The organism is Neobacillus sp. MER 74 (assembly GCF_023714155.1).
Genome location: NZ_JAMAUV010000012.1, coordinates 57,672 through 115,342, shown reverse-complemented (window position 1 = coordinate 115,342; position 57,671 = coordinate 57,672). Strand labels below are relative to the sequence as shown.

Annotated in this window: 43 protein-coding genes (2 of these 43 cut by a window edge); 4 read left to right on the top strand and 39 right to left on the bottom strand. The window is 40.0% G+C overall.

The window, feature by feature from the left end:
- The 15 genes from M3610_RS18890 to M3610_RS18820 all read right to left on the bottom strand — a co-directional run.
- Positions 1 to 605 carry the 5' portion of a 3-hydroxybutyrate dehydrogenase gene (locus tag M3610_RS18890; protein ID WP_251461378.1) on the bottom strand. 181 nt of this gene lie to the left of the window's left edge, so only the first 605 of its 786 coding nucleotides appear in the window; the start codon lies at positions 603 to 605; its stop codon lies off the left edge, out of view.
- A gap of 52 nt (positions 606 to 657) precedes the next feature.
- Positions 658 to 2,091 carry a GntP family permease gene (locus tag M3610_RS18885; protein ID WP_251461376.1) on the bottom strand — a complete coding sequence of 478 codons (1,434 nt, stop codon included), beginning with the start codon at positions 2,089 to 2,091 and terminating at the stop codon, positions 658 to 660.
- Between the two features lie 461 nt (positions 2,092 to 2,552).
- Entirely contained in the window at positions 2,553 to 4,016 is a 1,464-nt protein-coding gene (locus M3610_RS18880; protein WP_098570977.1) for a PstS family phosphate ABC transporter substrate-binding protein, read from the bottom strand.
- Positions 4,017 to 4,163: 147 nt separating this feature from the next.
- Positions 4,164 to 5,399 (bottom strand): Zn-dependent hydrolase, encoded by a 1,236-nt coding sequence (locus M3610_RS18875; protein ID WP_251461374.1) that lies wholly within the window; start codon positions 5,397 to 5,399, stop codon positions 4,164 to 4,166.
- A gap of 320 nt (positions 5,400 to 5,719) precedes the next feature.
- The gene (gene mglC, locus M3610_RS18870; protein ID WP_098570979.1) at positions 5,720 to 6,742 is read right to left on the bottom strand and encodes a galactose/methyl galactoside ABC transporter permease MglC; all 1,023 of its coding nucleotides are present in this window, start codon (positions 6,740 to 6,742) and stop codon (positions 5,720 to 5,722) included.
- Between the two features lie 12 nt (positions 6,743 to 6,754).
- Positions 6,755 to 8,260 (bottom strand): galactose/methyl galactoside ABC transporter ATP-binding protein MglA, encoded by a 1,506-nt coding sequence (gene mglA / locus M3610_RS18865; protein WP_098570980.1) that lies wholly within the window; start codon positions 8,258 to 8,260, stop codon positions 6,755 to 6,757.
- A gap of 382 nt (positions 8,261 to 8,642) precedes the next feature.
- Entirely contained in the window at positions 8,643 to 9,704 is a 1,062-nt protein-coding gene (mglB, locus tag M3610_RS18860; RefSeq protein WP_098570981.1) for a galactose/glucose ABC transporter substrate-binding protein MglB, read from the bottom strand.
- A gap of 241 nt (positions 9,705 to 9,945) precedes the next feature.
- A complete protein-coding gene (locus M3610_RS18855; RefSeq protein ID WP_251461372.1) occupies positions 9,946 to 11,532 on the bottom strand; it encodes a response regulator in 1,587 nt (528 codons plus the stop codon).
- A complete protein-coding gene (locus M3610_RS18850; protein ID WP_251461370.1) occupies positions 11,507 to 12,991 on the bottom strand; it encodes a sensor histidine kinase in 1,485 nt (494 codons plus the stop codon). Before M3610_RS18850 ends, M3610_RS18855 begins: the two co-directional genes overlap by 26 nt.
- Positions 12,988 to 13,989, bottom strand: a complete 1,002-nt coding sequence (locus M3610_RS18845; protein ID WP_251461368.1) for a sugar-binding protein — start codon at positions 13,987 to 13,989, stop codon at positions 12,988 to 12,990. The genes M3610_RS18850 and M3610_RS18845 overlap by 4 nt, the downstream gene beginning before the upstream one ends.
- Before the next feature lie 108 nt (positions 13,990 to 14,097).
- Positions 14,098 to 15,090, bottom strand: coding sequence for a LacI family DNA-binding transcriptional regulator (locus M3610_RS18840; RefSeq protein WP_251461367.1), 993 nt, complete (start codon positions 15,088 to 15,090; stop codon positions 14,098 to 14,100).
- A 3-nt stretch (positions 15,091 to 15,093) separates the two neighbouring features.
- The gene (locus tag M3610_RS18835) at positions 15,094 to 16,152 is read right to left on the bottom strand and encodes an aldose epimerase family protein (protein ID WP_098570986.1); all 1,059 of its coding nucleotides are present in this window, start codon (positions 16,150 to 16,152) and stop codon (positions 15,094 to 15,096) included.
- Positions 16,153 to 16,232: 80 nt separating this feature from the next.
- Positions 16,233 to 17,717, bottom strand: coding sequence for a UDP-glucose--hexose-1-phosphate uridylyltransferase (gene galT, locus M3610_RS18830; RefSeq protein ID WP_180229930.1), 1,485 nt, complete (start codon positions 17,715 to 17,717; stop codon positions 16,233 to 16,235).
- Between the two features lie 11 nt (positions 17,718 to 17,728).
- A complete protein-coding gene (gene galE / locus M3610_RS18825; protein WP_098570988.1) occupies positions 17,729 to 18,718 on the bottom strand; it encodes a UDP-glucose 4-epimerase GalE in 990 nt (329 codons plus the stop codon).
- Positions 18,719 to 19,900 carry a galactokinase gene (locus M3610_RS18820; protein ID WP_251461365.1) on the bottom strand — a complete coding sequence of 394 codons (1,182 nt, stop codon included), beginning with the start codon at positions 19,898 to 19,900 and terminating at the stop codon, positions 18,719 to 18,721. It abuts the gene before it with no gap.
- Between the two features lie 281 nt (positions 19,901 to 20,181).
- Here M3610_RS18820 and M3610_RS18815 point away from each other — a divergent pair, with 281 nt between their 5' ends.
- The gene (locus M3610_RS18815) at positions 20,182 to 21,360 is read left to right on the top strand and encodes an ROK family transcriptional regulator (RefSeq protein WP_251461363.1); all 1,179 of its coding nucleotides are present in this window, start codon (positions 20,182 to 20,184) and stop codon (positions 21,358 to 21,360) included.
- 45 nt (positions 21,361 to 21,405) lie between these two features.
- Here the strand turns inward: M3610_RS18815 and M3610_RS18810 are convergent, their stop codons facing one another.
- From M3610_RS18810 to M3610_RS18735, 16 genes are all read right to left on the bottom strand, one after another.
- Positions 21,406 to 22,449 (bottom strand): aldose epimerase family protein, encoded by a 1,044-nt coding sequence (locus M3610_RS18810; RefSeq protein WP_251461361.1) that lies wholly within the window; start codon positions 22,447 to 22,449, stop codon positions 21,406 to 21,408.
- 156 nt (positions 22,450 to 22,605) lie between these two features.
- Entirely contained in the window at positions 22,606 to 24,414 is a 1,809-nt protein-coding gene (locus M3610_RS18805; protein WP_251461360.1) for a glycoside hydrolase family 2 protein, read from the bottom strand.
- Positions 24,415 to 24,445: 31 nt separating this feature from the next.
- Positions 24,446 to 25,276: a carbohydrate ABC transporter permease gene (locus M3610_RS18800; RefSeq protein WP_251461358.1), complete on the bottom strand. Its 831-nt coding sequence runs from the start codon at positions 25,274 to 25,276 to the stop codon at positions 24,446 to 24,448.
- 6 nt (positions 25,277 to 25,282) lie between these two features.
- Entirely contained in the window at positions 25,283 to 26,173 is an 891-nt protein-coding gene (locus tag M3610_RS18795) for a carbohydrate ABC transporter permease (RefSeq protein WP_098570992.1), read from the bottom strand.
- Between the two features lie 81 nt (positions 26,174 to 26,254).
- A complete protein-coding gene (locus tag M3610_RS18790; RefSeq protein ID WP_251461356.1) occupies positions 26,255 to 27,526 on the bottom strand; it encodes an ABC transporter substrate-binding protein in 1,272 nt (423 codons plus the stop codon).
- Positions 27,527 to 27,748: 222 nt separating this feature from the next.
- The gene (locus tag M3610_RS18785; protein ID WP_251461418.1) at positions 27,749 to 29,992 is read right to left on the bottom strand and encodes an alpha-galactosidase; all 2,244 of its coding nucleotides are present in this window, start codon (positions 29,990 to 29,992) and stop codon (positions 27,749 to 27,751) included.
- A 94-nt stretch (positions 29,993 to 30,086) separates the two neighbouring features.
- Positions 30,087 to 33,122, bottom strand: a complete 3,036-nt coding sequence (lacZ, locus tag M3610_RS18780) for a beta-galactosidase, LacZ type (protein ID WP_396953659.1) — start codon at positions 33,120 to 33,122, stop codon at positions 30,087 to 30,089.
- Between the two features lie 40 nt (positions 33,123 to 33,162).
- The gene (locus M3610_RS18775) at positions 33,163 to 33,987 is read right to left on the bottom strand and encodes a carbohydrate ABC transporter permease (protein WP_251461352.1); all 825 of its coding nucleotides are present in this window, start codon (positions 33,985 to 33,987) and stop codon (positions 33,163 to 33,165) included.
- Positions 33,980 to 34,843, bottom strand: coding sequence for a carbohydrate ABC transporter permease (locus tag M3610_RS18770; RefSeq protein ID WP_285851361.1), 864 nt, complete (start codon positions 34,841 to 34,843; stop codon positions 33,980 to 33,982). Before M3610_RS18770 ends, M3610_RS18775 begins: the two co-directional genes overlap by 8 nt.
- 225 nt (positions 34,844 to 35,068) lie before the next feature.
- Positions 35,069 to 36,355, bottom strand: a complete 1,287-nt coding sequence (locus tag M3610_RS18765; RefSeq protein WP_098570997.1) for an ABC transporter substrate-binding protein — start codon at positions 36,353 to 36,355, stop codon at positions 35,069 to 35,071.
- Between the two features lie 176 nt (positions 36,356 to 36,531).
- Entirely contained in the window at positions 36,532 to 38,295 is a 1,764-nt protein-coding gene (locus M3610_RS18760) for a sensor histidine kinase (RefSeq protein ID WP_251461350.1), read from the bottom strand.
- A 13-nt stretch (positions 38,296 to 38,308) separates the two neighbouring features.
- Positions 38,309 to 39,868: a response regulator transcription factor gene (locus M3610_RS18755; RefSeq protein ID WP_285851353.1), complete on the bottom strand. Its 1,560-nt coding sequence runs from the start codon at positions 39,866 to 39,868 to the stop codon at positions 38,309 to 38,311.
- A gap of 164 nt (positions 39,869 to 40,032) precedes the next feature.
- On the bottom strand, positions 40,033 to 40,752 hold the full coding sequence (locus tag M3610_RS18750; protein WP_251461348.1) for a hypothetical protein: 720 nt from the start codon (positions 40,750 to 40,752) through the stop codon (positions 40,033 to 40,035).
- 2 nt (positions 40,753 to 40,754) lie between these two features.
- The gene (locus tag M3610_RS18745) at positions 40,755 to 41,507 is read right to left on the bottom strand and encodes a hypothetical protein (RefSeq protein ID WP_180229931.1); all 753 of its coding nucleotides are present in this window, start codon (positions 41,505 to 41,507) and stop codon (positions 40,755 to 40,757) included.
- Positions 41,485 to 42,387, bottom strand: coding sequence for an ATP-binding cassette domain-containing protein (locus tag M3610_RS18740; protein ID WP_251461346.1), 903 nt, complete (start codon positions 42,385 to 42,387; stop codon positions 41,485 to 41,487). The genes M3610_RS18745 and M3610_RS18740 overlap by 23 nt, the downstream gene beginning before the upstream one ends.
- Complete coding sequence (locus M3610_RS18735; protein WP_251461344.1) at positions 42,384 to 42,764, bottom strand: GntR family transcriptional regulator; 381 nt, start codon at positions 42,762 to 42,764, stop codon at positions 42,384 to 42,386. Before M3610_RS18735 ends, M3610_RS18740 begins: the two co-directional genes overlap by 4 nt.
- A 328-nt stretch (positions 42,765 to 43,092) precedes the next feature.
- Here M3610_RS18735 and M3610_RS18730 point away from each other — a divergent pair, with 328 nt between their 5' ends.
- Positions 43,093 to 44,295 (top strand): MFS transporter, encoded by a 1,203-nt coding sequence (locus M3610_RS18730; protein ID WP_251461336.1) that lies wholly within the window; start codon positions 43,093 to 43,095, stop codon positions 44,293 to 44,295.
- Positions 44,296 to 44,419: 124 nt separating this feature from the next.
- Here the strand turns inward: M3610_RS18730 and M3610_RS18725 are convergent, their stop codons facing one another.
- Genes M3610_RS18725 through M3610_RS18710 form a run of 4 tightly spaced genes read right to left on the bottom strand, consistent with a single transcriptional unit; the run spans position 44,420 to position 48,252 of the window.
- A complete protein-coding gene (locus M3610_RS18725) occupies positions 44,420 to 45,415 on the bottom strand; it encodes an NAD(P)/FAD-dependent oxidoreductase (protein WP_251461334.1) in 996 nt (331 codons plus the stop codon).
- Between the two features lie 18 nt (positions 45,416 to 45,433).
- Positions 45,434 to 46,258, bottom strand: coding sequence for an ABC transporter ATP-binding protein (locus M3610_RS18720; protein WP_251461332.1), 825 nt, complete (start codon positions 46,256 to 46,258; stop codon positions 45,434 to 45,436).
- Positions 46,259 to 46,276: 18 nt separating this feature from the next.
- Entirely contained in the window at positions 46,277 to 47,296 is a 1,020-nt protein-coding gene (locus M3610_RS18715; RefSeq protein ID WP_251461330.1) for a FecCD family ABC transporter permease, read from the bottom strand.
- Positions 47,296 to 48,252, bottom strand: coding sequence for a FecCD family ABC transporter permease (locus M3610_RS18710; protein WP_251461414.1), 957 nt, complete (start codon positions 48,250 to 48,252; stop codon positions 47,296 to 47,298). Before M3610_RS18710 ends, M3610_RS18715 begins: the two co-directional genes overlap by 1 nt.
- 375 nt (positions 48,253 to 48,627) lie before the next feature.
- On the opposite strand from M3610_RS18710, the gene M3610_RS18705 reads away from it, so the two are divergent.
- On the top strand, positions 48,628 to 49,575 hold the full coding sequence (locus M3610_RS18705) for an iron-hydroxamate ABC transporter substrate-binding protein (protein WP_098571008.1): 948 nt from the start codon (positions 48,628 to 48,630) through the stop codon (positions 49,573 to 49,575).
- Between the two features lie 216 nt (positions 49,576 to 49,791).
- On the opposite strand, the gene M3610_RS18700 is transcribed toward M3610_RS18705, so the two are convergent.
- The 3 genes from M3610_RS18700 to M3610_RS18690 form a co-directional block, all read right to left on the bottom strand.
- Positions 49,792 to 50,346: a biotin transporter BioY gene (locus M3610_RS18700; protein ID WP_251461411.1), complete on the bottom strand. Its 555-nt coding sequence runs from the start codon at positions 50,344 to 50,346 to the stop codon at positions 49,792 to 49,794.
- Positions 50,347 to 50,572: 226 nt separating this feature from the next.
- The gene (locus M3610_RS18695; protein ID WP_251461328.1) at positions 50,573 to 51,103 is read right to left on the bottom strand and encodes a GDYXXLXY domain-containing protein; all 531 of its coding nucleotides are present in this window, start codon (positions 51,101 to 51,103) and stop codon (positions 50,573 to 50,575) included.
- A complete protein-coding gene (locus M3610_RS18690; RefSeq protein ID WP_098571011.1) occupies positions 51,096 to 52,172 on the bottom strand; it encodes a DUF2157 domain-containing protein in 1,077 nt (358 codons plus the stop codon). The genes M3610_RS18695 and M3610_RS18690 overlap by 8 nt, the downstream gene beginning before the upstream one ends.
- A gap of 649 nt (positions 52,173 to 52,821) precedes the next feature.
- On the opposite strand from M3610_RS18690, the gene M3610_RS18685 reads away from it, so the two are divergent.
- Positions 52,822 to 55,230, top strand: coding sequence for a M14 family metallopeptidase (locus M3610_RS18685; RefSeq protein ID WP_251461326.1), 2,409 nt, complete (start codon positions 52,822 to 52,824; stop codon positions 55,228 to 55,230).
- Positions 55,231 to 55,336: 106 nt separating this feature from the next.
- On the opposite strand, the gene M3610_RS18680 is transcribed toward M3610_RS18685, so the two are convergent.
- Positions 55,337 to 57,671, bottom strand: the 3' portion of a protein-coding gene (locus M3610_RS18680; protein ID WP_251461324.1) for a M14 family zinc carboxypeptidase. Its footprint extends 44 nt past the window's final position; the window shows 2,335 of its 2,379 coding nt (coding positions 45-2,379); its start codon lies beyond the right edge, outside the window; it ends in the stop codon at positions 55,337 to 55,339.

Genomic DNA, 57,671 nt, shown 5'->3' with positions numbered 1-57,671 from the left:
GCCAAATCCCCTAGTTGGTTTCTGACTAGCGGTGTATCGACATAACCAGGGCATAAAGCATTTACTGTGATTCCATTGGCTGCGCCTTCCAATGCAGCAACCTTTGTTAAACCAATGACACCGTGCTTGGCACTATTGTAGGCCGCCTTACCAGCAAACCCAATGACACCATTAATAGAAGCCATATTGATGACTCTTCCAAAGCCCTGTTTCTTCATGATTGGGAACACATGTTTAATCCCGATGAAGGGGGCCGTTAACATGATTTTGACCAGTAATTCAAATTTTTCTGTTGGAAACTCTTCAATGGGTGAAACATATTGCATCCCTGCATTATTGACTAAAATATCAATGCTTCCGAAAGTTTGATAAGCAGACTCAAGACTATTTTTAAATGCCTCTTCATCAGTTACATCACATGGGGCTGCTAGTGCTTCAAATCCTTGCTTCCTTAGTTCGGAAGCCACTTCTTCACTTTTACTAGCATTTAAATCAGAGATGACTACTTTTGCTCCTTCCTCTGCAAAGGTTTTTGCAATCTCTAATCCAATCCCACTAGCGGACCCGGTAATAAATGCTGTTTTTCCTTTTAATGCCTTGCTCATTCGAGCATCCTCCTTAATAACAGAAAACTATGCTTCTAAATTTGATTCCTCATTAAATAATCCCAAATAAAGTGTAGAGACCAATAACAAAGAATACAGCCACGGTTTTTATGATCGTAACAGCGAAAATGTCGCGATATGATTGCTTGTGTGTTAATCCAGTAACAGCCAGTAATGTAATAACAGCACCGTTGTGTGGAAGTGTATCCATCCCGCCTGATGCCATGGCAACAACACGGTGCATTACTTCTGGCGGAATATTTGCCGCTGCAATTGCCTGATTGTATTTATCAGCCATCGCACCTAATGCTATTCCCATACCACCAGAGGCAGAACCAGTAATCCCCGCAAGGGAACTAGTTGTTACCGCACCGTTAACAAGCGGATTTGTAAAGGTACTGGAAATTCCATCACTGATTTTTGTAAATCCAGGAAGAGCAGCAATAACCCCTCCAAAACCGTATTCAGCACCTGTGTTCATGGTTGCAAGCAAGGCACCAGCAATACTTAGGTTTAATCCTTCTTTAAAGTTTACCTTTACTCGCTTCCAATCAAAGGCAAGTGATGTAATAATCCCAACGACTAGAGCCATTTCAATTGCCCAAATCGCGGCAACAGTAGGAACATCTATTACATACGCTTTTAGACCAATGGCGGAAAAATCAAAACCGTTCGGATACCATTTTGGAATGTATGTGATGAACAATTTATTGGTAACCCCTACTAAGATGAGTGGTACAAACGCCATTATTTGTTTTAAAACAGATTGCTGAGAAGTTAAATCTGGAACCTCTGTTTCCTTCTGATTGGCTTCAGCCAATGCTGCCGCATTCTCTGTTCCGAACCCAAAGTAACCTTCTCCTGCTTTTGCAGCCTTTTTCCTACGTGTTTCAAGATATAAGAGCCCTAGGCCTAGGACAAAAATAGCACCAATAATTCCAAGAGTTGGAGCGGCATAAATATTTGTTTTAAAGAATTGAATAGGGATTACGTTTTGAATTTGCGGTGTTCCCGGCAGAGCATCCATGGTAAATGTGAAAGCACCAAGCGCGATTGTCCCTGGGATTAAGCGTTTAGGGATATTCGCTTCCCTGAACATTTGAGCAGCAAATGGGTAAATAGCGAAAACAGCTACAAATAAACTGACACCGCTATATGTTAAAATGGCGCCTAATAATACGATGGTTAGCATCGCACGTTTTGCACCAAGCCAGCGGACAATTGTCTTAGCGATGGATTCAGCAATCCCTGACATTTCAACCACTTTACCAAAAATCGCTCCTAATAAGAAGACCGGGAAGTAAGATTTAATAAATCCGACCATTTTTTCCATGAAGACGCCGGAAAAGAACGGTAATACATGGCTCGGGTCCACAAGTAAAACAGCTAAAAGTGCACAGATGGGAGCAAATAAGATAACAGAAAAACCCCGATAGGCAACAAACATTAATAGTCCAAGCGATAAAAGAATAATCAATAATTGCATTTAAATCCCCCTTTTTAAGTTTGAATTGTTCTTCAGCCTCTTTTAGTAAGCGCTTGCAAACTGAAGTTCACTTTAATATTTGCAAGTTCCATGCCAATTCTATTTGTTAATTTTTAAAAATATAAATTTTCAGTATTATCACACTATCATTATATTAAATATAAATCGTGCTCACAATAATCCACCATTGTACCAATCTCATATTCCGTAATTCCGGAAATTATTTACGCTTTCGATTCCGGAAAAGCGGATTTTTTCCGCATTTCTGGAATTTATTTTAAAACTCAATAACTGTGCAGCCAAAAACGTTTAAAGGATAACTGGAAATGGCAGTTACTTAGAAAAAATAAAGACGAACCCTTAATAATCAAAAAATCTTAAAAAAGCGGACAATCACAAAAAGAAAAGCGAAGAGCCTATTTATGCGCTCCCCGCCTTTTTACTTACACGAAAATGACTTCTTAATTCTTAGTTAGTTTTATATAACCAATCTCTTCAACGATCTCTTGGCCTTGTGGTCCCTGCATCCATTCCAGGAATGGCTGGATCGATTGCATTTTTTTGTTGTCCTTTACTGTAATAGCATAGAGCGAGGCGGTGAAAGGGTATTTACCGCTCGCAATGTTTTCAGGATTTGGTTCAATCCCATTAATCGCCAATAGCTTGATATCTGTATTTGCCTTCATTCCCGTTGCATAGAATCGAAACGAAAAGCCTATTGAATTGTCATAGTTTCGGTAATCGGCTACCTGCTCGATAATTCCGCCCATTCCTTCAGGTACATCTTCCTTCAGAGGCTTCATGATGGGCGTGTCGCCCATGATTTTCTCCAGAAGCGTTTGACTCCCAGAATTTTTAGGACGCTGGAAGGCAATAATTTTTTCATCCTCGCCGCCTAGTTTTGACCAGTTTTTAATTTTTCCTGTGTAGATGCCTTTAATCTCTGAGACAGCTAGGCTATCCACCTTATTATCTGGATTGACGAAAAAGACAAACGCTTCCTTCCCTATTGGGGTCATAACTAGTTCTTTACCTGCCTCTTTCGCCATTTGCTGCTGTTCTTTTGACGGCTCTGCTCCAAAGTAAATATCAACATCACCTTGTAAAAGCCGCTCATAGGCATAAATCGTATTAGTAAAGGTGACAACTTCCCCGTATTCTTGATACACTTTTTCAATATTTTCATAGGCTGCATTGGCAAAAGCAGAATACACAGGAAATGCGGCTTCTGCTCCATCTAATATAGGCATTTCACTTTGGTTTTTAATTGTAAAGGTTGAAGCAGTTTTCAACTTCGGCAGGATATTATCTGGATTATTCACATCATAAGGATAGAGATCAGTACTAGAATATCCTCCTCCATATTCAAACCCATAGGATGGAAGGACCGTTTTACTGCGATGCCATTGAACAGCGGCACCTGTACCGATTGCAAGCATAAATATCATTATCACTGACAGGAAGCGTTTTTTATTGAAATCTGGGAGCTTTCTCTCCTTTATTATGGCAAGCGCTGCTCCGAAAATAAAGGAAAGCTCGTATGCTATTGGTGCCCCCAGAAATAATCTTCCTTCTCCCATAAGCATGGCAATAAAATAGTTTGGCGCGTAGACCAAATGAAAAATACTATAAAACAGCCAAGCATCCGCCCCGTAAAACCCTTTGGTAATCAGCATAAACAGGGCCCAAAGGAACGCAGTATAGGCAAGCGGAATAAGAACAAGGACGAGATAGTCCTTTAGGTTTTCCTGCTTCAAGTGCTTCCTGCTTACGAGGAACCCGGTCAAACACCCAGCAACTATTAATCCTGGTAGTGCGGCAAGCAAAGTATTATCAAACACCGTCATAATCGCGAATGCGAAAAAACTAAAAATCAGTGGCACGATTCCAAAATACAGTAACAAGAACTTTACTATTTTCCCCATGTCCGGCTCCCTTTTGATATTTTTTCGATGATTTTATATAGTGTAATTTTACACTTTATTATAACTTTTTACAATAAACTCCTACATAAAAAAAGACCCCTCCGCATTGCAAAAGGGTCTTCCTTAAAATCTATGATTTGTCATTTCTTATTTTGACAGCATGGTCAAAACTGTATCCAATAAAACATTAATCCCCTTTTCACAGTCTTCCCACGTCGTTAATTCCTCTTCACAATGGCTCTTGCCATTAATGCTTGGAACAAACAGCATCGCAGTAGGCACGAAGCTGGCAATGAACTGGGCATCATGTCCTGCACCTGAAACCATTTTTCGGTTAGAATATCCGAGTGATTGTGCGGACTCTTCAAATAGTTGACAGATCTCTGGTTGGAACCAGACTGTGTCACGCTCCCATAATTTTGTTGTTTTTACCTCACAGCCTTCATGAAGTGAAGTTAAACTCGGAAGTGATTCGATAAGGTTTTTAACCGTACGGACAATTTCCATATCTTTATGGCGCGCTTCTAGAGTAAAGACAACCTTGTTCGGAATGACCGTATGAATGCTTGGGTACACACTCACCCTGCCAATCGTGAAGACTAAATCTTCATCCAATCCCCCTAACCGCCTGCGGATTTCATTGATTAAGTTATTGGCAGCAAACAGGGCATCCTTTCTCATATTCATTGGTGTAGTACCGGCATGGTCGGATTCTCCCGTTACTTCAATCTCATAGCAGGCCATTCCCACCACACATTCTACAACACCAATCGAGAGATCCTCTTTTTCAAGAATCGGGCCTTGTTCTATATGAAGCTCCAAAAGGGCCGTTGCCTCTTTCAACCGATTCCCTACTTCGCCTTCGTACCCGCTTGCCTTTAAAGCCTCACCAAAGGTAACTCCCTCTGAATCTACCTTTTTCAGCATTACTTCCTTATCAAATTTACCAGAGAGCACCCCTGATGCCATCATCGATGGTTCGAACCTTGCCCCTTCTTCGTTTGTAAAATTAACAATGGTAATTGGGATTTGTGGTTTTATTTGATTCTCGACCAACGTTCTGACTACTTCTAACCCAGCGACAACCCCCAGCACACCATCAAATCGGCCGCCTTTTTTTACCGAATCCAAGTGGGAGCCAATCAGAATGGGCGGCTTATCTTCAGTCCCAGCTAATGTCGCATACATACAGCCCATATCATCTACCGTGACTGTCAGCCCTAACTCCTCGCAGCAAGAACGAAAATAATCTCTTACCCGAATATCTTCTTTTGATAACGAAAGCCTTGTGACTCCATTGTTTTCTGTCCGGCCAAAGTTTGCAAATTGTTCTAATGTCGTTTTTAGTCTTTCTCCATTAATCAATAACTTTTGTCGTTGCATGATTAAACACTCCCTTTTTTTTGAGTGAGATTACGAGAATGATTCATTGGTCAATAAATCTCATGGAGGATAAAAACGTAAATTTGCTGAGTTTTGTTATACAGCAGTGCTGGGACTTAAAATTAACTCCTTATAAAATACGTAAATATTCAGTCAATACCTTTATTATACACCACGGCCAAGCCCTGTCATTAGACAAAACATCAAATCCAACCTACAAAATATTTGATAGTTTGTATAAAAAAAGGTGTCAGGCACCGCTCGTGGACAACTGTCCACGAACGGTGCCTGACACCAAAACTGACACCAAAACATTAAATTTATTTTTTCTTTGCGTGTTTGCGCATGTCGAAGGCTACTGCTACGACGATGATTAGTCCTTTTACGATGAATTGGATGTATGGACTTACGCCAAGGAAGGCTAGACCGTAGTTGATGATTTGGAATATTAATACCCCGGTTACTACGCCTGGTACCGATCCGATACCACCTGAAAGTGATACCCCACCGACTACGCAGGCTGCGATGGCATCTAATTCGTACATGTTTCCTGTATTGTTTGTCGCACTACCCACACGACCTGCCTCCAGTGTACCTGAGAAGCCATATAATAGGCCGGCAATCATATAGATAATAATCAGGTTTTTCGCAACATTAACACCTGAAACCTTTGCTGCTTCAGGGTTACCCCCGATTGCATACATGTTTTTACCTAATTGTGTCTTATTCCAAATTACCCAGATAACTGCAGTGGTTATAATTGCATAAATAACTAGATAAGGAAGTTCATAGGATCCAATTGGAATCCCGCGTTGGGCAAAGGTTGTAAATTTTTCGCTTAATCCGCCGATTGGCTGTGCGCCATAGGGCGGGCGGTCAAAGTAAATCGAAGTGATCCCGTAGACACCGATCATCATACCTAATGTTGCGATAAACGGCGGTACATGTAACTTGGCAACAATCACACCATTTAATGTAGAAATTAAACCTGTTGCAATCATAGCAATTAAGATTGGTACGATTAACGGTAATTCTGGAAGGTTCGGATACATTTTATAAGCATAATCACCAGCTTGCAGCATAGATGCAGACACAACAGCAGCGAGTCCGACCATCCGTCCTGCGGATAAGTCTGTTCCAGCGGTAATCAGAATTCCGGCCATCCCTAGGGCAATAATAATCCGGGAAGAAGACTGACTAAGGATATTGATAAGATTTGTTACTGATAGAAAGTCAGGAGAAGCGATTACGATTCCAATGACTAGCAGGATTAAAAATACATATATCACATTATCAAAGAGCAACTTGGTTATACTGCCTTTTTGTGCGGCTGATTTATTCATTTGCATCTCCTCCTAATACAAAGCTGCTAAGCTCATGATTTCTTCTTGGGATGTTGTTGCCGTTTCGACAATCCCAGCTGCTTTACCATTACTCATAACCAAAATTCGGTCAGAAACGCCCAGAAGCTCTGGCATTTCTGAAGAAATCATGATAATTCCTTTTCCTTCAGCAGCTAACTCATTAATTAACTGGTAAATTTCGAACTTCGCCCCAACGTCAATTCCACGTGTCGGTTCATCGAGCAATAAAATTTCCGGTTTGGTTAACAGCCAGCGTCCAATAATGACCTTTTGCTGGTTACCACCTGAAAGACTGCCGATAGATGTCTTTTGTGATGGGGTTTTTACTTTCATCGAATCAATCACCCATTGCGTATCGTCAGCAACTTTGCGGTCGGATAGGAACCCGCTTTTAGTTTTATATTGCTTCATGTTTGAAATGATCGAGTTAAAACTGATACTCAAATCAGGGAAGATCCCTGTTGATCTTCTTTCTTCCGTCACAAGGGCAAAGCCGTTTTTGATAGCATGCTGCGGCGAATGATTTTTGACCACCTTGCCATTTAATTCAATCGATCCTGATGTGATCGCCCTTATCCCAAACAGTGCTTCAACAACCTCTGTCCGCTTGGATCCAACTAAGCCGGCAATCCCTAATATTTCGCCTTTTCTTAGCTCAAAACTTACATTAGAAAAAGAAGGTTGTGTTTCTGCCGTCAGATCTGAGACTTTCAATATGACCTCCCCAGGCTTGTTAGCCTTAGCAGGGAAGCGCTGTGATAAGTCACGGCCAACCATTAGTTTGATGATTTCGTCTGTGGTGAGGTCTTTGGCACTTTTGGTTGCAATATACTGACCGTCACGCATGATGGTTACTTCATCAGAAATCTTCAAGATTTCCTCCATTTTGTGAGAAATATAGATAATCGCTACATTCTCACTTTGCAGTCTTTTAATGATTCTAAAAAGATGATTTACTTCGGTTTCTGTTAAGGATGAGGTAGGTTCGTCCATTACAATAATCTTTGAATGATAAGAAACCGCCTTTGCAATCTCTACCATCTGCATTTCGGAAACGGATAGCGTACTCACCTTACTGCGCGGATCAATATTGATGTCTAAACTTTTAAATATCGCTGCTGTATCTTCATACATTTTCTTTTCATCTATGAAAATACCTTTTTTCGGATACCGGCCGAGCCAGATATTATCCATAACATTCTGTTGACGGACCTGATTTAGTTCTTGGTGCACCATCGATACGCCATTTTCAAGTGCCTGCTTTGAATTGGCAAAGGAAACCTCTTTTCCATCAAAAAGGATTTTCCCTTCATCCATCGAATAAATCCCAAATAGGCATTTCATTAGTGTTGATTTTCCAGCACCATTTTCGCCCATTAAAGCATGGACCGATCCGGGCTTTACTTTAAGGGACACATTATTTAAAGCTAGCACCCCAGGGAATCGTTTCGTTATGTTTAGCATTTCAAGTAGATTGGTAGTTCTGGATTCTGACATGAGCGAACCTCCTTGTTAAACCATTTGAAGATATAAGACACTCATTAGGTGCCTTATATGAATTTTTTATTTAAATACGGTGTCCAGCTCCAATTTCGAAGGAGTCTTACTCCGAACGAAAGAAAAGCGTACCCTTTTCCTTCGTTCGAAGAGCGCCTTGGGGCTGTTTCAGCCCCAGGGGAAAAATAAACTACTTTTTCCCTTGGGGAAAAATGAACCCTTTTTTCCTGGACAAGGCGCTTCGACTGGATTAATGCTTACAGTCTAGCTGCAGCGCCTAGGGGCTCGGGGTCATAAGCCAATCCGACAAGAAGGTTAAAGAACAACCTTCATGCCGGCTCGTCTTACGCCTGTCGCCCCTGGACAAGGCGCTTCCGCTTTCTTACTTGTATGCGTCTTTACCCACTTGGATATTATCTTTTGTAATTTCAATGTAAGGAACACGTACGGCTTTATTATCATCAAGCTTCCATTCTGTTCCGTCTAATACGTCTTTACCGTTTGCTGCATTAGTTGCAAGCTCAATTGTTGCTTTACCTTGGTTTTTAGCATCGTTTAAGACAGTACCCACCATTTTGCCCTTTTCAATCATTTCAAGTGCTTCTGGAATCGCGTCAACACCTACTACTGGCATGAATTTATCGCCAGAGAAATAGCCTGCTTTTTCAAGAGAAGCAACTGCACCTAACGCCATGCCATCGTTGTTAGCAATAACAAACTCAATCTTGTCACTATACTTAGCTAACCAAGCATCCATTTTTTCAGTAGCTTTTGTTGCATCCCACATCGCAGTATCCATTGCTAATTCTTCTACTTGGATACCTTTTTCTTTTACAGTATCGACTGCAAATTTTGTACGTGCTTCTGCATCTGGGTGCCCTGGCTCACCTTTTAATAGCACGTATTGAAGTTTTCCATCTTTGTTTTTATCATATTTATCTTTGTTAGCTTCCCAAGCTTTAGCAATCAGTTGACCTTGAAGAACACCTGATTCTGAAGAGGTCGTTCCAACATAGTAAGCTTTATCATAGCCCTTTAGTACGCTTGCATCTGGCTCTTTGTTGAAGAAGATAACTGGAATATTTTTTGGCTTCGCTTTATCGATAATCGTTTGAGCCGCTTTTGGATCAACTAAGTTGATTGCTAGAGACTTAGCTCCTTTGGCAATAAGTGTATCCACTTGCTCAATTTGTTTTGCTTGGTCGTTTTGAGAGTCATTCAACATCAGCTTTGCTTTGCCATCTGCGGAAGTCTCCATTGCACGACGAACGTAGGACATAAAGTTGTCATCAAATTTGTAAATGGTTGCACCAACAGCTGGAAGACTGTTGTCCTTGCCTGATCCAGAATCCTTACCACTTGTCGAATCACTGCAGCCTGTTGCTAATAGAATACTAGATGCAACTGTTAAAGATAGAATTAACCCCTTTTTCTTTTTAAACATGTTGTCATTCTCCTTTTACTATTTAGTAAGACCCTGGTAAGCAGCACATCGCTTCGCTAACCTTAGTGTAAGCCCTTACACATATGTTAGCATGGAGGGATTCCCCTCAATAGGTCAAAAGTCTAGCACTAATTTGCGATTATCTAGACTTTTTTGCAAACGCTTTATTTTAAAAAATTTCTTCTTTCCACTAAAAATAGACCAATCCACGAATGCAGATTGGTCTCATAAGCAAGAAATATTAGCCTACTGTTACTTTGCGAAATTCAGTTGGCGATAAGCCAGTGTGTTTCTTAAACACTCGGCTAAAATAGTTTGGGTCCTTATAGCCGATGGAGTAGCATATTTCCTTCAAACTTTTTCCCGGATCAACCATCTCAGCCTTAGCATGCTTAATTCTTATTTCCGTTAAATAATCAATAAAGGTCATTCCGAACCGATCCTTAAATAATTTACTAAAATAGAAAGGACTAAGTTCCACATATTCCGCTACCTGTTCCAATGTAAGAGAATCAGCATAGTGAATTTCGATATATTCCTTTGCTTTATGCAGCATTCCCTTGGCATGATCATTTCTCCAAATCTGAACCTGATGAACCACCGCCAATAAATGGGCTTTCCCTTTTTCGAAAATCGCCATAATATCTTCAGACTCTTCTATTGCAGGTGTTCGTTCATAGCTAATCCCTAAATCATGAAGCATTCGTGAAACGAGAATAAACATCTCGTCAAAGGCTTTTTTTACTGAGGATCCTTTTATATTCTTATCCTCAGCCAGCATCTCTGCGAACGATTCAAAAATGAACAATACTTGATTGACGTCTCCCTGTCTGACAGCCTCTAATAGCTTTTTCTCAATCTCTAATACTTCTGAAGAGGAGGACAGTTCAGCCGAGCCTTGTTTCACTGCAAATAAATACTTACGCTCGGGGGTCTTTGCCATCTGCTGCAAAGCCATAAGTGCTTCAAGATAGGACTTATTTAGCTCATGGGCATGATTATATGGAAGTCCGACTCCAATCCTTAGCTCAGCATGATAACTCTTTTTTTCAAAAAGTCGGTTCAGGTTATCGATGACAGCCAGTGCATTAGTTTTAAAATGGACCTTTTCCGTTGCTTTTTTACAAAGGAATAAAACAGGTACTTGTGAATCTGTTAGCGGGCCAACCATCACTTCCTGTTTCATCATGACAGAATTCAGGGTATCCTTAAGCCATAAATACCAGTTCTGCTTTTGATCTGCGGATAATTCAGTCATTCCTTTCGGCCGCAGCGAGAAAAGCATAATATACCCTGAAGTAATTTCTACCCCCAAGAGCTGGCCCCATTCATCAAAAGTAATATCCTGAACTTGATTTACTAAAACCGTCGATACCCATTCTTTTTGCGCGATGGATACTGCACGATCCAGGTTATCTCGTAAACTTTGTTGTTCTTCTCGCTGTTTGCTTTCTTCAAGGATTTCAGTACAAACTCGCTCTAATGCCGCAAGTATATCTTGCTTTCTGCTTGGTTTTAAGATGTATTCCTTAACCCCCTGCTGCATTACTTCTTTCGCATATTCAAATGTATTAAAGGCGGAAACCATAATAAATCGAATCGAGGGATTGATTTTTTTTATAGCTTTGACCGCCTGTACACCATCAATCCCTGGCATTTTTATATCCATAAAAATAATATCTGGTCGGTGTTCCGTGGCCATTTCAATTGCAATTCTTCCATTGGGGGCTTCTCCAATGACCATTACGTCCTCCGAAGATCGGTTAATGATTTTCGTTAATGCCGTTCGCTCCAAAATTTCATCATCCACTATAAGTATTTTTAACAAGTACACTTCCCCCTTTGGCGACGCCCGGAATTGTTAGTCTAAAATTTGTTCCGTACAGAGGCTTGGATTCAATTTCTACTATGTCATTTCGCCTATAAAAGAGCTGCAGCCTTCTGATCACATTTTTTACACCAATACCATTTGATTGACCTTTTGATTTATCCGGCTCGGACCCCTCTTCCGGTTCAGTACCTTCTACGTAAGTAAGCAATCTTTTTTTAGTACTCTCATCCATCCCTGCCCCATTATCAATGACCTCCACATGGATCCGATCATTATGTTGGTAAATACGGAGCCTGATTACCCCATTCTCTTCGTAGGATTCTACTCCATGCATGAAGGCGTTTTCTACTAATGGCTGCAGAATTAAACTAGGGATTTCAATATCCAGACAATCATCCTCGATCTCCGTTATAAATGAAATCCGTTCCCCGAACCGGGTTTGTTGGATATAAAAATACTCTTGGACAATTCTTACTTCTTCTCTTAATGTTGATGCTTTATCGAAATCAGTTAAGTTATACCGGAGTATCGCAGCCACGGCTTCTATTAATCTCGAAGTCTGTTCTGCTTCCTCCAAATACGCCATCTTTGAAACCGTATTCAACGTATTGAACAAAAAATGAGGATTAATTTGGTTTTGGAGGCTCCGTAACTCCAATTCTTTAAGTAGCTTATCCAATTCAGACTTTTGTTTAATTTCAGTGACTAGCTGACGTAAATTGGTTCTCATTTGATTGAAGGTTTCTGTTAGTGGCTTTAATTCATCTTTTGTTGTAACCTTAATATCCTCACCGGATAAATTCCCCTTTGAAATTTGCTTTGCAGCCGCAGATAACAGACTAATTGGTTTTGTAATCCCGCCAGAAATCCAGAGGGCAAGCAAGGTACTAAGGAAAAAAGCTGCTGCAAATAGTGAGATGGACAATAGTTTATAGTAATGGTTCTGCTTCTCCATTTGAGCATAAAATTTTTGATAGTCAGTCAGTTTATTATTTAATAGTGCCAGCGTTCTCTCTTGGAGAAAGGAGGCGATTTTCAAAACTCCATTAAAATGATTGGAATAACTGTTTATATCATCCTTCTCGAAAGCACCTACCGTTGCATCGCATTCATCTAAAAAGCTATCAATCATGTTTTTATAATTAATATATGAAATATCATGATTGTCCATTTCTTCATTAAGCCGCTTTTGGTCATTAATTAACTTGAGCTTTTCCTTCTTATAATCACTTAGATAAGACGTTTCCTTATCTAAAAGATAGCCACGCAGATTTTCGGTAATCAAATTTGTTCTCTTTGAGATATCATTGAGAAGCAGAAATCGTTCAAAACTATCGTCATATTCCATAACTAACTTCTCACTGCTTTTATAGAAAAAGAAGCCGACAGATGTTAACAACACTACTAGGACAATGAAGTATAGGAGTAATTTCGAGCGAATTTTAAATAATCTCATTTTCTCTCTCCCCTTCGGTCCAGATGACTTAAGGGCAAATCCCCAACTCTTAGAATCTTCGTATTCGTATGGACGATAGGGTTAACGGATTTTCCTTCAATATGATCGATCATCATTATTACAGCCCGATACCCCATTTCATAGGGCTCCTGCACTACAGTTGCGTTTATGGTTCCTCTGCGGATGTATTCCAATGTTTCTGGTAAGGTATCGAATCCAACAATATACATTTTTCCAGGTTTAACGAATTTATCGACTACTTGGGCAATCCCAATACCGTCTAATGCACTTGTCCCGAAAAAGGCATTGACCTCTGGATGGTCCTTCATAATCTGATACGCCTTTTCTGCCGCTTGGACTCTGCTAATTTCGGATTCTACTACATCGATAATATGAATGCCTTTTTCTCCTTTAACCGCATCTTGAAAGCCTTTTACCCGCTGTTTCTGATGGTTTGCATAAAATCTTCCAGTAATAATTGCGACATTAGCCTTTCCTTTTGTATCTTGAATCAATGCCTTTCCAGCGAGAAATCCAGAATAATAATTATCCGTGCCAATATATGCAAGTCGTTTACTATTCGCAGCATCTGTATCGACAGTGATGACTGGAATCCCGCTAGAAACTACTCGGTTAATTAGAGGAGTAAATTGTTCATCACTCAATCCTTGTGTTAAGATTCCATCCACCTTAGAGGCCGCTGACATTTCAATCGTCTTTAAATGGTCTTCAATATTCCCTTGATTAGGCCCTGCATATTCCAACAGGACACCATATTTATCTGCAGCCGCTTTTGCACCTTGCTCTACAAGTCTCCAATATTCATTATCTAGCTCTTCAGGGACTAGAACAAAATGATAGTCATACTCTTTAGATTGCTTTTTCTCTGCAGGCAAATCATGCGTAAGGACCTTCGACCCATAAAAAACCGCAAATGAGCAGCTTACCACGAAGAATACAGCTCCAAAAATATATGCCAGCACCGATAACCTGCTCATGAATCCGCTCCCATTCCTGTACCTATCTAGTTACAAACATTATACGGAACATCCCATATTTCGACAATGGCAAAAAAACTCATCAAATTTTTTGATGAGTTCTCTTCTTTAAAAACTGCTATTCCTAATAATCAACTCTGTGGCAATAATTATTTTCTTGACTGTTTTTCTGCCTGCTATTCTCTCCAAAAGAGTGTCAACGGCGGTTTCACCCATAATTTCAGTATATACCTTCACTGTGCTTAAGGATGGGAAGACATATTTAGAGATGCTGATATCATTGACCCCTATGATGTTCACATGATCAGGAACGGAAATCCCTTCCTCCAACAGCGCCCTTAATGCGCCAACCGCTAGTGAGTCATTACCCGCAAAAAATGCGGTGGGTAATTGATCCCCTGGATGTTCATGTATCGCCTTCTTCATCAACGCATGACCATCATCAGCAGTAAAGTTACCTACATACATATAATCTTCATTGGGCAATCCTTTTTCTGAAAAAAAGCGCTTGAAGGTCAATTCTCTAGGGTCCTCAATAAAAGAGGTTTTATCCTTAAAGACTTCTCTGCCGCCGATATACCCGATTCTCTCATGACCCTTTTGAATAAAATAATCAAGCACTTTTTTAGTGGCTCGTTCAAAATCAATAACAATGGAATCAAACATATCTTCATCTGGTGAGGTATCCACAAAGACAATATTTTTGGTAATCTTAACGAGATCATTCACTTGCTTCCTGCTAAATTTTCCAATCGCAATCAGCCCTTGAATATCATCTTCCTTCAAATCCCCATAGTTGTCTTGAAAATACTTATCCACTTGAATCCCATGCTGCCGGCATTGGTTTTCAACACCCAGCCGGATGGACATGTAATATAAATCGTCAAGTTCTTCCTTTTCGGTATACCATTGCAAAAGAGCAATTTTACCCGCCTCTTGCTTGCGCGCAGTCTTCTTTTTATAAGATAGCTCCTCTGCCACTTCGAATATCCTTTTCTTCGTTTCATCACTGACAGAAAGAGTGGTGTCATAATTTAAAACACGGGATACCGTTGCAATCGATACCCCTGCAATATGTGCAATATCTTTGATGGTAGCCATAAATCAGTCTCCTAATGTATTAGCAAAAAAACGATACACTGTTCTGGAATGGTATACTTCCTCTTGATTTAAAATGACTGAAGGAAACTCTGGATGATGGATGGCATCAGGAAACCCTTGCGTTTCCAGGCAAACACCCAAATAATTCTCCGCTCTGACACCTGAAATAGAATAAGGACCTTCTAGAAAATTCCCTGTATAAAGGACAACGCATGGCTGATCGGTCGTAATAAGAAGCGAGCGGCCGCTTTCTTCGTCGCTTAGAATCATCGTATTTTCTCCCTCTTGTCTAAAAACAAGTGGGTGGTCGTAACCTTTTCCGACAAGTACGTTTTGCGGATAAGATGAATTCAGCCCAGAACTCAACCTTCTGCCATACTTAAAATCAAAGGGGGTATTTTTAGAATCAATCAACTTACCAGTAGGGATAAGATCGTCTCTCAACTCTAAAAATCGATCACTATCTACCTTAAGAATGTGTTCCGAACAATCTCTTTTTATATTCCCACTTAAATTAAAATACGAGTGATTCGTTAAGTTGACTAACGTTTTTTGATCAGTTTTACTTTCGTAGGAAATATCGAGTTCATTTTTATTATTTAGAATGTACGTAACAGTGGTGTCTAGATTGCCAGGATAGCCTTCTTCTCCATCTGGACTGTGATAGAAAAACTTCAGCCCGACAGCATTTTCTTTCTCAATAATTTCAGTTTTCCAAATCACAGAGTTAAAACCCTTCTTGCCTCCGTGCAGATGATTGGGGTAGTTATTGTCTGCAAGCTGATATTCTTTCCCGTCCAATTCGAAACTTGCACCGCCAATTCTTCCGGCAACCCGGCCGCAAACTGCACCGAAATAAGGTGACCATTCTGTGTAATCTTCGAAGTTATCAAAACCAAGTACTACATTTTCAAAGTTTCCATGGCGGTCAGGGACGATGATTTTCGTAATGACACAACCAAAATTCAGACAAGAGACCTCCATGCCATAATCGTTGACTAAAGTATATTCTGTAACGGACTCTCCCTCGTAACTGCCGAATATTCTATCTAATATTTTCATCGATATCACTCCATATTTTTCAGAAAGTAGTTAATTACAGTTTCCCCTTACACTAAAATCCCAAAATTCGATTCATTTTTTTATAAAGAAGTGATAAAACGCTGGAATCCTGCGTTCCCTGCCTCATCCCGCTTAAACACACCTGCGTCTTCCAAGACTCTTAAGAATTTCTTTCCTACTTCTTCTCTCACAAGGCGTTCGACATTCGCTTCATTAGCAATATCTTGATAGCGTGCTTTTAGCGCTTCTGCCCAGGTTAAATGGTAATCTGCTACATCTGATGCTTTACTTAGGATGTAATTTTCTACTTCTCCGAGTTCAGCCTTTAATCGTGCAGGTAAAACAGCCAGCCCCATTACTTCAATTAGGCCGATATTTTCCTTTTTAATATGATGGACATCGGCATGAGGGTGGAAAATACCCAGCGGATGCTCCTCACTTGTTCGATTATTACGAAGCACCAAGTCCAGTTCAAAAACACCTCCATTTTTCCGGGCAATCGGGGTCACTGTATTATGCGGCGTCTCTCCGGTCCTCGCCAAAATTTCAAGCGTCGCATCACTGTAATTTTTCCATTGCTCAAAAATATGTGAACCCGCTTCAACAAGCGCGCTTATTGAAGCAGAACGGAGGCGAATAACTGACATCGGCCATTTAACCACGGAACAATCTACGTCTGGATAACCAGCCATATTAAATGTCCAGTCATCATCGGCTTTCGCCATCGCAAATTGATAATTCCCACCTTGATAATGATCATGGGTTAAAATCGAACCGCCGACAATTGGCAGGTCCGCATTTGAGCCCACAAAGTAATGCGGAAATTGTTCAACAAAGCTCAATAACCGTAAAAAAGACGAGGCACTAACGACCATATCGGTATGTTTTTCTGATAGGACAATACAATGCTCATTGTAATACACATACGGTGAATATTGGAAGTACCACGGCTGATCTAATAGATTGATGCGAATCATTCGGTGATTGGAGCGGGCCGGGTGACCGACTCTGCCTGCGTATCCCTCATTTTCAACACAGAGCAGACATTTCGGATAATCCGTTTTTTGCACTGACAGCTCGAGTGCGATACTTCTAGGATCCTTTTCAGGCTTTGATAAATTAATCGTAATATCAAGTTCACCATATTCTGTGGCGGTTTTATACTCGATATTGTTACGAATACGCTTCATTTGAATGTAATTGTTATTTTTACTTAACTCATAAAAATACTCGGTTGCTTCCTTTGGATCTTGCGTATATTTTTCATAAAACACTTGATTGATAGTGGATGGGCGTGCAGTAAAACAGTTCATTATTTTACTTGAAAAAATCTCTTTTTCATCAAATAAATCTTCAATGACCCCTTGATTGCAGGCATAGTCCACGATTAATTCAAGTAAATCTGGGATTTCAAAGTGATTGCTCTCCGCTAGTTCCTCTTCCTTAAACTCAGTTAGCTTAAGCAATGCCAAAATTTGATTGCGCGCATAGATTTCATCTTCCCGCTCGATTAATTGAGTGGTAATAGCTTGATTAATTAATTGTTGTATAAGTTGATAAATCATTATGATCCCCTCTATTTCTGATATCCATTAGGGTGATGCTGATGCCAGTTCCAGGCATTACTGATAATTTGTTGAATCGATGTTCTTACAGGATTCCATCCCAACACCTTTTGTGCTTTTTCCGAAGAGGCAATTAACGTACTCGGGTCACCCGATCGACGCTCACCGATTCTCACAGGAATATCAATACCCGTCACTTCTTTAGCCGTCTCAACAATTTCTTTTACCGAGAATCCTTTGCTTGAGCCAAGATTGAAAACATTACTCTGACCGCCATTTTGTAAATAGCGGAGGGCTAATATGTGGGCATCAATTAAGTCCTCGACATGAATATAATCTCGGACACAAGTGCCATCTGCCGTATCATAATCCTCACCAAATATCGTCACTGCTGGTCTTTTCCCAAGTGCTGCCTCCAGAACAACTGGAATCAGGTGAGTTTCCGGGTTATGGTCCTCCCCAATTTGTCCGTCACTTCTTGCTGACGCCACGTTAAAATAGCGAAGCGAAACATAGTTAAGGTCAAAAGCCTTTTCACACCAAGCCATCATTTTCTCCATAGCTAGTTTGGTTTCGCCATACGTATTCGTTGGAACGGTTGCAGCCTCCTCTGTAACCGGGACAACTTTTTGCTCTCCATATACCGCGGCGGTTGAAGAAAAAACGATATGCTTAATGCCAAACTCTTTCATCATTTCAAGCACGATTTGTGTTCCGTAGACATTGTTATCAAAGTATTTTAACGGTTCAACCATCGACTCTCCGACAAGGGAATTCGCGGCGAAGTGCAAAATCGCTTCAATACTTTCTTTTTCAAAAACAGAACGCATAAACTCGCGGCTGCGGATATCTCCCCTATAAAAATTAGCCTTTGGATGAACTGCCTCCTCATGGCCCGTTTGCAAATTATCGATGACAACGACTGAATACCCTTGATCAAGTAACTGGTATACAGCGTGTGAACCGACATAGCCTGCACCGCCTAACACAAGAATACTCATTTAAATTGTCTCCTCCAGTCGAATTTCCTTCGCCCCATCACCAATGCTTGCTGCATAAAATTCTGCCTCGTAGCCAATCTTGTCCAGATAAGCAGCTCCTACGTTCTCAATAAAGTTATCAACTTCTCCATTTCTAACAATCGCAATTGCACAGCCGCCGAATCCTGCACCGGTCATTCGCGCACCAAGCACACCTGGCTGTTTCCATGCTGCCTCTACTAAACTGTCCAATTCCACTCCTGTCACTTCATAGTCATCTCTTAGTGATACATGTGATTGGTTAACTAATTGTCCAAATGCTTCTAGATTTCCTAATTTAAGCTCTTCAAGTGCCTTAATTGTTCTCATGTTTTCGTAAACAGCATGCTTGGCCCGTTTGCGAACTGTTTCATTGGTAATCAGATATTGATTTTCATCAAACTCCGCTTCCGATAATTGACCAAGTGCCTCAATTGGCAGCTTTTGCTGTAGCTGCGCAAGTGCCTCTTCACATTCTCCTCTTCTTTCATTGTATTTCGAATCAGCTAATTCCCTGCGTTTGTTCGTATTCATGATTAATATTTTGTAATCTTCAAGGTGAATCGGTGCATACTCATATTTCAACGTTTGGCAATCTAGTAAGATACCAGCATCTTTCTTTCCCATGCCAATCGCAAACTGATCCATGATTCCGCTGTTCACGCCAATAAATTCATTTTCTACCCTCTTGCCTATCTTGATGAGATCAAGGCGCGGAATTTCTAAATTAAATAGGCCATTTACGAGCACCCCGGTTAAAAGTTCAATGGATGCTGACGAAGAAAGTCCTGCACCATTGGGTATATTCCCTTCAATTACGCAATCAAATCCGGCTTGAATTTCATATCCCGCCTCGAGAATATAACGGACCATGCCTTTTGGATAATTAGCCCAATTATGTTCCTTCTCATAGTCTAGTTCGCTTAAGTTAAATTCGATGATTCCTTTTTCAGGAAAGTTGGTAGAGTAGAGGCGAATCACTTTGTCTTCCCGCTTCCTTGCTACAGCGTAGGTACCATAGGTGATGGCACATGGAAACACATGACCTCCATTGTAATCTGTATGTTCGCCTATTAAATTAATCCTTCCAGGCGCAAAAAAGGCTTGCTTTGGCAATACTCGAAACATATCTAAAAATACTTTATTAAGTGTGATTACGTTCATTTTAAATTCCTCCAGCATTCTTATTCTTTAGTTACCTTTTTATTATTAACATAATTTTACTACCCCTAGTAAAATCCTTCAAGTATTTTACTAAAATTTTTACTTAAATTCCACAAAATAAACCATGAATATAATCTTGCATGAGTATTTTTAACTTGGTATTTGTGTTAAAATTAGTAGGAATAAATAATACCTTCTTAAACAAATCCTTAAGGGTACTAATGATAATAAAGGCGTGATGTCATTTGAGTTTCGACCCCAAAACTGGAAGCTTCGAAAAAATGAAGTTACTTAATCAATCAACGGTTTTAAACATGATTCGATTAAAAGAGCCGATTTCACGAGCGGAAATTGCCAAATTAACAAAATTAACCCCGCCCACCATAAGTTCATTGGTTGCTGAGTTAATTGAGAAAAATCTTTTAATAGAGGAGCAATCAACAAGCGCAACGTCAGGCGGTAGAAAGCCAATTCTCCTCCGTATTAATTACTCCGCTTATTATATTATCGGAGTCTATGCCGCAGCGGAGGTTATACGCGTTATTCTTACCACAATGGACGGAAAGATTGTAACCGATTTCAGTAAAGATATTATTAAATTGCCAACTAAAACCGAATTTATGAATATGATGATCGAGTGCATTCATAATGTCCTTCAATCTAAACATTTCGAAAGAGAGTTAATCCTTGGAATTGGTATTGCCATGCATGGACTTGTTGATTCTGAACAAGGCTTGGCCATTTTTTCTCCACACTTACATTTGGAAAATATACCTCTGAAGGAACGAATAGAAAAAGAATTTAATATCCCTGTTATTGTCGAGAATGATGTACGAGCATTAGCGATTGCTGAAAGCTGGTTTGGGCAAGGGAGAGGGGTTTCCGATTTTATCTGTCTTAGTGTGGGACGGGGGATTGGTTCTGGAATCTTTATAAATAGTGAAATTTATAAAAGCACGTTCTATACAGCAGGAGAAGTCGGACATACAATTTTAGATGTGAATGGTCCCCTATGCGAATGCGGTAATAATGGATGTTTAGAGGCCTATGCATCAGAAATTGCTATCTTAAAAAAGGCTAAGGAAGATATTAAACATCATCAGGATACCATTCTCACAGAATGGTTGAAAGAAGGCAGTACTGAACTCTCCTTAAATATGGTCTATACAGCTGCTAAGCAAGGGGACCCATTTGCTATAACACTCTTAGAAAAGGCTGGTCAATCCCTTGGACTAGCCGCAGCAAATATGATTAACATTCTAAAGCCTTCGAAAATAATCCTAGAAGGGAGTATTTTCAAGGTAGGAGATTTTGTTTTGTCTCAACTAAAAAAAAGAATAGAGAAATATACTTTTAAAAGTTCACATGAAGAAATTAAAGTGGTTTGTTCGGAATTAGGAAAAACTGGTATGGTATTGGGAGCTGTAACATTAGTTTTAAAGAAATTATTTAAAACATAAGGAACATAAAAAGAGTTGGATCATAAGATTCAACTCTTTTTTTGTTCAATTTGTAAATATGTATTTAGTAACGGAATAGTATCCCTGATCCTTTTCTAAAATGGCTGATGGGAAATGCGGATGATTGAGCGAGTCTGGAAGACCCTGTGTTTCTAAACATAAACCAAGGTATTTTCTGGAGTTGATACCTCGAATAGAAAAATCATCAGCTAGTTGGTTACCCGTATAAAGAACCACGGCAGGCTGATTTGTTTCAATGATTAATCCTCTTCCGCTCTCATCATCAAACAGATAGATTTCCTTATTGTGATTATCCGTTAATAGAAAAGGATGATCATATCCATTTCCTGCAATTATATTTTGGCTGTCATTTGTGTCTGTTCCTTCCATAATCTTCCGGCCGGACAGAAAGTCAAATGATGTATTCTCTACAGGAAGAATCTCCCCTGTCGGTATTAATTCTTCATCCAACTCAAGGAATCGATTACTTTTTAGGGTCAACTTATGATTAAGAACGTCTCTTTTTAAATTGCCGCTTAAATTAAAATAAGAATGATTGGTAACATTAACCACCGTTTTTTGATCAGACACACCTTCATAGGATATTTGAAGCTCATTATCGTTATTTAAGGTATAGGATATTTTCATCTTTAAATTTCCAGGATACCCTTCTTCTCCATCCTTACTTAAATAAGTGAATACAAGGGTCAAAGAATCTTTTTCTTCTACTACCTCTGTATTCCAGATCACCTTATCGAGGCCTTTTATCCCGCCATGGAGGTGATTGCCATTGTTATTTTTTGCGAGATGGTACGTGGTACCTTCTAAGGTAAATTCCGCATTAGCAATTCTACCCGCATGCCTGCCGACTACAGCACCGAAATAGGGGGAATGCTGCTGATATTCTTCGATTGTATCAAAGCCTAAAACTACATTTTCAAGGGTTCCGTTGCGGTCAGGAACGACAATCCTGGTAATCGTGCATCCATAATCGATGGTACTTACTTCCATGCCCTGATCATTAATCATCGTAAAAGTTGTTATTGTCTGTCCATCAAGTTCTGCAAATTTTTCTTGTATCAAATTCATAAATATAACTCCCTCCGGTCTACAGTTATATAAGAAAACTCGCCGACTGGCGAGCCCTCTTGTAATAATATGGATGTGTTAAACTTGTCTGTTGACTTCCGTTCCAGGCACTTCGCTTCACAGCCAATTTTATAAAAGCAAGCAGAATAACCTAACTTAAGATTTTACAATATTGGAATGCCACATATCATTTATTTCTTTTATTTTTGCTAATTCACATTTTGGTTTTCTGTTATAAGATACTAATCCGTTGATTTCCTGCTCTACGTCTGTTAACTGTGTGTAACAATATCCATGTAGACCCTTTGAAGCATAGACCGCTTCCATTACTCTGCGGTAATCTGCAATAAATTCGTGCTCATCCTTCACAGATGTATAGCCCCAGCCACTGTCTTCACCGACTTTGAAACCAATTCCTCCAAATTCTGTCAACAAGATAGGTTCACCTTTATGTTCAAATCCATCTGCATAAATTCCTCGGCCAGCTGGTTTTGAGCTTAAGAGATTTTCTTTTGTGAGTAAGGATTCTTTAAAGTTTTCATATTTTGCCTTTTCATCGCTGGATCCATGATTATAATTGTGAATCGCACAGATATCGGTTTCTGTAAGTTCCCAGCCATCATTTGAGATGACTAATCGTGTTGTATCTAATGAATGAATAAGGTGGTACATCGCTAAAGAATGGTGCTGCTGTTGTTTGTTCGCTTTAATAAAAGGCACTCCCCAGCTTTCATTGACAGGCACCCAGGCGACGATGGACGGATGATTATAATCCCGTTCAATGATTTCAATCCACTCTTTGGTTAATCGAGATGCAGCGTCCTCACTATAGGACGGGAAGGCTGCACATTCTCCCCATACCAAGAATCCTAATTTGTCTGCCCAGTAAAGGAAGCGAGGATCCTCCACTTTTTGATGCTTTCTGCAGCCATTAAAGCCCATTTCTAAGGCTATTTCAATATCCCTTTTTAAAGCCTCATCTGTAGGAGCGGTTAACAACCCTTCCGGCCAGTAGCCCTGATCGAGAACTAATTTTTGATAATAAGGCTTGTTATTTAAATAAACCATGCCATTTTCAATATGGACCTTTCTCATACCAAAATAGGATTCTATCTCATCTAAAATCGCCTGATTATCCCCATCTTTTAATGTGAATTTGATATCAAATAAATTAGGGTTTTCTGGTGACCAATTCCATCCAGTATGGTGGAAGGCAGTTCTGAAGATTTGGCGATTATATAAATTAACCGAACGCTTATTATACGGTTCAAATACCTCAATCGTATCCTTTGCTACCTTTTCACCCTGAAAACTAATTTCGATGTCTGCTTGTTTGTTAATACATTCACCAGAGACCTCAAATTCTACAATTATATCTCCACGGTCAACGTCGGGTGTTAATCTTAATTTAGAAACATGGACAGGATGAACCGGTTCCAGCCAAACGGTTTGCCATATCCCAGTCGTTCTTGTGTACCAGATGGAATCCGATTGTTCAATCCAGAATTGCTTTCCTCTGGGAATCGTTTCATCTGTGGATGGATCTTCGACTCTGACAACCACCTTTTCATTGCCCCAAGTTAAATGATCAGTAATATCGAACGAAAAGGAAACATTGCCGCCTTCATGGAAACCAACATACTCCCCATTTACATAAATCCATGCACGGTAATCTACTGCCCCAAAATGCAGGATGATCCGCTGATTATTCCAATCCTTAGATACAGTGAATTCTCGTGAATACCATACAAAATCATGGAATGAAGGATCATTAATACCGCTTAGTTGGGTCTGATACGCAAAGGGAACATTAATTTTCCGATCAAGGGCGTCCCCATTTTGAAACCACTTTTCCTTTAAACCAACATTATTATCATCAAAAGCGAAGTCCCATTCGCCATTTAAATTAACCCATTCTTTTCTGACCAATTGCGGTCTTGGATACTCATTACGAGGTATTGACATGTTGTTCTCCATCCTTCCTGAAAAAATAATCCTATTTAATACCCGATTGATTCACGCCTTTAATAAAGGAACGTTGACCAATGATAAACAATAATACAGCAGGTATGGTTGCAATCGATGTTAAAGCCATTAACCTGCCCGGTGATGAAACAAAGCTTCCCTGCTGCATGATGGCAATACCTGTTGTAATAGTTCTCATTTCTGGAGAATTTGTCGTTACAAGCGGCCATAAGAAATCATTATATATACCCATAAATGTAAAAATAGCTAATGTCCAAATAACAGGTCGTGCTGATGGCAGAACGATTTTTACAAAAACTTGCCATTTATTTGCACCATCTAGAAATGCTGCTTCTTCCAGTTCTTTTGGAAAGCTGCGAAAATATTGATATAGAAGAAAGACACCAAATGCATTTGAAGAATATGGAAGAATCAATACTGCATAAGTATCTAATAGACCAAACTTATTAAACTCCATATATAGTGGTAAAAACGTAATTACCCAAGGAATCGTCATCGACCCAATAAAGATGCTAATTAACAATTTTTTAAATGGGACATCCAAACGGGCTAGACCATATGCTGCAAGTGTGTCAACAACTAGAACAATTAATGTCCCAATAATCCCAACAAAAAGGGAGTTGCCCATCCATTGTAGGACTGGAGTATCTGAATTTCCTGCTAGGCTATACTGATAATTTTCAAGAGTAAAGACTTTCGGAATCCACTTTAGCCCTGCTGTGAAGGCTTCCTGATCCGTTTTAAAAGAAGTAGCCAGCATCCATAAAATTGGAACGATAAAAATCAGGCCAACAATAATCGCAAGAATAACTATGAAAACTTTAAACGGTGTTTTTTGCACGCTGACCTACTCCTTTCGATTTGTGATTCGGAATTGCAAGATTGAGATAACGATCATAATCAAAGCCATAAGTAATGACATGGCAGCTGCATTCCCTAATTGACGCTGCTTAAAGGCTTCATCAACAATATTCATTAATAAAACCTTTGTTGAAGTCCCTGGACCTCCACGTGTCATTAAATAAGGCTGCCCGTAAATATTAAATGAGGCAATCGTTGATGTAATAACAACAAAAAGCATTGTAGGTTTAATACTAGGGATCGTGATATGAATAAACTGCTGCCAGCGGTTGGCGCCATCAAGAGAACCGGCTTCATATAGTTCTTCAGAAACATCATTTAGTGCGTTGATAAAAATAACCATGTTAAAACCAATTGTCCACCATAAAGTCGCGATAGCAAGTGAAATCCAGGCCCAAGGCATGTCTGTTAACCATGGAATTAATGGCAGATTCATCTTTTGTAAATATTGATTAATTAACCCGCTGTTTGTATCTAGGATCCATAACCAAATAATTGCAACCACTGAAACAGAAACAGAATAGGGAATAAAGTAAACTGTACGAAAAAAACCTTTGAATTTACCAGGTAGAGCATTTACTAACAATGCTAAACCTAATCCAACCACAACCAATAAAGGAACACTATATACAACGAATTGGAAGGTGTTTTTAAGACCCTCGAAAAACAGTTCATTAAGGTAAGAATCAGTGTCAAAGATCTTTGTATAGTTCTTAAATCCTACAAATTCATGGACAGGGTTTAATAGATCCCAGTTATGCAAGCTTATCCATGCCCCATATCCAATTGGAATTAAAAGAAAAATAACAAATAAAATCAAGTAAGGGAGTACAAAAAGACTTGAAGTCAATTGTGATTTCCAGCTTGTACTTCTCATTTACCTTCCTCCTTTCGGTTTCCTACTAGTGGAAAAACAAGAGACGAACGGGTTTCAACCTCCGTCCGCCTCCTTTAATGATTACTTATTCAAAACTTGTTCCGCCTTTTTTTTGGCATCATCTAATGCTTTTTGCGGATCCTTCTTGCCTAAAAGAGCAAGGTTCACTTCAGCCCATAGCGGGTCAGACAATTGACCCCAGTTGGCAACGGCAGGAGCAAACTTAGCATATTTAAATTCTGAAGCTACGATTGGCTGTTGCTTCATCTTTTTAAATTCTTCACTTTGTTCATAAATTGCTTTTGAAGCTGGTGCTTGTCCTGATTTAGCCCACTCCATTGTGTTTCCAGCAACATATTTTAAGAAATCAGTAATACCATCTAATTTTTTTGAATCTGTAACAGTAGCAGGTACCACGAAATTGTGCCCATTTGCATAAACTGCTTGTTGTTTTGTTCCTAATTGCGGCACTGGAGCAACTCCATAGTTAATTCCGGCTTTATCCCATTGTTCCATCATCCATGGACCATTTAGATGCATCGCGTTTTTACCTTGTAAGAATAATGTTACTTCACCATCTTGTTGAACATTTTCAGGTGACACCTTTTCTTTATGAATCAAATCACGATAGAACGTTAACGCTTCAACCGCTTCTGGGCTATTGTAGTTTGGCTTACCATCCTTCATTAATTCGCCGCCATTTTGGAATAAAATAGTTGGGAAAATGAATTGGTTTGGCCAAAGAGTTGGTACTACAAAACCATATTGATTCTTACTAGAGTCTGTTAGTTTTTTAGCAGCGGCTAGGAACTCCTCACGATTTGTCGGTGCCTTTTCTGGATCTAAACCGGCCGCTTTAAATAAATCTTTATTATAGTACATAATTAATGGATGAATATCTAAAGGAATGGTATAGTGCTTACCGCCAATATCGCCGGCCTTCCAAGCAGTTTCAGCATAATCTTCTGCTTTAACGCCTGCTTTTTCGACAGTGTCAGTTAAATCCTTTAATAAATTCTTATCTGCATAATTTTTCAGCTGATCAGTATGCATAATTAATAAATCTGGAGCATTTTTTTGACCAGAAAAAGCAAGGTCAACCGTCTTATAATAGTCAGACTGGGGAACAACTTGGAAATCTACTTGATACTTAGATTGTGACTTATTGTAGTTTTCAACAATCGTCTTCATACGCGGACCATCTGCGCCAGAGAATGGCGCCCAATAAGTAATTTTCTCCCCATTTCCGCCTTCTGAAGTATCTTTGTCCTTCGCACTTGAGCATCCCGCTAAAGATCCGAGAGCTAGCGCAGCAGTTAAAGCTATACCAAGCCATTTCTTTTTCTTAGCCATTTTTATCCCCCTTATTTAGGTAAAAATTTTTGGTTACTTCTAGGATGAGGAAATATTTACAAATTATGTGTTCCTCATTAGTTAATTAAATTAATTTACTTTCTGGTATTATCATAATATTGTAAGCGCTTTTTGTCAAATACATATTTTTTAAGATTTTAATTTTGTTTTTAAAAATAAAAATGGCCTCGGTACAGTCCAAGGCCATCTGTCATTATAATGTTAATTTAATTTATCCTCTATGCTTCTTATATAATAGACTTGTGATTGGAAATCTCCCCCACGTTCAAAACTCCGTCCATTGACACCATTAAACTCTGTTGGAAGCTGCAGCCCCACAGTCATTAGTTCATCACCATAATATGTCCGCTCGCTCCCAGTCACCTGATAGTCTTTTGACTCATCTAATCCACTGAGTCGCAGCAATTGCTGTTTCTTAGGATTCGGAGTTGCTAGTACTTTATACCAGCCAACCAATGCTTCCGAATGATCTTGGCTTACCACCATCCAAGCAGTTTCGTTATTTGAAAATGGATTCAACAAGCGATAGAATTGACCATCACGAATCAACTCTCGATGCGCTTTGTAAAAAGCAACCTGCTCTTTAATTTCCTCACGTTCTTCTTCGGTCAATTTGAGTGGGTCCAATTCATATCCAAATGTTCCAAAGTAAGCAGTGTTTGCCCTTGTTTGTAATGGTGTGGACCGTAATGTCTGGTGATTCGGAACAGCCGAAACGTGAGACCCCATACTATAAACCGGATACGCAAAGGATGTGCCATACTGGATCTTCAGCCGTTCAATCGCATCTGTATCATCACTCGTCCAAGCCTGCGGGGCATAATACAACATCCCGGGGTCAAACCGTCCGCCCCCGCCTGCACACGATTCAAACAACACATGTGGGAACTCGCTTGTTAATCGCTCATAGAGATTATAAACTCCTAAAATATAACGGTGGAAAAATTCACTCTGCTGATGAACGGGTAGGTTATTCGAAAATGCCTCGGTGATGTTTCGATTCATGTCCCATTTAATATAGGCCAGCTTTGTTTGTTTAATAATCGTGGACATTTTATCATATAAATAATCCACGATTTCCTGTCTTGAAAAATCTAGGACCAGCTGATTACGTCCCAATGTATAGTGCTGACCCGGGATTCCTACTGCCCAATCTGGATGTTCTTTAAATAATTCACTATTCGGACTGATCATTTCCGGCTCAAACCAAAGCCCAAATTTCAATCCTGTCTCGGTAATTTTCTTAGCCAAACTATCCAAACCATTCGGAAGCTTATTTAAGTCTACGTGCCAATCACCAAGTGAAGAGGTATCATCATTTCGTTTTCCAAACCAGCCATCATCCAGAACAAACAACTCAATTCCTAGTTCACTTGCTGATTGTGCAATCTTTACAAGTTTTTCTTCATCGAAATCAAAGTAGGTTGCCTCCCAGTTATTAATTAGAATCGGACGCACGGCCTTCCTCCATTGACTTGGAATTAGATGCTCACGGTATAGAGCATGAAAAGCATGACTCATCCCATTTACACCTTGTTCGGAATACACCATGACCACTTCGGGGGATTGAAATGACGCTTGCGGCTCTAAATTCCACTTAAATCCGAATGGATGAATCCCAACCGTAAGTCTTGCCATATCGTAATGGTCGACTTCTACTTGCATCAAGAAATTACTGCTATAGATAAAATTAAAGCCATATACTTCGCCTGTATGCTCCGTTGCCTCAGGACGCTTTAGTGCCAAGAACGGATTATGGTGATGAGAACTGGCCCCGCGCAGACTGGAAATAGACTGAATGCCTGTTTCGAGTCTTCTTTCCTTTACATGCCGTTCCCGTGACCATGTCCCTGCTAAATGAGTAAATACAAAATCTTTATCTGGAAGGTCAAGCGATCCTCCCATGAATCGATCAATAACCAGCTCGTCTGAACCCGCATTTCTTAACGAAGCACTTCTCGTGATGACAGGTTTGTCAAGGAAAATTGTATAATTTAACTGCAATTCCGCTTGCAGGAACTCGTCTTTTAAGAGGATTTGAAGTGTACTTGCATCATGATTGTCCTCTGTATAAGTTGCTGGAAGACCTTCAAGACGAGGTTTTCCTTCTAGAATCTGATACGATTCATATGTAAAGTTTGGAATATGATTTTCTGTGGCTTTACTAACGCTGATTGCTGGTTCGCGAAAATCTGAATTTCCGTAGGCAGGGAATTCCTGACGCAACGTCTCTAATCCAAATGCTGGGTCGTCAGCATATATATGCGTAGTTGCCCCTGTTGGCACATCATACGTTTGCAAATGGGAAAAGTCTTCTCTGTGGCGTAATGCCTTACCGTAATAAAGATGGCCGAGCTGCCCATTTTTCATGACATGAAAAATATAACTTACTTGGCCATTTGTTAAATGAAACTGCCTGTCCTTTTGATTCAAATGAATAAGCATCGCTTTCTCCTTCACCATTTTGACCTCTTTTCTAATATCAAGGGAAAGAGCTGTAAACCCAGACTCTTTCCCTTGTAAGTGTTAAATATATTGATTAAATTCTATTGATCACAAATTCGAATTCCATGTCTTTGTCAGCATAAATCAGGTGTTCATCATGCACCGGTGCACCCCAGCTGTCGTCTCCGCCAACGCCCATTTGCTTGCCTGCGACCGTCACAACGGTGTAATGAACATTTGGCAACTCATAATGATGTTGAGCATTCTCGAGTTCAAAAGCTGTATATGGCGAAAAGTTGCATTCTAATGGTTCAGCCTCCGCCGATATTTTTATTCCCTGTCCCTGTTTATTTGTTACCCTAACACGACGTACTCCAGTTCGGTTGCCAGACTCTTGCGGCATCACATATCCGGACAAATTATCTGATACTTGATTTTTAAAGATGCCCAGTCTTGCACCCATCGCACGGTCTGAGTAGTTCTCTTCAGGACCCATGGCGTACCATTCTAATTGATCATAATCTGCAGGCACCTTAAAGGATACGGCAAAAATCGGCATCTGCGGAAGATGGTTTGCGCCATGATAGACCGATTTCACACGGACACTGCCATCAGCAAAAACCGTATAGCTTATTTTCACTACCACTTCTTCACTTATTGATAATTTATAAGTAAAGGCAACGGTCACCTGACCTTTGTCATTTTTAAGATCAATAGCAACACATCTTCTGGTCAGACTGGCTGCGTACCAAAGCCCCGAATGGAAACCTTGGGAGTAGCCGCGGTCATTATCTGTCGTTGCCCGCCAGAATAATGGTGCTGGCGGCAGAGCAATCATCTCTTTCCCGGCGTAATTAAGCGACACGAGACTGCCCGCCTGTTTCGAGAACAGGATCGTAAAGTCCCTGCCATGGACACCTATATTGACATCGCCTTCGACGACTCTTAACTCTCCCTGAACTGCGGCAGACTTTTCTTCCGCCTTTACCTGAAACACAAATTGTCCAAATGCAATCTCATAACCAGCATCAGCCCAGAGTGTGTTTTCCTTTAAGACCAAGGAGGTTTGAATACAATACTCCCCAGAAGCACTCGTGATATCAGCAGGCAGCTTAAATTCAGCTCTTCCTGAACATTGAGGTCCTACATTAACCTCTAGCTTGTTTCGATACAATTCCTTGCCCTCAAGATAAAGGGCGTATTCTAATTCATAATCAGTTAGATCAGCGAAAAGGCTGTCATTAATAATTAATACCCCGGTCTGATCTGGGTTTAACTTAAAGTTTTGATATAGATATTTGACTTCCTGCATCTTAGGTGAAAGTTCTCGATTGGAATAAACGATACCATTTGTACTGAAGCCGTAATCGGTTGGACGGTCTTCAAAGTCACCGCCGGTGGCAAAAAATTCATTTCCATAGCGATCCTTTTTGATAAGGGACTGGTCAATATAATCCCAAATAAAACCGCCTTGATACATTGGATACTTCTTCTCTAGATCTGTATATTTGTACATCCCGCCAAGTGAATTTCCCATGGCATGCATATACTCACAGCTAATGTATGGTTTCTCGGGATTTGCATTCAAATACTCCTCAATATCAGCCGGCTTGGCATACATGCGGCTCTCCATATCACTAGTATCATTATATTCGCGGGCATGAAATACACCTTCGTAATGAACCAAGCGGCTTGGGTCCACTCTTTTGAAATATTTAGACACGTTAAGAATGACCTCACCCGCATAAGATTCATTCCCGCACGACCATATCAGGATGGACGGATGATTTTTATCCCGTTCAACCATAGAAACAGCCCGATCCATTACAATATTCTCCCATTCCGGCTTATTCCCGGGAATGTTCCAGGACGGCTCGACTGCCCCCATCTTTTGCCATGATCCGTGCGTTTCCAGGTTCATTTCATCGATAACATAGACACCGTATTCATCACATAAATCGTACCAATAACTCTGATTCGGATAATGAGACGTCCGGACTGCATTAATGTTATTTTGTTTCAGTGTTTTAATGTCCCAGAGCATGTCTTCCTTGGTAATCGCACGGCCGGTCCGGCAATTAAATTCATGGCGATTTACGCCCTTGAATACAATCCGTTCACCATTAAGATGCATAATTTTATCGATAAGTTCAAATCTACGGAAGCCCACTTTCTGTGGAATCACTTCTACTAAATTGCCTTTTTCGTTATAAACCTGTATATAAAGCTTGTATAAATTCGGTCTTTCTGCGCTCCATAATTTTGGACCCTCAACATCCATTGCTGTTGACCATTTTCCGTCACCAGATTCAATCGTACAAGTAGATACTAGGCTGCCTTCTCGATCGTACAACTCTGTTACAATTTTTGAAGGTGAAGAGCTGCCAGACAATAGCTTGAGGTCTACTTTAAGCGTACCTTGCGTAAAAGCATCATTCAATTCCGCACGAACATCTGCATCATAGACATGAATCTCTGGTACAGTATAGAGATAGACATCACGGAAAATTCCTGAAAAACGCCAGAAATCTTGATCTTCCAGCCAGCTTCCTGTGCTTCGCTGGTAAACCTCGACCGCTAATTTATTTTCACCTTCCGTTAGAAATGGGGTAAGATCAAACTCAGCTGGCGTGAAGGAGTCCTCACTATAGCCGACAAACTTCCCGTTTAGCCAAACATAAAACGCTGATTCTACTCCCTGAAAAGAAATATACACCGGCTTATTGTTCATGTTTTCTGGTACAGTAAACATCTTCACATAACTGCCCACCGGATTATGGTTTTGTGGAATTTCTGGCGGACGAATCTCGTTTAGGCCGTCCCATGGGTACATGGTATTCACATATTGAGGTTTTCCATACCCCTGAAGCTGGATATGCCCAGGAACGGTGATGTCCCCCCAGCCAGAGCAATTAAAGTTCTCCTGGTAAAAATTCTCCGGACGATTGTTCGGATTAACGCTATAGCTAAATTTCCAATTTCCGTTTAGGTCATGGCGCAAAGCCATTGGACCTTCAAGTTTTGCTTGTTCCAGCGTTTCGTAATATATGTGATCGGAATGTGCAGGCAGTCGATTCACAGCAAACACATTCACATCCGTAAGCCAATCTAGTTTTGGAATTGTTGACATCATGATCACTCTTTTCTATTTCTATTTTTCCAAGTACCTACTATTTAACAGATCCCATCATACCGGCAACGAAATGCTTTTGCATGATAAAGAAGATTAGTGCTGCTGGTAAGGTTGCTATTACAATTGCTGTCATAATCATTCCAAAGTCAGGTGAGTAGCTTGAACCTAAGTTTGAAATTAATAGTGGGATCGTCTGGTTTTCAGGTGACTGCAATACAACCAGCGGCCATAAATAACTGTTCCAGCTTGCCATAAAGGTTATGATCGCCGCAGCTGCGTAAGTGGTTTTCATGGTAGGAACATAAATCTTAAAGAAACATCCTAATTCCGAGAGGCCATCAATTCTTCCAGCTTCAAGAATTTCTTTTGGAAACATTTTCGTGCTTTGTCTAAAGAAAAAGATCAGGTAGGCGGTTGTAACGGTCGGCAAAATGACAGCTGCGATTGTATCAATCCCAATGATCGAGAAGGATTGTGAGATGGAAGCAAACATTCTAAAGAGCGGTACCATCAAAGCCGCAAAAGGAATCATCATTGAAACTAGTAATATATTAAACACAAAATCCTTTGATTTACTTTTATAAATTTCAAATCCATATCCCGCCAAAGATGCAATCAGCATCGCAAGGATGGTTGTTAATACCGAGATTTTAGTTGAATTGATTAATGCAGGCACAAGATCAACAGTGTCCAGAAGATTGCGAAGGTTCTCCATAAAGTGACTGCCGGGAAGCATCCTTCCTTGCGTTACATCAACAGACTTGTTTGTCGAGCTTACAATCATCCATAAAAATGGAAACACAGAGACAATTGCTGCGATGGCTAGAACGGTATAACTGAATGTATTTTTTAGCTTACTCATTTTTATCACCTGCCGCTTTAAACTGAATGATCGAGAAGATAACAATCATAATTACGATTGCATAAGAGACGGTGGCTGCATACCCAAAGTCCGGAGTATATTTAAACGATAAGTTATAGATATACTGAGAAATAGTCATTGTTGCATTACCCGGACCACCCTTAGTAATATTCATGACCTCGTCAAATAACTGCAGTGTACCAATCGTTGAAGTGATTGATGTAAATAGAATAATCGGCTTCAACATTGGAATGGTTATTTTGAAAAACTGTTGAACTGGCGAAGCGCCATCGATTCTAGCTGCTTCATAGATGGACTCATCAACGTTTTGAAGAGCAGATAAATAGAAAATCATGTTGTAACCAGTCCAACGCCAAGTAATCGCCACAATAATCGCGATTTTCGCCCAAAAAGGATCGGTAAGCCATTGGATAGGTTCTGAAATGATTGCAACTTTCATTAACATCATATTAATAATTCCATCTTGTCCAAACAAATATTTAAAGATGACCGAATAGGCAACAAGTGAGGTTACACATGGTAAGAAGATGGCTGTACGAAAAAAGCCCTTAAACTTTAACGCTTTATTATTTAGTAGAACCGAAAGAAATAAAGCTAGTAAAATCATAACCGGTACTTGAATGATTAGATAAATGACTGTATTTTTTACCGTGGTTAGGAATGTTGGGTCTTTAAATAACCGCGTATAATTATCGATACCTGTAAAGGTTAGATTTGCACCAACACCTGTTTGAAAGGATAAAATAAGAGCCTGAATCATTGGGTAGAAGTAAAATAAAAGAATCATTACGGCAGCGATAATAACAAATGACCAGCCAATGATATTATTTTTCAGCCGAGTTTTGCGGCCGCCGGAATTTGATTTTGGAAGGGCTTGAGTGTGGTTTTCTTTCGCTGTTATCAATTCTAGTCAACTCCTTACATTGTGAGTTCAAGAAAAGAAAACGCCTCAGAAAGTCGCCTGATGGATCAGTTAGCTCTAATACATGAAAGGCAGAGCCGGCGAAATTCTAAGGCATAATCTCTTTAAAAGTAGATTGTTACTTTCTAGCTTGTTGTGTTATTTAATTTGTTCTTCTGCTTGCTTTTGAGCATCCTCTAATACTTTATCTAGATCTTTACCTTTAAGGTAATCTTGCATTCCAACAGCTAAAATGTCTTCAATGGCATATGTGTGCATACCATAGTTAACTTGAGGAATTTTCTCTGTCCAAGCAGCAAAGTCAGAAACTACTTTTTGTCCTCCGAAGAAATCATCCGCAGCTTTATAAGCTTCGCCTTCAGCAGCTGGCTTGTAAGTACCAATAGCTCCCATTTCTTTATTTAATGTCTGATAAAAATCAGCATTAGATCCAAATGTTTTTCCTAAGAAGTCCGCAGCCTTTTCTTTACCATCGATGTTTAACACGTACCAAGAGCTTCCGCCTAAGTTAGAAGCGTTCACGGAAGTTGCAATTCCAGATTGCTTTGGCATCGGAAGAACTGCCCATTTGCCGGCTTGTGATGCTTCAGCCTTGATGGATGGAGTAATCCAGTTACCAGTTGGAACAGTTGCCACGTCACCGCTGTTAAATCCTGCAACAAATTGACCCCAGTCAGAAACCGGTTTTACTAAATCTGCGTCTAAAATCGCTTTATATGTTTGGAATGCTTCCTTTAAAGCTGCGTTTCCTGCTAAGTCAGGTGTAACGCCGTCGTTCTTTAAGTACCAAGAACCGCTTGTTTGAATCATCATACGAATAAGACCAAGGTCTTTTGGATCCTGTGTAAGCATTGCTTTCCCAGTTGCTTCTTTAACCTTCTTACCTACTTCAATGTATTTATTCCAGTCCATGTTTTGTAAATCTGCGACTTTGTATCCCGCTTTTTCCAAATAGTCAGTTCTTACATATAGTCCCGTTACACCTGTATCAAATGGAAGGCCATAATTTTTGCCATCCAAGCTGGTAGGGGCAATTTTATACTGTGCGAAATCATCCGCTTTAAAAGAACCCGTTAACTCATGGAACATATCTGGATACGCTTTAAGGAAGCTTTGCGCCCGATAATCTTCAATTAATACAATATTCGGTAATCCCTTTGTAGTCCCCGAACTTAAGCTGGTATTCAACTTTTGAATAATGTCATCTTGCGCATGTTCAATTACTTTAATGTTTACATCTGGATTCTCAGACTTATAAGCGTCTTTTGCTATATTCATTGCTTTAATGTTGAAATTTGGATCCCATGCCCAAACCGTTACTTCATTTGTATCTTTGCCTTTGTCGGAAGTCTCTTTATTTGATCCCGAAGAACAAGCAGTTAGCATCAATATACTAACTAAAAAGAGTGCTAGTACTTTTTTCATTGATATTCCCCCAACATCCTATTTTATGTAAGCGTTATCTCACTTACAAATATAATGTTATCACCTAAAAGGACTGAATCGTTAGGACGATATTTTTATTGGATGGTAATATCTTTGTAACATGAACACGCTTCCATTTAATTCATTTGGATTATTTTTAGATTTTATGACTATTTTTACTTTATGGAAATCGGAAGCTCCAGTCGTACCTTTGTCCCTTCACCTAATTCGCTGGATATCGTGACCCCATACTGTTCCCCGTAAATAAGTTGGATCCGCTCATGAACATTCCGGACGCCAATTCCGGAAAACATTTGTTGTTTGCGCTTCGTATTAGGGAGTTTATTTTCAGAAGAAACCTCCATACCATCTCCATTATCAACAACTTCACAGATTAATACATTTTCCTCCTGCCAGACAAGAACATTGATGTACCCGCCAGGCTTATGATTGAAGCCGTGGAAGAATGAATTTTCCAAAAAAGGCTGCAAAATCAGCTTGGGCACATGATACTCTATACAATCTGGCGCGATAAAATAGTTCACTTTAATCCGATTGCCGTACCGTTTTTGATTAATTAGGACATAATTTTTTAAATTATCAACTTCTTGTCCAATCGTATTTGTCTCACTGACATTGCCAATTGTATTTTGAAGCAAAGAGATCAATGCATTAATGGTCGCTTCGGTTTCTTCTTTACTACCCTGCTGCACCATAAATTTTATGGAAGTCAGCGTATTGTACAAAAAATGTGGATTGATTTGCTGTTGAAGTGCTGCTAATTCCGCATTACGCTTCTGCTTTTGAGATTCTACCAGCTGGTCGACATACTGATGGAGCTCATCCAGCATGGAATTAAAGGCATTGCCAATTTTCATGGTTTCATAGGTGCCGCTTGCAGAGACATATTGATGGAAATTATGTTTTGAGGCATCTTCAATCTGCTTCACCAGACTTGATAATGAATTGGTCAATCTCCTTGTGGCGAGCAGGACAATGATTAATGCCGCAAAGACAATTCCCATCGAAATGAGCACAATAGCTTTTTTATCAATTAGGTCTCCGACTGCTTTTTGCTTGTCAATGATATTAAACAAGTACATATCAAAAGAAGGAAGGTACTCCATTGAGATAATTTGATCCTTTCCCATAAAGGAATCAATAATATAACGGTCTGAGCTCTTTTCAATTTTAGTTGCATAGCTCAGAAAGCCCTTTGGTGCTTGTCCAATGAGCTTTGACAGATTGCTCGACACAATGACACCCTGCTTGTCTACAACAAACACATTATTGCCGGGGCCTGTATAGCTTGTGAAGAACCTTCTAAATTCACGTTCATCAAACGCAAAAAACATTGAACCATAAACCGTACCGTTGATTCGCTCCATTAGCACCTTTGATGCAACAATGAACTGGCGATTCGTTCCATCCTTCCGCATGTCCAATTGGTAGATCAGCTTCTTCGGCTGCTTAAACGTATTACTAGTAAGGACACTAGTCCTTAACTCTTCATCCGTAATTGGCCAGTACGTACGATCCGTTGCAAAGCTGAACCCGTTTCTGCCCATAACAAAAATGCTTTCCTCATAAGCATCTAAATTGGTTTCGATCCGCTTTAACTGTTGACCTGTATTAAAATAGGCATTTAACTTCTCTTTATTGCTGAATTCCTCCGACATCAGAACTTTTTTAATTGTAGTGCTTTGAAGGAGATTGTTCGATGCAAGAACGACTGAATAATTAAAGGATTCGAAGCTCTCCTTTACCTGATTCATTACTTTTGAGTTCGTCACGCTAAACTTTTTAATAAAAAATTGCTCCGACATCCGAATGGTTGTCCATGTAATCGTGATCGAAACTGTGATAATCATCAAAACTGTAATGAAAAACATAACGATAAATAAACCGTTATGTTTAAAACGTTCGGGAATCAATCTCATAATTCACCATCTCTTATCTTAGTTTTTGCTGTCTTTTGTATTGGCTTGGAGACAATCCCTTGATTTTCTTAAAAACTTTACAGAAATAGCTATGATCCGAGTAACCTACCATTCCACTAATTTCGGAGATCGATTCGGTTCCCTCCATAAGCAGCTTCGTCGCTTCCTCAATCCGGATTCGATTTAGATATTCGATAAATCCTTCCCTGCTATGTGTTGAAAAATAGTTAGAAAGGTATGATGGATTAAAATGAAAATGCTTTGCCACGCCTGTTAAGGTAAGCGGCTCGGCATAGTGTTCTCCAATATACTCCATTAATTTTTTCATATTGATATCCTCCGGCTCGCTTTGCACCGAAAAAATGCATTTTTTCGCTTCTTCAATAAAATGATTCAATAATTCAACTGTAGCCGTTGCTGAAGGCGCTTCATCAATCGATCGAAAATAGGAATACTTCGCATTTTCCAGATCTGATACATCATATTTCATATTACTTAGGAGAATGGTAATGTTGAAAATAATGTTGCCAAAGAAAGCTTTATATTCAAGGACGTCCATCGTATAACAAGAAGACATGACTTGGATATGTTCTTGTAAATACTGAAAGGCTGAGTCAAAATGTTTTCGCTTTAACTCCTCGGTAAACCAATCCAAATTAAATTTTTCAGGTTTAGAAGGCAGGTTAGGGAGATCCTGCACCATTAACAATGGTTGATTGAAAAAATAAAAGCGATAATCTAACAATTTTATAAGACTTTCCTTGTACATGTTCCCTACTAATGAAAGGTCGGTAAACGCCTCCGTCAAAACAAGACTAATTCCCGGAATGTTTTGATCAAGTTGGCGGGCCATTTTAATGACCTCGGGAAAATTCTCTATATTCATATTCATTAAGTATCCAATGATGTTTTCTTCCAAACTTAAGGGCTCGAGAACAGCTTGGCTTTTGTTATGCTGAAATGCCTCTTCGATTTCCCTCTTGATACTAGTTTTGAATTCTGTACTTTTTTTAGATTGATGGCGGTTTCTTAAATCTACTCCGATTAAACAAAAGTGGCTAAACGGAAAAGCCTGAGATACTAAAGCTGGATTATAATTTACTTCATATCCTGAAATAAGTTTATCGATAATCTGCCCAATCGGGAGATTTCCTGTTAATCTTTGGTCCATTTTTTGAAAGGCAGGAATTCGATTAGCGGCCGTTTTCAGTGCCTTTAAAAGGCCTTCTGCGTTAAGCTTCGGCTTTAATATATAATCAACAACACCGCTTTGAAAGGTGGAACGGACATAATCGAATTCGCCAAAACTGCTTAAAATAATGATTTCTTTATGAGGATATCTTTCCTTCACAATTCTGGTTAATTCCTCCCCATCCATGATGGGCATCACGATATCTGTAATGATAATATGCGGATCGGTAGCTTCGATTAATTCAAGGGCCTCTTGACCGTTTGAAGCCTCGCCAACAATCATAAAACCCTCTTGTTCCCAATTGATATAGTGCTTAATCCCTTGTCTGATTAACATTTCATCGTCTACAATAAGTGTTCGGCATAGTTCCCCGACTGTCAACGGAATCCCCCCAGAAGATGACCTGTACAATTCGATTTCAATATTTTAATTATACTATAAACAAACTCAATCCCTTTTCATAAAAATTGAACCAATTAGTTGCACTTTAATTAAACGTTTGATTAGTTTACAACAAAAAAAGATAGCCTAAACGGCTACCCAATTTACTCTACAAACTGAATATTCACTTCAGATTTGCTATTCAATTCCAGATCTTTCGGAATTCGCAAATAGAGAATGCTTTGACCCTCATAAAAACTAGATTGATGTTGAAATAACGAAGGCTCACCCGTAAATTGGGTAACCGGAAAGATCTGATTAAAGATGGAGAAATTAAGTTTAGCTTTCTTTGAATTGTGTAAAGTTAATAGATCCCCTGCTAATGTCAGACGGATTGGGTTTATCACCTTACTGATATCCATGTCATTTACACTTGATCTCGTTCTATAGTACACAGCTTCAATCTTATCATCATTCGTTTTCTTTCTTTCTACAAAAATCTGTGTCGCGAAAAACTCTTCGGTTCCAACTGATAGATTAAGTTTTGGCTCACGATACTCGAAATCCCATTTTTTCTCTATGGAGTTTCTACCGATGGTATTAATTTTTCCTGCAGCAGCTGCATCGAATAAAGTCGCCCCTTCTTTTTCTATAGCGTCGATAGGTGCTTTTTTTAAATCAGTCATATCTTTTCCGTTGATAAACGGAACCACAATTGTACAGATGAGTAATAGTGATATATATCCTCCAAAAATCCTTCGGGCCCAAGAGCTGGAAACAGATTTCCCCTTGTTATTGACTGTCCTCCTTATACCTTTGGCTGTGAAGATGGAGATAATAACGAGAATAAATAAAATGGGTAATAGACTCCCTATGTTCATCATGGTTATTGTTTAACCTCCAATCGGGTTGACAATACAAGGGCACTGGCAAAGACCAGCGTGCAACTAATAATGATTTTGGTCATAAATAATAGGATAGAAGATTCTGTAAAGATAAATCCGAAGAAGTTGCTCACGATCCTTGTATTCCCGCTAACCCCGCCAAGAAACAGGGCACCGAAAAATAACGCCGGCACTAGGACAACGAATACTTTATGAATCTGGACAAGCGTTCCGATCAAATATCCGAGCGCACAAAATAGGAAAATATAAAGGCTTGTTGTGCAGATGCCTAATATAAATTCATTAAGTGAACCCGCTGGACTTGTACTAGCAACCATAAGTTGACGATCAAAGATATACATTATCACCTTCAGTAAATTGGGTGACAGCATGGCTGTCAGACCGCCAATGATGCTTGCTGTCAGCAAAAACAGTATATTAGAAAGGTTATGGCTTAGTCGGTTAGTGACAAAGGTGAAGTCATCATTCCGATATGCTTTTGTCGTAATGATGATCGCTATGATAAACCCCCATAGCATGGTGAAGAAAGCCACCAAATCAGCCGAATAATAATGAACCTCCACCTCAAGTGTTTCACTGCTTGATCCCGACATGCCCACGCCGTTTAGTGAAAAAAGGATTGCCAGCAGTTGGAGAAAAACAAGGTTCCAAAACACCTGAACATAGGCTTTCAGTTTATAGGAATATTGTTTTTTCACAATAGAAGTTAGACTAACCGTGGTTAAAGACATCATCAATTCCCCCTTCGGTTTTACTAGTTAGATAGACACACAAGTCACTAGCAGAAACTGGTGAAAGCTCAATCCCAGCGATACGAGCCCTCTGCACTTCTTGCTCAGAAAACTGATTCCTCACGACAACATACGATTGGTCAAGACCGATGGACCTTATGTGAATGATTTCTTTATCTACTGTCCATTCATTGATGATAGCTGTCTTTCCTTGCATTCCAATCGACCACTCCTTAAAGTCTTCTGACGGGAGATGAAGATGCTCTTTTCCTTCTTTAATTAAAAGGATATCTTCAAGTAAATCCTCAACTTCATTTAAATGATGGCTTGAAATAATAATAGAGCGTGGATAGGAGATATAATCTTTGAGCATAGCACGGTAAAAATCATGTCTGACTCCTGCATCCATCCCCGTGGTCGGTTCATCAAAAAGTGTTAATGGGCACCGGGCAGACAATCCTAAGATGCTATTGAAGGTACTTTTCATTCCCTTTGAGAGGTCTTGATAATAGTGTGATGGGTTAAAAGAGAAATAGTCAAAAAGACGATTAGCTAACTCTGAATTCCAATTTTCATAAAAGTTTGCCGCGACAACTAGGATTTCCTTAAGATTTAATGCTGCAGGCAGATTCATTTGGTCATGAATAAAGATAATGTTGGCCGAAACCATTAGATTATTAAATGGCTTTTCGGAGAACACCTTTATCTCGCCTGATGTCTCCTTTAGATGACCTGCAATGATTTTTAGCAGTGTTGTTTTCCCTGATCCATTTCTTCCAATTAGACCGGTAATTTTATTTTCTTCGATACTAAATGACAGGTTATTTAATGCCTTATTTCTTCCGTACTTTTTGGTTAATCCATTGCACGTGATGACACTCATTTCTCTTCCCCCCCTAAGTCTGCCGCTTTAATCATTTCAATTAATTCTCCTTTACTTACGCTTAATCGTTCCGCTTCAAGAACAATTTCCTGAACTAACTTTCTTAACGTTTCATTCTTCCGTTTGGTCAGGATCATTTCTTTGGCAGCGCTGGTTACAAACATGCCCAAACCGCGTTTTTTATAAAGGATATTTTCATCCGCTAATATGTTGAGCCCTTTTGCCGCGGTCGCTGGATTAATATTAAAGATTTCTGCCAGTTGGTATTGAGAGTATATCTTCTGATCACTTTCAAAATTACCATTCAGAATCTCACGCTCAAGCCACTCCGATATCTGTAGATAAATCGGCTTGGTCCCATCCAAATTAAGATTCAAGCTATCACTCCTCTCCCAACATAGTGCATTAGTGTTGTAATGTAGTATATAATAATTGGAAATAAAAAACAATGGGCTAATTACCAATATTTTCATTTAGTGTAATCACTTAGTGTAATCATTTGGTGTCATCATTTGGTGTCATCATTTGGTGTCATCATTTGGTGTCATCATTTGGTGTCATCATTTGGTGTCATCATTTGGTGTCAGGCACCATAAAAAGACATTTGTCAATGAGTGGTGCCTGACACCCTTTTCTGTTACTATTTTTGATAGTATTATATTTTCAGATTGTACGATTTGAGTAGAGGATTGAGGGAAACTGTGTATGTTACGGAATAAGAATGTTTGGATTTTGTTAACAGGGGAATTTATTGCGGGTCTTGGTTTGTGGCTCGGTGTGATTGGTAATTTGGAATTTATGCAAGAGAAGCTCCCATCAGACTTCTTAAAATCGCTTCTTCTTGCTGCAGGCTTGCTTGCCGGGGTTGCGTTTGGCCCCTATGCAGGCAGACTTACCGACCAAGTAAGTAAGAAAACGGTTATGCTTCTGGCAGGATTTGTAAGGTCTGTCAGTGTTGTCTTCATGTTAATTGCGATTGCAACAGGTTCGATCTGGTGGATGGTTGTGTTTCTTGTCTTGCTGCAAATTTCTGCAGCATTTTATTTTCCAGCACTACAAGCAGCCCTGCCACTTATCGTGTCCGAAAAGGATTTGCTTCAACTAAATGGTATTCATATGAATGTTTCAACACTTTCCCGTATTATCGGCACAGCGGTAGCTGGAATTTTGTTGGTTATTCTGCCTTTATCGATGCTTTATGTTGGTTCTCTCGTAGCGTATATAGGTTTATTTATCCTAACTTGGTTCTTAAATATTGATGAATCAAAGGATCTTCTGATAGCAAAGAATAGTCGCACTGAAAAAACAAGCTTTAAAGACGTTTTTCCAATTATTAAGGGTCTGCCAATTGTCTTGATGACGCTTATCATGACTCTCATCCCGGTCCTCTTTCTTGGTGGATTTAACCTTGTGGTTATTAACATTAGTGAACTTCAAGACAGTTCAGCCATAAAAGGCTGGATTTACACAACAGAGGGAATCTCTTTTATGCTTGGCGCTTTTCTCATTAAGTTGATTAGTGGCCGGATATCCCCCTACATCATCTTATTTGCTTGTTCGTTTTTGATTGGGGGTTCCCAGCTGCTTCTCTATTTAGCTGATGTACCGGTATTATCTGTCGTGGCTTTTGCCTTTTTTGGATTTTCTGTCGGCTGTTTTTTCCCGACAGCTGCGACCATTTTTCAAACAAAGATACCAAAAGAGTTCCATGGCCGCTTTTTTTCATTTAGAAACATGCTAGACCGTGTTACCTTTCAGATTGTCCTGCTCATTAGCGGCTTTCTCCTAGACCTAATCGGCCTACAGCTTATGTGCGTACTGTTCGGCGGCATATCTATAATCATGACCACACTCTTTTATACCAGGCATAAATACCTTCAATCCCGCCCAGTCAAACAAAACACATAACAACAAACAGGCAACATCCGACATATTGGATGTTGCCTGCTTTATAGCTAAACGTCCTCCCTAAGAGGACAAATGTCCACGCGTGGTGCCTGACACCACTAATGACTCCACTTATATCAGCCGTTTAAAAATGGGTGGTGGAATAGATGGGCTTTAGTTCTTTTTCGGGTTCTATGTATGCTTTCGCGCTATTGACGGCGGTGGGGCCTTCGGAGAATCCGCCCGCTATCAGGTGTAGTTTGTTTTGGTAGTTTGCGACGTCTCCAGCTGCAAAGATTCCCTCGATATTGGTTTGCATCCTACTGTCCACCTTGATGTTTCCGTATTCGAATTCTAATCCCCATCCCTTGATAGGGCCTAGGTCAATACAGAAGCCGTGATTGACGAGAACTTCGTCCACGTCAATGGTCTTAGTGTCGTTTGTTTCAATATCCTTAACGGTCACACCCTCAATCCGTCCATCTGCCCCATGTAAAGCATCCAAAACATGCGGTGTCAAGATGGTCGCAGTTGATTTCCGCAAGTTACTGATGTTTCGCTCAAGTCCAGAAAACTCATGCCTTCGATGCACCACGGTAATATGACGTGCAATCGGGAGCAGCTCGTTCGCCCAATCAACAGCCGAATTACCACCACCAGAAATAAGCACATGTTTATCTTTGTAGTCATTGAGCTTTTCGACTGCATAACGCAGGTTACGTCCTTCATATTGATCAGCATGTTCTACGTCAAGTTTGGCACTTTTTAATGTACCGAATCCAGTCGCTAAGATAATAGACCTGGTATGGTGTTTCTCGCCATTGTGACTTGTTAAGAGGAACGTCCCATCTGCTAACCTTTCTAACCCGACTACTTGTTGATTTAAAACAATTGTCGGATCAAAGGTTTGCGCCTGTTCTACTAGCTGTTTAATTAAGCTTTCTCCTGAAACAGCCGGTATCCCGCCAATATCGCGGATCACCTTTTCTGGATAGAAGTAGGAAACCTTCCCCCCTAAGTATGGCAGAAACTCAATTATTTTTGTTTCCATCTCTCTCATTCCACAATAAAAAGCGGTAAATAAGCCAACTGGGCCACCACCGATAATGGTAACATCGTATAATTTCATTTCATCCCCCATCCCATCTATCCCATTTCACTAGAAATTCATGATTTTTCGATTGTCTAACTCCGGCACTTTTTCAATTAAATCATAGCAAAGACAGACTGGTTTCTTCGTCCGTGGATCTTTAACAATTTCAGCATCGATTTGAAAGACCGTTTTTAATACATCAGGTGTCATGACTTCGTCTGCGGTTCCCTCTTTGATAATTGTTCCCTTACTTAATGCAACCATATGATGGGAAAACCGTGACGCATGGTTCAAATCGTGAATGACCATTACAATTGTCCGGCTTTGTTCCTTATTTAATTTTTCTAGCAGCTGTAAAATCTCTAACTGGTGCGCCATATCAAGGTAAGTGGTTGGCTCATCAAGCAGCAAGAGATCCGTTTCTTGGGCAATGGCCATGGCGATCCAAGCGCGCTGCCGCTGGCCGCCGGAAAGGGCATCAACTGGATGGTCAGCAAATTGACCAAGTCCGGTAACCTCTAGCGCCCATTCAATCACCTGTCTGTCGTTATCTGTTAGTCTGCCAAACCCACTTTGATGTGGGGAACGTCCAAATGAAATCAATTCATAGACTGTTAATCCATTGGGTGCCTCGGGGCTTTGCGGAAGAACAGCCATTTTCCTAGCGATTTCTTTTGTTGGGACCTTGTGAATCATCTTTCCATCTAAATAGACGATTCCAGATTTGGCTGCATGGACACGGGCTAATGTTTTTAATATGGTAGATTTCCCACAGCCATTGGCGCCAATTATCGTGGTAATCTCTCCTTTTTTTATGTGTAAATTCAAGTTTTCAACGATTATCTTGTCTCCATAACCAATCTGAAGATTCTCGGTAGAAAGTGAAACCACAATCCGTTCCCCCTTTTTTTATTTGGCTTTCATAAGTAAGAAAATAAAATATGGTGCACTAAATATTGCCACTACAATTCCAACCGGTATTTGGGTTGGGGCAAGCAGGTTTTTGCCTATGGTATCAGCCAATAAAAGCACAAACGACCCTAAAACGGCAGTAAGCGGCAAAAATAACTGGTGCTTTGGCCCAATTAATCGTTTCGCAATATGCGGAGCAACTAAGCCTAGAAAAGCAATTCCTCCCCCAGCCGCGACACTAAATCCTGCTAGCGCCACTGCTGCTAGAAGCAAGATTCTTCTTTCTTTTTCTACATGAATGCCTAAGCCCGTCGCGACCTGGTCACCTAAATTCATAATATTAAGGATGTGTGCTTTGTATAAAGCAAAAGGAATAAGCAGCAAAATTAACGGAGCGAGAATGGCGACAAATTTCCAATTCGTTCCCCAAATATCACCAGAAAGCCAGACAGCTGCCTGCATGAAGTCTTGTGGATTCATTTTGAGCTGAAAAATTACAATGGCAGCACCAAATCCTGAATTCACACCAATTCCGACTAAAATTAACCGAACGGGATCAATTCCCTTTTTCCATGCCAATACGTAAATTAGAAAAGCCGCAAGTACCGCTCCTACTAATGCGAACAATGGCATTAAGAAAATGCCGAGTGTGCTCACACTGTTCATAGAGCCTTGAAAAAAGTAGATAAATAAGATGACCATGAATCCGGCTCCTGTATTTATCCCTAATATTCCAGGATCCGCCAGTTCATTTTTGGTCACACCTTGTAAAATAGCGCCAGAGACTGCTAGTCCTGCACCAATTAATAGAGCCAAAACCATTCTAGGCAACCTAAAGTCAATTAAAACGAGTTGGTCACGGGCCGTTCCCTGCCCCATTAATGTCTTGAAAACATCGATGGGTGCAATCCGTACGACTCCAAGGTTTAAACTTATGATAAAAGTGATAATAGTTAAGATAAATAAAAGACTAATTAGGACGATAAATTTTTTCTGTTTTGCTTTCGATTGATTCATTACAGCCCTCTCCTTTCCCCACGAGCCAGGTATAAAAAGAAAGGAACACCGATGATTGCCGTTACAGCTCCTACAGGTGTTTCAAACGGGGCATTCACCATTCTTGCTGCAATATCAGCAAGAACGAGTAACAATCCTCCAAGTACAGCGGAAATTGGAATAATCCAACGGTAATCTGAACCTATAATGAATCGGGTAATGTGTGGAATCACCAGTCCGATAAAACCTATAGCACCGGCTATCGATACAGCAGCACCGGTTAGTATTAATACAACAATCACACCGAGTGATTTTACTAAAAGTGTATTTTGTCCAAGCCCTTTAGAAACTTCTTCTCCTAGGCTTAGGATGGTGATTGACTTTGAAATATAAAGGGCGAGTAATATTCCAAATCCTCCTGTGATCAATAGAATCTTAACGGATTCCCAAGTAACCGTTGTTAATCCTCCTGCATACCAAAAGCTCATGTCCTTTGCCACTTGTGTATGGAGAGCAATGGCGCTTGAGAATGCACTTAGCATCGAACCCACTGCCACCCCGGCCAGGGCGAGTTTTACTGGGGTCAATCCTCCCTTTGAAAAAGCTCCAATCGTAAAAACGAGGATTACGCCAAGACCTGCCCCTACAAAGGATGAAAAGGTCAACCCCATCATTGTCGCGGTTGGAATAAAGGCAAGGGTGATGACCAATGCAAAAGCTGCCCCATCTGTCACACCCATGATGGAAGGAGAGGCGAGAGGATTACGTGTTAAACCTTGCATTACCGCACCCGAAACAGCAAGGAATGCCCCAACTAATACAGCACCGATCGCTCTTGGCATCCGAATTTCTTGAATAATTTGATGTGTGGTCATCTCAGGATTAAAATGGGAGACAGCCTCCCAAACAGTAGCCATTTTTATATCCGCTGCACCGTAAGCAATAGATAATCCCATTGAAATTAGGATTAGTATCATTCCGGCGATTAATACGAAGGTCCCTTTAATGGATGTTCTTAAACTTTTATGATGAAGAGCTAACGAATCGCCTTCGTGCTGCTTTGCTTTTCCAGTCAAAAACTAACACCTCTATCTGATAAAAAACGAAAAATTGGGTATATTATTAAATCGGTAATAAAAATAGCAAAAGAATTGATAATCATTATCATTAAGTATAGAGAGTAACCACTTATTTTTCAATACGTTTACAGTATAAAAGCAACTCCCAGATTTATCCTTCAAACATTTTTCACAAATTTACCTATATTAAAGAGGTTTGTTGATTGACACTTCAAATGAAAATGATTATCATTACCATTATAATAGGTATTCACGATCATAGGAGGTTTATTCATGCTTAAAAAGCGCTTTTATTTATCTTTTACGCTATTACTGATGTTAATTTTGGTAAGTGCTTGCAGTAATTCTGATAATACAAAAACAGAAAAGACTACAGAAAAGGGAAATGCAGAGGTGACATTAACGGATGCGAAGGGTGAAGTGACAATCCCTGCTAATCCAAAACGAATCATCGCTCCTTATTTAGAGGATTCACTCGTGGCATTAGGGGTAAGACCTGCTGCACAATGGTCAATAGGTGATACGGTCTTAGATTATTTACAGCCAGAGTTAAAGGAAGTGCCCAAAATCGGCTGGGATCTCCCTCTAGAACAAGTAATCAACTACAACCCAGATTTAATTATCTTCAGTTCTCCAAATGCCATTCAAAAAGGACAATATGAAGAGTATAAAAAAATCGCTCCTACCTACGTTTATAAGGACGAAGTATATGCTGATTGGCGTAAACAACTGACCCAAATGGGTGAAATCTTAAGTAAACAGAAAGAAGCAAAAGAGGCTTTAGCCAATTACGATACGAAAGTAGCAGATGCGAAAACAAAAGTTCATGATGCTATTGGCGATGAATCAGCAGCTATTCTTTGGGTTATGGCCGATAAGTTTTATTTAATGGAAAACAATCGTTTCAGTGCCAATGTCCTTTATGGGGATTTAGGCATTAAACAACCTGCATTCGTTGAAAGTCTTGGCGGAGCTGCTATCCAGTGGGATCCAATTGCTCTGGAAAAATTACCAGAAATCAAAGCAGACCACATCTTCCTTCTCAGCAAAAAAGGCGAAGCTGGGTTAGATATTTTAGCAAAAAGCTCCATCTGGAACGGCCTTGATGCCGTAAAAAATGGACATGTATATGAAATGAATGACCCTAGCAACTGGACTATCAACGGTCTAAAAGCAAGTGAAAAAACAATTGATGAAGTAGTAAATGCCCTTAAAAAGTAATAGTCAAAATGCCAGAAAGGCGTCATCCAATGTTAGGATGACGCCTTTTACCTATTATCAATCCTCCAATATATTAAGCTTCATCAATGACAACGGAACGAAAATCCAAATCCAAAGCAGCTGAAATTTAACCCTGAGTATTTCAGCGGGTGTCAGGCACCACAAAAATACAAACGTCCACACTTGGTGGACGTTTGTGAATTGGGCCAATGCATCTTAGGAAACACGCTTTAAATGTTTAAATTGCCCTTTGGATAGTACTGATTTTTCGAGCCGGTGAGCCATGATTCCTGCTAAGACTGCTAAAAGGATGTCCTTTGGCAGAGGCACTACCATCCATAACCAGGCCATTTTGTAAGTAAATCCTTCTGGTGCAGCTGCCCAAAGCTTGTAGGCAAAATACATCCAATTTGTACCGAAGAGGTAGTTCACAGCCATTCCGATTAGGGACGCAATAATAAAGGCTGGCACAGTTTTCTTCTTTTCAACGATTTTACCAATAATAAACGCTGTGAAAATATACGATAAAATAAAGCCGAAGGTGGGACTGAAAAATGTGGAAGGTCCTGCACCAAATCTAGAAAAAACAGGAACGCCCACAAGTCCTACTAGCATATAAACAATCATAGCTATTGATCCTAAGCGGCTCCCCAAAATTGCACCTGCTAAAATAGCAAAGAAAGTTTGCAGTGTAATTGGAACTCCGCCCACCACCATAAAGGGTACCAAAGAGGTGATGTTAGCCCCTATTGCCATAAGCGCCACAAACATTCCCACTAGCGTTAAATCCAACGTCTTAATTTACGATTCATACTCCCACCCCAATAAATTGTTATAACTTTAAAATAAAGGGTGACGCACTATATTGTCAACTATTTTTAATTTAAGGTTAACAATAAAAAGTGTCAGGCACCAAAGAGGCTCCCTATCCTCTCCACACGGACAAAATGTTAGATTTGTCCACGCATGGTGCCTGACACCCACTTCCAACACTTATTTACTTCGTTGTAATATCCTTCAGGATGGCGTAGCCATTGTTTACTTTTAGGTTTGCTAGTATTTCTCCTTTTGCTGAGGCTTTTTCCCATTCTGTGCCTGTGTTGTCCTCAAGGTAGTAGTTATCCAAACCGTATCGGATAATGGCAATTTCTTGGCCTTGGTTGTCTTTATCGATATAGCTGATCGTTCCATTGAGGAATTCTCCCTTATTCGGTTTAGTAAGGGTGACTTTAATAGGTGTGTGGACCCCATTCTTTTTCTTCATTAGAACGTATACCTCAAACTCTCCACCACGGTCCTGCAATCTTGTGAGCACTGGTTGTTCCAACAATTTTATCGGCACCTCTTCTGCTTCATACCTTAGAGTCACATAATCGCCTCTAAATACATCAGATGGATCCAATGGTTTCGTTTGAAGAATCATTTCTTCGCCCGTTAACAGGGTATAAAGGGGCTTGACGCACATGCCTAATAGAATGAGCACAGGCACGCAACAAGCTAATACTAACTGTTTTGCCCGCTTATTCATGCACATTCACCCCTTTTTTCCTTTGTTTTTCAAAATAAAAGCCGAAACCTAGCAACAGGATTCCTCCAATGATAAAGACAAACGATTTTGGTAAAAACTCAAGGGATAAATCAAGGTAAAAACGGAAAATCATTACGCAAAGTATAATGATACTGAGCAGGCTTCCTCTATTGATTAAATACAATACATAAATCAGGTAGAGGATAGAAAAAGGAATATACAGCCAATCGAGCGGCCAGCTATCTTCAAAAGATAACAACAGTGCGGCCGCACCATGGACGAGGTATCCTAATACAACGTAAGTATCTTTAACTTTCCCTTTCGAAAGGACAAGTGCGACTCCAATGATCAAATAGATTAGACCGTACACGTAGGCAAAATCATCATAATTATCATACGGATTGATAAAGTAACTAATAATCGTGCCGATAAGTGCCAGCGAAAGTAAGCCATTGACAAAACCAGTCAACTTTGAAAAACCTATTTTTTCATTAAGTATATATATTGCAGCAATCCACAGCAGTGTCCAATAAGGAATATTTATACCTTGAAGATATTGCCCATCAAGCATGTATTTGAGGACGAAAAGGGAAGATGCTAGAAGAATCCATTTATCCCGCAGTACCCAAGACAATGGCAAGATCCCCAGCGACCACCATAAAAAGGCATTTTGAGAATTGGTTCCGAGATGAAACATTTGCTCGACAAGAAAAATCCCCGCACCAAATACCAGACAGCCTAAATAATAAAGGCTCCTTGACGTCTTTGGAAAGTTCTTCTCCATTTTATACCCCGTAAGATTACAGGCTGCAAACAAAACGATGATTAAAAGAAGTTTCACCGTTCTTCCTATTTCATCCCAATTGCTTGCGATAAAACTGAGCACACCAGCTCCAATTAAAACCGTTCCAACATACAAAAGTGTTTTCGTAAATGAAAGTTTTTGAACCTCGTAAATTTCTTCTATCTCATGGGCCATGCTTGCTGGCAGAATCTCTGAATCTTCTAGGTACTTAAGCTCACGCTTTAAAAAATTCAACTCATTTTGTTTTATAATACGCTTCGTCAACCATCCCACCCCTTTTCGTATCTACTTTTTATAATTGCTCCCTACAGCTATTTCCAAACAATTTCTATACAATTAAGTTTATTCGACAAGTAGTATTTATATCCTTTTAAAAAATAGTGCTCGACTTGTGACACAAGAAAGTCCTTGTTTATTGGTGAATCAATAAGGCATTGCTATAATTCCTATCGTTCGATAATAAACAGACCGGATTAAATTTACAGTATGGTTGTTCTTTATAAAATCTAGTAAAGTTCTTTATATAGTTTAAATATTTACATTTATGTAAAATTCCTTATGAATCGCCAAAAAAAGTATCTCCAAAAACTTATAAGATACGACAACATTAGACAGGATATTAAATCATTATAAAGAGGGATTTTGTCATAATAGTATTATGCGATAGTTCACTTATACTCATAGGCCCCCCTAAAATCGACAGTTTTCTCCTTGACCTAAAACTTTTTTAATGGATAAATTTTCCTAAATAATTAATCTACTAATATAACATTCAATTCTTCGAACAACGAAATTTTTGTAGGACGAATTTTGGATACGACTTAGGCATTTCGACAAGGTATTCTGAAAATTAACTTTAATATTGGCTTGTATCATCAAAATTTAGTTATGAATCAGGAGGCGTCGTAATTCCGTGAAAAAGAGACAAAAATGGAAAAAGAATTTAATGGTCATGACTGCCATGACCGGATTAGGCTTTTCGGTATTTTATCCAGACTTTAGTACACCGACCAGCGCAGTTGGTCAACCCGATCTACCGCTGCCAAAGGAGGAATCCTTTTCAATTGTTCAATTAGAGGTTCCTAATCAGAATGCAAAGGATAAACTATTGGAGCTTGGCATTGACCTCACTCACCGCGCCAGTGAAAACAACGGAATTTTTGAAGTGGATGCAGTAGTCACACCCACAGAGATTTCCATGTTAAAAACATTCGGAATAAAGGTGAAAGACACACTGGTCACAGAAAAACAGTGGAAGACCAGAGCTGCGGAGAGAGAAGCCGCTTTACAACAAGAGACAAACTTGACGGCTGCTGAAGATTCACTTAAAATCCTTCGCGCCAATCACTACACAAACCAATCTGAAACCTTCCTCTATATCGAGGCGAAATCAACTGCAGGTGCTTCAGCCAGCACCGCATTAACAGCCACTTGGACAGAGAACGGCGTTGAAAAGTCGGCCACACTTTCCAGAAAGGTAGATGCTGGTGAATACTTATATCACTATCTTGAAGTACCCGTGAGCACGATTCCAGCCTCTGTAAAGTTAGAAAGCAGCCTTGGCGGAGCAGCTTCAAGTGCAGTTACAGAATGGCTTGGTAAGGACAAGCCTGGGAATCCGCAAACACACTATGTTAAAGATTTTGTTGACCATTATATGGATCCAACTGAATTATATGAACGAGCTGAAAATCTAGCAAAAGAGTTCCCTGATTTAGTAGATATTATTGAAATGCCTAATAAAACAAATGGATACAGACGCCTTGCACAAGCCCAAATCGGCAGCACTCAGGAAAACTCTGTTGTCGTTACATCCAAAGCATGGGGCCATGAAGGCGGTAATGATATTTCAGTAGAATTCAAGAACCCCGGAAGTAATGATTCGTCCTTAAAAATTAATGTCGAAGGGAAGAAAGTTCTCGTCGATTTAGCAAATAACTCTTCTGGTCAGATCATTAGTACAGCAAAACAAGTGGTGGATGCGATAAATGCTGATTCTTCTGCAAGTGCACTCATCACCGCGAATACATATCGCGGCAACGCTGGGACAGGAACAGTTTCATCCGCTACTGTGAAATTAACGGACGGTTTAATAGCACCAGCAAATATTTCTCGTGATCCTTTTACAGTAAAAGCGATTCGTATCGGGAAACATCGTGACGGCTCCAAGCCAGGAGTATTGGGGTATGCTCAAGAACACGCTCGAGAATGGGTTACACCACTCGTTACAATCGAAACAGCCGAGCGGTTACTCCGTAACTACGCTCACGATGGCGAAACAAAAAAGCTTGTAGATAATTTGGATATTTTCCTAGTGCCGTCTACCAATCCCGACGGTGCACATTACACATTCTATGATTACAATATGCAGCGAAAAAATATGACCAATTATTGTGGGCCTGCACAATCGGACCCTAACAATCGTAACAATTGGGGAGTCGATATTAACCGAAACCATTCTGTCGGATCAGCATTTGACGGATTTGTAGGCGCATCCACAACAAATTGCACTAGCGGAACCTTTGCAGGCCCTGCTGAAACCTCCGAACCAGAAGCTAAAAACATAGTTTGGTTAGCCGATGAAAATCCTAACATTAAATTTGCCATGAATATTCATAGCTATGGGGGTTACTTTATGTGGTCACCTGGTGCCTACGATGCAAATCGTACCACGCTGCCACGTCCAACTGCCGGTGAGGAAGCCTTCTACTGGGCCGCTTCCGATACGATTCTAAACGATATTCAGGATTATCGAGGTACAGTTATTCTACCGAGCCGTACGGGCCCAGTTCCAGATGTTCTTTACTCTGCAGCAGGAAATTCCGCTGACTACCTATGGTATGAAAAAGGGATCTATGCTTGGGATTTCGAAGTAGGAGCAGATTTATGGGATAAGGAAACACAAAAGTGGAAACCAGTTGGCTTCCAGCCATCTTTTGAAGAAGGTCACGAAGAAGCCATGGAATTTGCCAACGGTTTAATAGGTATGTTTAAAGTAGCTTATAATCAGTCGAAAGATCATCAGCGTCCAACTTCCAAAGTTGTACCCGGCGGCGGGAAATTCACTGGACCAGTAGATGTTACCTTCGAGACTAGTGAGCCTGCAACTATTTATTACACCCTTGACGGCAGCCGCCCTACCTTTGAATCTGCTAAAATTAATTTAAGCGGAGTTCGTGAAGATGCCGAAGCTCTAAAAATTGCAAAAACGACAACCTTGAAATGGTTCTCTGTGGACGCAGCAGGAAACATTGAGAAGAATTATAACCCAATCAGTAAAGATAAGAGTAACTATAATTCTGCTACAATTACAATCAAGTAATTTAGGAATGGGCTGACCTTTTGGGGTCAGCTCTTTTTTATTTTTCTTAGGATCAAGTACAACAAAAAGGCCTGGTTCATCTCACTGAACCAGGCCTTCGCTTAGGTTATTTTTCAAAAATGGCATTTGATAATAGACGGAATAGGTAATCTGTATGATCACGGAAGCCTGCTTCTAATCCAATTAAAGTTACATCTTTATCCTTCTCTTTTACCATTACGGCTTGACCCTCGGCACTGCTATTATTCCTCCAGTGACCTGCCACAAAGAATTTATCAGAGTTTTCAAGAGTTGCTACAACTTCGTCATTATCGGTACCAGTATACCAAGCTGGACGGTAGACGAAACCAATGTCATCTTGACTATAACCTGCTGTTAAACCCGTTCCCGAGTAATCTACCATTACGATTCCGTTGCTATTAGACCCACCAGAATTAATAACATCATCTGTCAAACCAAGTGTTTTTGTTGCTCTAGATGAACCAGCCCCCACAGCAATATACTTGCCTCCCTTGCTGACAAAATCATTAACATTTGCCTTAAACAAATCAAACTGCCCAGCATTTTGGAGGCCGAATTCTTTGTTTGCTGCTGATAGATTAGTAGAAATTAGGCTTTCTGTACCGCTATAAACAAAGGTGTCGAATCCGCCCAGCCCTTTTTCTGCGACTTCCACTGGTGTCACTTCTGTCACATCAAAGCCAAGTCGTTTCAAGGCAAGCTTCGTTCCGCTGTGTGACTGGACTTTGCCCATTCCGCCATCCTTCAAAATGGCTACCTTCAATTTGGTTAACCCCACTGCATCAGCTGGCACCTTATCTGTAGATGCAACCTGTAATCCCGAAGCTTTTACTGCTGCTGAAATTTGATTTGCCGCTGCTTCTGTGTAGAAGTTCCCAGCTGCATCACGCTTTACACGAACACCTTGTTGTAACAATGTATTTGCTAGATTAACAGCTTTAACGGAGCTGTTTGGAATCAAGAATGGGCCTTTACCAGAAACAGATCCTTGGCCTGTGATTTGATTAACCTTAGTTGCTACTACATCAACCGTACTTTGTGTTGGCACTGCTTCAAAGCCCCAAAGTTCTGGTAAACTCCAAGCAGAAATATCATACATAGCTGTCGTATCGTTAGAGATATCTTCCCCATCCCACAGCATCGTATTGGCTAGACCAGCCTTTGCTTGGTCCATCTGAACAAGATAGGTACCTTTTGGATAAGTCTTCCCATCGGCGGTAAAAGCTTTCGTCGCTTGAACCACATCAATATCATTATTGATTAAGTGATTAACAGCCTTATTCGTTACAGTTGGGTCCTTCTCGTCAACTGGTAGGATATAGGCTTTCGGAAAGAAACCATCTTGATGGAATGGATGGTCAAAGTTAATCCCGCGTTTGAACATTTCGATTTGGTCTGTGATCATGCCTTGTTTATTTTCTGTTGCAAATTTTAACGCGCCTAATATGGCATTATATTGCCAGCGCACACCATCTAAGTCATTCGTCGGTGCCTCTAATGTATGTCCGTATGCCCCATGGTACATGGCATACATTGGTGTAAAGATTGGGGGATAATCATCCCATCCAGCAGCATCATCACGTTGCGGAACGTAAACACCTTCCATGGTTTTATACTTGTTTCCAGTGTAACTACCCTGATCAGCCATGATTGAGGCTTCCATCGCTTCCGCTTGTTTGTAAGCCCACTTATTATAAAGATCATACTCATAGTTAGGGTTATGCGGCGGTGTACAAGGTTCGATTAATCCTTGTAAGTTAGGACCATAACCACTTACGTATCCGTGAGTATCAAGGAATACCATCGGATTCCATTCTTTAATGAGTTCAACCGTTTCTTTCGTTTCAGGCTGTGACTGGGTAATAAAGTCACGATTTAAGTCAATACCCTCTCCATTAAAACGAGTAGCATTCACACGTCCATCAGGATTTTGTACAACATTGAAGATAAGAATATTACTTTCCAAAATACTCTTAGTCTCTTTGTCATTTTGTGTTGCAAAGCGTTCAATGAGCTGAAGAAGTGCGTCAGACCCTACAAATTCCGTTCCATGAATGGAGCCGTTTATCATAACCGGAACTTTAAAGTCCGGATTATTGGCAATCCAATCTTGCGCCTTACCGGGGTTTTTAAACATTTGTTTTCTTAGGGATTGGATTTTACCAAATTTCCCTTGCGTAGTTGGATCTGCAATCGTTACAACATATAGAGGATGGCCATCCGCTGATTTTCCACGTACCTCCACTTTAACTCTATTAGACTGCTTTTGGATGGCATTTAACTTTGCACCGATTTGTGAAAATTTAACAAAGTCGTAGTTCTCACTATTAAACAAGCTCCCATTTTGTTCTTCATATGCATTCACGTTTGTCCATTTTGGTCCCTCCGCAAATCCAACTGTCCGTGGACTCGACGTTAGC

Coding starts and splice junctions, on each gene's coding strand:
- M3610_RS18885 (WP_251461376.1), bottom strand. CDS start 2,091: ATGCAATTATTGATTATTCTTTTATCGCTTGGACTATTAATGTTTGTT.
- M3610_RS18880 (WP_098570977.1), bottom strand. CDS start 4,016: ATGGGGAAAATAGTAAAGTTCTTGTTACTGTATTTTGGAATCGTGCCA.
- M3610_RS18875 (WP_251461374.1), bottom strand. CDS start 5,399: ATGCAACGACAAAAGTTATTGATTAATGGAGAAAGACTAAAAACGACA.
- mglC (WP_098570979.1), bottom strand. CDS start 6,742: ATGAATAAATCAGCCGCACAAAAAGGCAGTATAACCAAGTTGCTCTTT.
- mglA (WP_098570980.1), bottom strand. CDS start 8,260: ATGTCAGAATCCAGAACTACCAATCTACTTGAAATGCTAAACATAACG.
- mglB (WP_098570981.1), bottom strand. CDS start 9,704: ATGTTTAAAAAGAAAAAGGGGTTAATTCTATCTTTAACAGTTGCATCT.
- M3610_RS18850 (WP_251461370.1), bottom strand. CDS start 12,991: ATGAGATTATTTAAAATTCGCTCGAAATTACTCCTATACTTCATTGTC.
- M3610_RS18845 (WP_251461368.1), bottom strand. CDS start 13,989: ATGAGCAGGTTATCGGTGCTGGCATATATTTTTGGAGCTGTATTCTTC.
- M3610_RS18840 (WP_251461367.1), bottom strand. CDS start 15,090: ATGGCTACCATCAAAGATATTGCACATATTGCAGGGGTATCGATTGCA.
- M3610_RS18835 (WP_098570986.1), bottom strand. CDS start 16,152: ATGAAAATATTAGATAGAATATTCGGCAGTTACGAGGGAGAGTCCGTT.
- galT (WP_180229930.1), bottom strand. CDS start 17,717: ATGATTTATCAACTTATACAACAATTAATTAATCAAGCTATTACCACT.
- galE (WP_098570988.1), bottom strand. CDS start 18,718: ATGAGTATTCTTGTGTTAGGCGGTGCAGGCTATGTCGGTTCACACGCT.
- M3610_RS18820 (WP_251461365.1), bottom strand. CDS start 19,900: ATGAACGTAATCACACTTAATAAAGTATTTTTAGATATGTTTCGAGTA.
- M3610_RS18815 (WP_251461363.1), top strand. CDS start 20,182: ATGAAGTTACTTAATCAATCAACGGTTTTAAACATGATTCGATTAAAA.
- M3610_RS18810 (WP_251461361.1), bottom strand. CDS start 22,449: ATGAATTTGATACAAGAAAAATTTGCAGAACTTGATGGACAGACAATA.
- M3610_RS18805 (WP_251461360.1), bottom strand. CDS start 24,414: ATGTCAATACCTCGTAATGAGTATCCAAGACCGCAATTGGTCAGAAAA.
- M3610_RS18795 (WP_098570992.1), bottom strand. CDS start 26,173: ATGAGAAGTACAAGCTGGAAATCACAATTGACTTCAAGTCTTTTTGTA.
- M3610_RS18790 (WP_251461356.1), bottom strand. CDS start 27,526: ATGGCTAAGAAAAAGAAATGGCTTGGTATAGCTTTAACTGCTGCGCTA.
- M3610_RS18785 (WP_251461418.1), bottom strand. CDS start 29,992: ATGCTTATTCATTTGAATCAAAAGGACAGGCAGTTTCATTTAACAAAT.
- lacZ (WP_396953659.1), bottom strand. CDS start 33,122: ATGTCAACAATTCCAAAACTAGATTGGCTTACGGATGTGAATGTGTTT.
- M3610_RS18775 (WP_251461352.1), bottom strand. CDS start 33,987: ATGAGTAAGCTAAAAAATACATTCAGTTATACCGTTCTAGCCATCGCA.
- M3610_RS18765 (WP_098570997.1), bottom strand. CDS start 36,355: ATGAAAAAAGTACTAGCACTCTTTTTAGTTAGTATATTGATGCTAACT.
- M3610_RS18760 (WP_251461350.1), bottom strand. CDS start 38,295: ATGAGATTGATTCCCGAACGTTTTAAACATAACGGTTTATTTATCGTT.
- M3610_RS18750 (WP_251461348.1), bottom strand. CDS start 40,752: ATGATGAACATAGGGAGTCTATTACCCATTTTATTTATTCTCGTTATT.
- M3610_RS18745 (WP_180229931.1), bottom strand. CDS start 41,507: ATGATGTCTTTAACCACGGTTAGTCTAACTTCTATTGTGAAAAAACAA.
- M3610_RS18740 (WP_251461346.1), bottom strand. CDS start 42,387: ATGAGTGTCATCACGTGCAATGGATTAACCAAAAAGTACGGAAGAAAT.
- M3610_RS18730 (WP_251461336.1), top strand. CDS start 43,093: ATGTTACGGAATAAGAATGTTTGGATTTTGTTAACAGGGGAATTTATT.
- M3610_RS18725 (WP_251461334.1), bottom strand. CDS start 45,415: ATGGGGGATGAAATGAAATTATACGATGTTACCATTATCGGTGGTGGC.
- M3610_RS18715 (WP_251461330.1), bottom strand. CDS start 47,296: ATGAATCAATCGAAAGCAAAACAGAAAAAATTTATCGTCCTAATTAGT.
- M3610_RS18710 (WP_251461414.1), bottom strand. CDS start 48,252: ATGATACTAATCCTAATTTCAATGGGATTATCTATTGCTTACGGTGCA.
- M3610_RS18705 (WP_098571008.1), top strand. CDS start 48,628: ATGCTTAAAAAGCGCTTTTATTTATCTTTTACGCTATTACTGATGTTA.
- M3610_RS18700 (WP_251461411.1), bottom strand. CDS start 50,346: ATGTTTGTGGCGCTTATGGCAATAGGGGCTAACATCACCTCTTTGGTA.
- M3610_RS18695 (WP_251461328.1), bottom strand. CDS start 51,103: ATGAATAAGCGGGCAAAACAGTTAGTATTAGCTTGTTGCGTGCCTGTG.